This is a genomic window from Streptococcus rifensis (assembly GCF_053203525.1).
Window position 1 is genome coordinate 56,208 of the sequence record NZ_JBRUCW010000008.1, and the last position, 56,721, is coordinate 112,928.

Genomic DNA, 56,721 nt, shown 5'->3' on the forward strand with positions numbered 1-56,721 from the left:
GACCGATCCTGAGTTAATTCCTAGCTTGGTCACAGCGGATGGGATGTTCAAGTCATCGTCAGTTTATCGTTCGGCGACTGAGGACTTCGTGGTTTATGAGGAGGTTCTCCTAGAGGTCGAAGCTCAGTACCAGAGGTTTATTGAGCTGTTCGGACGAAAACCAGACTATTTTGAAGGTCATGCGGTCGCTTCGGCCAACTTTTTCAAAGCCTTAGAAGCTATCGCTGAGAAATATGATCTGACCTACTCAGGCCTACCGCTGGATTTCAGTCAGCCCTTGACCATCGGCCAGTCTCAGGTTCGGATGAATATGGAGTGCATGAGGCCAGACTATGACCCACTTGAGATGGTTCAGCGGGTGGTTGGTCAGATGACTGAGGATGTGGTCGAACTCTTCGTCTTTCACCCAGGTTACCTCGATCAGGACCTGCTAGATCATTCCAGCCTGACCCTACCTCGGCCTAAGGAAGTTGCCATGCTCATCGCTCCTGCCACCAAAGAGTGGTTGAAGGAGCAGCGCGTTGAGCTGATTGATTATAGGGATTTGTAAGCAGAAAGAGAAATAACCCTTGCGCACAGTTGTGGGCGAGGTGAGAACGTAGACAAACCCTAGTTTTTCTGTCAACAGGACATTACGAAGTTATACCAAGGATTTAAAGAGTTGGTCTTTTGCGAGCTAAGCGAGCAATTATCGAAACTTTCCGCTGTGATAAAAGTGCCTGAAACGCAATAGTTTCAGGCACTCGGAAGTTTGGAGACCTTAGGCTCAAAACTTAGGTTTGGAATCCCGAAGGGAGTCGCTACCGTCCGTTATCACCTAAGGAAAGTTTCAAAAGAGACTTTGTCTTCAATCTGCCCTCGCTCACAGATGTGGGCGAGGGTTTTAGTATGTCTTATTTCTTGATGATCATGTCGATGACCTGTTCCAGGTTGGCTTCAAAGTCCTCTGGTTTTTGGTCAGGGTCTTCAAAGATTTGGTGCATCTTGGTGCTGATAACCAGACCAAGGGTGCGGTTGATGCTGGAGCGGACAGCTGTCAGCTGGGTCACGATGTCAATACATTCTTGTTCGTCTTCAATCATTTTTTGGATGCCTCTCAGCTGGCCTTCAGCCCGCTTGAGACGGTTGAGAATATTTTTTTGATCTGTTTGCATAGGAACCTCACTTTAGGACCATTATACGTCCTAGGGGTATTTTTGTCAAATTGGAAAGTCTTTTCTTGACGAAGAGGTCACTATTTGGTATTCTTTTAATATACCCATAGGGGTATTCAATGAATTACCCATCAAATAAGAAAGGACTGTGGTCATGATCTGTTTGTTTCAACGGCTCTGTCAAAATAGGCTGAAAAGTATTTCTATCAATGACTTAGATAGGGTTTTACAAGAACCTAAGTCAGTTGTTTTAGATGTTCGGACGAAAGAGGAATACCAGAGGGGGCATATAAAGGGAGTTCGCAATGTCCCTTTGGAGCAACTATCACATTTTCAAGGCACTAAAGACCAGGTACATTATGTTCTGTGTCAGTCAGGTGTGAGGAGCAAGCGCGCGGCGCGTGTCCTTCAAAAGAAGGGCTATCAAGTGGTTAATGTCAAGGGCGGCATGTCTGCCTATACTGGAACTATACAAGGAGGAAAGTAAGATGAAGATTCTGATTGTTGGAGGTGTTGCTGGCGGTATGTCTGCTGCAACGCGTTTGCGTCGCCTCATGGAAGACGCTGAAATCATTGTGTTTGACAAGGGGCCCTATGTTTCCTTTGCCAACTGTGGCTTGCCCTACCATGTTTCTGGGGAAATAGCAGAGCGGTCTAGCTTGTTGGTACAGACACCAGAGCGCCTCAAGGCGCGGTTTAATCTGGATGTTCGACCAGAGTCTGAGGTTCTCTCGATTGACCCTGAAAACAAATTGATTAAGGTCCAAACCAAGACAGAAATCTATACCGAAAGCTATGACAAGTTAATCCTGTCACCGGGTGCCAAACCCTTTGTCCCACCGATGACGGGGCTTGATCAGGCTGAGAATGTCTTTACCCTGCGCAGTATTCCTGACTTGGACCAGATTATGGCTCAGCTAGAAGGAAAAACAGCAGGTGTGGCAACAGTGATTGGTGCGGGCTTTATCGGACTGGAAATGGCTGAAAACTTAGCTAAAAAAGGCCTTGAAGTCACCATTATTGAAAAAGCTCCCCATGTTCTACCACCTCTGGATCAAGAAATGGCCGCCTTTGTGGAAGCCGAGCTGGTCAAACAAGGCATTACGGTCATCACAGGTCAGTCAGCGCAAGCTTTTGAAGACCAAGGCAAGACCCTTGTCTTAGAGGACGGTCGCCGTCTGCCATCTGATTTGACCATTTTATCAGTCGGGGTGCAACCTGAAAACAGTTTGGCTGAGTCAGCGGGTCTTGAGCTTGGCCTTCGCGGTGGAATCTTAGTTGATGAGCAGTATCAGGCCAGTCAAGAGGACATCTATGCTGTGGGTGATGCCGTTGTGGTTAAACAGCAAATCACCGGAGAAGACACCCTCATTGCCCTAGCCAGTCCTGCCAATCGCCAGGGCCGTCAAGTAGCAGATGTGATTGCTGGGCTTCCTGCTCAGAATAAGGGCAGTATCGGGACAGCTATTGTTCGTGTCTTTGATATGGTAGCTGCCTCAACCGGGCTGAGTGAGCGTGTGGCCCGTCAGACCTTTGATAAAGTCGCCGTTGTCCATACCAGCGGCAATGACCATGCGGGGTATTACCCAGGAGCGACCAGCATTACCCTCAAGTTGATTTTTAACCCTGAAACAGGAGCAATCTATGGAGCCCAAGCCGTTGGCCAAAAAGGGGTTGATAAGCGGATTGACATTTTGGCAACGGCCATCAAGGCTGGTCTGACAATTGACGATTTGCCAGAGTTGGAATTCACCTATGCACCGCCATTTGGCTCTGCCAAAGACCCTGTCAATATGATCGGCTATGCCGCTATGAACCTGGCACAGGGCTTGAGTCACAACGTTCAGTGGTACGACCTCTCGGATGAACTCGCTAAAGGCAAAGTGCTCCTGGATGTCCGCAATCCTGGCGAACTTGCCGCAGGGCGCTTCCCGAATGCCATCGCCATTCCTTTGGATGAATTGCGAGATCGCCTCGGGGAGCTCGATAAGAGCCAATCTTATATCGTCAGTTGCCATAGTGGCCTACGCTCCTATGTGGCAGAACGCCTCCTCAAGCAAGCAGGCTTTGAGGTTGCTAACTTAGATGGGGCCTATGCCCTCTACCAAATGGTCAAACCGGAGGACCTGATTCATGATTAAAAGCCAAGACCTAGCAGACTTAGTCGCTGCCATTGATAGCCAGTCCCTCGCCCTGATTGATGTTCGTGAAGTAGATGAATACCAAGCTGGTCATGTGCCTGGCGCTAAAAATCTCCCGCTGAGCGAACTGGCAGAACGCTATACTGAGTTAGACAAGAACACGCCTTATCACCTGATTTGCCATTCAGGGGGACGCTCCGCTAGAGCTTGCCAATTTTTAGCTGGTCAAGGCTATGATGTGACCAATGTCGATGGGGGTACCATCGCTTGGACAGGTAACCTGGAACAGTAACTTTAGTGACAATGAAAACCGTTTGCCTTTGAGGCTGACGGTTTTTGGATAGGGGTGACTTTTCTAAAATTATTTTCTCGAAAGGTAACTAGCCATATTTTTTTCAAGGCAAGAGGCCATCTTTTTGCTATAATAGAAAAAACAATAACTAGGGAGAACTGCGATGAAGAAAATTTACTCAACCAAAATGATCAACACAGGTGGCCGTGCGGGTGAAGTCCATGCACCGGACAACTCGATCCAATTCCAGATTGTTCAGCCAGGGCAAAAGGTGGACGGTGCAACCAACCCTGAGCAGTTGTTTGCAGCAGGTTTTAGCAGTTGCTTTAACAGTGCTCTTAGCTATGTTCTCTCTAGCAAACAGTTGACCAACAGCAGCACCGTTTCAGCGACTGTGTCTATGTACAACTTGAGCACAGGCCCAGTTCCTGATGTGACGCTCGGTGTTGACATCGAAGGCCACATCGAAGGCTTGTCTTTGGATGAAGCACAAATTTTGCTGGAAGAAGCCCACAAAGTCTGCCCATACTCACGCGCAGTAGCAGGCAACATTGAGGTCACAGTCAAAGCTGTCTAATACGACCCTTTTAAACGACACTCAGAAAAAATCAGACCTCGAATGCCGAAAGGATTCAGGTCTCTTTTTGTAGGGGTGGTATGGATAATAGTTCCAAAACCACTATTTGAAAACCGTAGCAAAGCTGAGAAAAGAATTTCAAAAAGTGATATAGTAAACAGAGTAAAGGTAAAGTACTGTCCCGAAACCAGTACTCTAGTGTGGTTTGTTAAAGCAAAATGTTCCAAAAGAAAGCGAGGAATCAGGATGAAACTATCTGTCTTAAACTTAGCCCCGTTGCGGGAAGGGCAAGAGTTCAAAGAGGCCATGGATGATTTGGTGGTCTTGGCCCAAAAGGTCGAAGGGATGGGCTATGAGCGGTATTGGATCGCAGAGCACCACAATTCTAAAACTATCGCCAGCAGTGCCACCCAACTCCTCATCCAGCAGACGCTAGCCAATACAGAGAGTATCCGAGTAGGCTCTGGTGGGGTTATGCTCCCTAACCACACGCCTTACATCGTAGCTGAGCAGTATGGGACCCTGGAGACCCTCTACCCTGATCGGGTCGATTTGGGCCTTGGTCGGGCACCGGGAACGGACCAACAAACGGCGCGTGCCATCAGACGGACAGACAACCTCAATCCCCATTTTGAGGAAGATATTCAAGAGTTGCAAGGCTATTTTGCAGATACCTTGCCTGTTCATGCCTACCCAGCTGCAGGGCAGGATGTGCCACTTTTTATCTTAGGCTCTAGCACGGACAGTGCCCACCTGGCTGCCAAACTCGGCTTGCCTTATGTTTTTGCGGCCCATTTTGCCCCACGGATGCTGATCCAAGCGGTAGCCATTTACCGTAGGGAATTCAAACCCTCAGCTACCTTGGCTAAACCTTATGTCATCCTCTGTGCCAATGTCATTATGGCCGATACGGACGAGGAAGCCCAGCGCTTAGCGACTACACAGACCATGAGTTTTGCAGGGATTGTGACTAATAGAGGGCAAAAGTTACAGCCACCGAAACATTCAGACGATGAGGTGTGGGAAGATATTTTGCCATCCTCAGAAGTACCCCATTTTGGACCGGTGTCGTTCAATGCTCAGATATCATTGAATCGGGTCAAACAAGCCGTCAGCCAAATGACGGCAGGCTCTTTTGTTGGGAGTAAAGCCTCTGTCACAGCCCAGCTACAAGCCATGAAAAAACAAGTAGATTTTGACGAATTAATGGCTAACACGTATATTTTCGATCAGGAAAAACAGGCCTATTCCTATCAGCTTTTGGCGGAAGTGATTAAGGAGGGGTGCTAGAAAGGAGAAGCGCTTAAAGATGAGAGCGACCTTTAGCAATCACATACTAAACGCTGCCAAGAAACCATTATTAGGCGCTTTTAGCATCATTTTTCATATCAATCTTCTGGATTGCCTGTCTACTTTTTTAAAAAAAGTGAGTCAATCTCTGGACAAATTTCTCATTATCAGTTATACTTGTATCACAAACAAGAACAAGTTAGAAAGGAGGATTCGTACAATGGATACCAAATTCTCTGTGGCCCTGCACATCTTGGCTATGATTTCAGAGAGTCAGAAAACCCTATCCTCTCAGGCTCTAGCGGAAAGTGTCGGGACCAATGCCAGCTATATCCGCAAGGTCATCGGGCTCTTAAAAGGAGCAGGACTGATTGTCTCCCATCAGGGCAAGGTCGGCTACCAGCTGACCAAGGCCGTTTCAGAGATTAGTCTCTTGGAGGTTTACTATGCTACCCAGGAGGTAAGCCAGGTCAAGCTCTTTCAGGTCCACCAGTCGCCTAACGAAGATTGCCCGGTAGGAAAGCACATTGACCAGGCCCTGACGCCAGTCTTTTCAGACATCGAAGATGCCTTGACCAAGCAGTTAAAAGACCATAGCCTCGCAGACGTTATCCACAATCTCTATGACCAGGCTGGTCTAAGCAAACACTCTTAAGCAAAAGAGTGTTTTAAATCGCTCAACCTATACCTGTATTAGATACAAGTATAACCATTACCATTAGAAAAGGAAAAATCCATGAAAGCAGCACAACATACCACTTATAACAAAAGCTCCCTCACGCTTAATCTGACCGATTTAGATGTCCCACAGATTGCGCCCACACAGGTTTTGGTCAAGGTGAGCGCAGCGGGTGTCAACCCTCTGGACAATATGATTTCCCGTGGCGATGTCAAGATGATCGTCCCTTATGAGATGCCCCAAACAGCTGGTAATGAGCTGGTTGGTCGGATCGAAGAAGTCGGCGCAGCCGTTCAGGGGTTTGAACAGGGAGACCGTGTTTTTGCCCGCTTGCCCTTGGATGCGATCGGCGCCTTTGCGGAGTACGTCGCTGTCGATAGTGCAGCCCTTGCCCATGTCCCTGATTACTTGACAGATGTGGAAGCAGCAGCGGTTCCCTTGACGGGACTCACCATCATGCAGGCCCTTGATCTGATGGAGGCCAAGGCTGGCCAAACCCTCTTTATTTCTGGAGGGACCGGAGGTGTTGGTGGGATGGCGATTCCCCTTGCTAAGGCCAAAGGCTTGCGCGTCATCACCAATGGCAATGGAAGTCATGAGGAGCGTGTCCTAGCCCTCGGTGCAGATCAGTTTATCGATTACCAGACAGAGGATTATAGCCAAGTGCTGAGCGAAGTGGACCTTGTCCTTGATACCCTAGGTGGCGAGGAAACAGAGAAGCAGATGACTATCCTAAAAAAAGGAGGACATCTGGTCTCGCTCCGTGCCATGCCGAATGGTGCTTTTGCCAAACGAATGAAGCTGCCAACATGGAAGCAACTTCTCTTTAGCCTTGCTGGTCGCACCTTTGATCAGATGGCTAAAAAATACGGTGTCCGCTATGACTTTATTTTTGTGGAGAGCAATGGGGCCCAACTCCAAGAAATTGCTGCTATCATGGATAGTCTTAAACTCAAACCGTCTATTGATAGTGTCTACCCATTTGAAAAGGTCAATGCTGCTCTGGACAAGGTTGCTAATGGGCGCTCCAGCGGGAAAACGGTTTTGACCATGAAGGGGGAATAAGATGAGCTATATAAAAACGGCGAATCAATTCGTTTCGGTCTCGGGTCAGCTGCTGGCCTACAGAGAGTTAGGACAGGGGCATGCCGATCGTCCCTTGGTTTTACTGACGCATTTGGCAGCAACCTTAGATGAGTGGGATCCTCTGCTAGTTGACCGATTGGCAGAAGAGCGCCATCTTATCCTGCTTGACTTACCAGGTGTAGGTGCTAGTCAAGGTCGGGTGCCAGCGAGTATTCCCCAAATGGCTGCGCAGGCCATTGCCATGGTGGAGGCATTGGGCTATTCAGAAATCGACCTCCTAGGTCTCTCTATGGGGGGCATGGTGGCTCAGGAAGTGATTCGTCTAAAGCCGTCGCTGGTGTATCACCTTATTTTAGCCGGAACCGCTCCTCGTGGGGGTCTTGGGGTCGATAAGGTTACAAGCAAGACCTTTCAATTCATGTTAAAGGCAGGTCTTGAAAAGGTTGACCCGAAACGCTATATTTTTTACAATCATGACGAAGAAGGGGGCAGGCAGGCGCAATTCGTGCTCAACCGTATGGGCAAGCGTCAGACAGCCTTTGCAGATAAAAAGATAACTGTGCCTGCTTTTCTGACACAACTGCTAGCAATCAAACGTTGGGGAAAGGATAATCAAGATGATCTATCTTTTATTCAGCAGCCCACCTTGATTGTCAATGGAGATGAGGATAGGCAGGTCCCAACGGTTAACTCCTATGACATGCATGACAAGATTGCCAACAGCAAGCTGATCATCTATCCAAATGCTGGTCACGGCTCCATCTTTCAGTACGCAGAAGAATTTTCACGAGAGGTCAAGCTCTTTTTAGGAGAATAAAACCATGAAGACCATTATCATTACTGGTGCGACAGACGGCATCGGAAAACACTTAGCTAAAAAACTGGCAGCAGAAGGCCATCGTCTCATCATCCATGGGCGCAACCCGCAAAAGTTAGAAACAACGGTAACAGAGATCATGGATGTGTCCCCAAACGCCACTCTTTCTGCCTATCTAGCGGATTTTTCTAAGATGGCTGATGTTTACGCCTTTGCGTCATCGATTCAGCAGGATTTTGACCGGATCGATGTTTTGATCAATAATGCTGGCATCTTTGCAGGTAGTGAGCGTCTAGCCACTGTAGAAAACATTGAACATACCTTTATGCTGTCCGTTCAGGTGCCCTATATCTTAACGACAGAACTACGGCCCTTGTTGGAAACTGCTCCTGAAGGTCGTGTTATCAACACATCGTCTTACATGCACCATTTTGCCTCTGTCAAGGACCTAGACTTTGGCATGGAAAAAGATTACAGTGCTAAACAGGCCTACAACAATGCCAAGCTCTACCTGATTTGGCTAACCTGCTACCAAGCCCAGCAATTCAAACAGGAAGGCTCTAAAATCACCATCAATGCCTATCATCCTGGTCTGATCGCGACAAATTTGGGCAATACCAATGGGAAGAAGAAAGAGACTAAATCGCTCGTGAGCCGTGTGATCAAGTCAGTCTATCAAAGTCTTGATGAGGGGATTGAGACGGGCTACTTTTTAGCCCTGTCGGATCAGGTCGCTGCGATAAGCGGCGCTTACTTTGACACTAAGACCATAAAGCGCGTGTCCTATAAGGGCTATAACGATGAGAAGGCCAAGGCGCTTTTAGCCTATTGCGACCAAAAAATCTTTGACTACAAGGAAAGCTTGCTTTAACGATAAGAGAAAACCCACCTTTAGAAACGATTCTGAAGGTGGGTTTCGTCTTATCTGAGCGGCGTCTTAGACCAGGTTCAAAGTTTTTTGGTAGATGGCTAAATCCTCATCGGTAAAGACATCAAAGATGACCGTGAGCTGGGGGTGTTTGGCCTGGAAGAGACGGACTGTTTTGATAGCGACTTGAGCCGCTAGTTCCTTTGGAAAGCGAAATTCTCCTGTACTGATGCAGCAAAAAGCCAGGCTTTCTAAATCATGGTCAAGGGCTGCTTGGAGACCGGTCTTGGTTTCCCAATTTGGCCACCAGCTTAGCCTCATCATTCCTTATTACCTGGTCGATGTCTTGGTCCAATTCCAGTCCTTTGATCCAGAATTACCCAATAAAAAATGGCGGTTGTAAGTGGTTTTTTAAGAAGAATTGTTGAAATTGATTCGAAAGGGTCAGTTTTTGGATGTTTTCAGTTCTTTATTGCCAATGAGCGATCCCAGATGAATTAACTAACAAGAAAAAGCCCGCAGGAAGGGCTTTAATCATTGCTTTAGTCCTCATACCTCCAACTATTTTGCAAGGCGGTGATCAGTGGGAGTAGTGACGCTTTGTCCTCTTTACGATAGGTGGCATAGAAGTCCAGCTGAGCAGCTTCATCTCGGATTTTGAGGGTCGTTCTCCGAGTATCTTTTGGATGATGACTGGCTCCTGTCGACAGATTAGTGACAAAATAAGGAAAACTCGAATGGTCTAAGATAAGTGAAAAGTTGTCGGACTCGTTTTGGTAGAGAAAGGTTGCATCTGGTATTTCCGTTTGGATAATGTCTTTCCAAACGCCGATATTCGAGAGAACCACAAAGCTCAAATTAGCCAAGTCACAAAAGGAAACTTCCTCAGTGATTGAGGGCAGTGTCATGCGATCCACATTGACGGATAAATGCTCTGTTCCAAGATAAATAGAAGAGAGTTGGTCTGTTTCAAGTTCTCTGTTTGAAATGGCTAAAGTCACCTGATGCGTCAGCAGTGCTTCTTCCATAACATTGGGGTCAAGAAAGGTTTCGAGTGGTTGAATGGTGCTGGATTCAGGAAGCTGATTTAAGAGGAGGAGAGGCCCAGGTGCCACACTAGCGATAATCGTTTTGGTGCGACTACTGTCAAATGTCTGAACCTGAGTCAAAAACTCTTTTTGCGCTTGCAGGATTCTTTTAGCCTGTTGGGCTGTAAATTGTCCTGTTTCAGTCAGAGAAATACGATTTGGCTTGCGGTTAAAGAGGGTTACTCCTAACTCTTCTTCCAACTTTTGCATTCCTCTTGTGACCGTCGGTTGAGTGACATGGAGGTGTTTTGCGGTAGCTGCCAGAGTACCAAACTTTTCAAAGGCGACTAGTTCTTCTAATAAATAGTTATCAATCATTGCTTACTCCTCCTTCTCAAGCATACGTTTATAGTATACTACCATAATTATTAAGTCATTTTCAAGTATTTACCTATTGGTTATAATGGTCTTATCAAATGAAAAGAGGTCATACTATGGAATATACGACTTTAAATAACGGCATCAAAATGCCTATGGTAGGATTTGGTGTTTTTCAGATTCCGGATCCTGCGGTCTGTCAAGAAGTAGTTGAAACAGCGATTAAGACTGGCTATCGTTTGATTGATACGGCTGAAGCTTATGGTAACGAAGAAGCAGTCGGCAAAGCAATAAAGGCAGCAGGTGTGCCACGTGAAGAACTTTTTATCACCACCAAAGCCTTTATCCAACATATCAACTATGAGGGGGTTAAGGAAGCCTTCGCAGAGTCATTACGAAAATTAGATTTGGACTACCTTGATCTCTATCTCCTTCATCAGCCTATTGGAGATACCTTTGGAGCCTGGCGGGCATTAGAGGAACTCTACAAAGAAGGAAAGGTCCGTGCAATAGGTGTATCAAACTTTAAGGATGATCAAATTGCCAACTTATCCCTCTTTAATGAGATCACGCCAGCAGTCAATCAAATTGAACTCCATGTTTTTCATCAAAAGGAAAAATCTGTTGCCTATCAGACTTCGAAGGGGGTGCAAGTAGAGAGTTGGGGTGCCTTTGCAGAAGGGCAATTTGATGTCTTTAACAACCCTGTATTGACAGCTATTGCTCAAAAACACGGGAAAACAACTGCGCAAGTGATGTTACGCTGGCAATTACAACGAGGAATCGTCAGCTTGTCTAAATCCGCTAATCCAGAGCGTGTCAGACAAAATGTTGACATTTTTGATTTTGAACTATCGGTAGATGACATGGCAGCTATTAAAGGGTTAAATACGGATACGACTGTCTTTAATGACCACCATGACCCCAAGACAGTGGAGTTGCTAGCTGGATATGTTGGTAAATCATTTTAAAAAAACTTAAAAAGAGAGAACCATCGGTGAAAACAGAAAAAGGCTAACGGATTGAAGAAGAACTCGACATGAATGAAAATGAGTTCTTCTTTTTCTTAACAAAATTTAGTAAAACTATTTGACTAATTGCCAAATGGATGATAAACTGAGTGTCATAAAAGTAAAAAAGTTTTACTAATTTAGCAAGGAGAATCCTATGGAAAAGCTGATTGCAATGGCAAAAGACCGTTTTGAAGCGGTTAATACCAAGGTCTTGGAAACAACTTTGGACGGTGAAGCTGTCCTTGAGGTGCATAAGGCTGAGAAGATCATGGTCTTTGACGAAAACACCTATGCCAAGCTCAAGGACTTAACCTTTAAAGATGGGGTGATTGAGGTCAGCGTGCGCAGCCAATTCTTACCTGAAGCACCTGATTTTGCTAGAGGTTTCATCGGTATCGCCTTTCGCATTAGTGAGGACGATGACCAGTTTGAATCCTTCTATGTTCGTCCGACCAATGGCAACCAGGAAGACCCTGTTCGCGCCAACCGTGCCAGTCAATATTTTGCCTATCCGGACTACAAGTTTGATTACTTTAGGGAGCAGGGCATCACGGCCTATGAAGCGCCAGCAGATATTGCCCTTGACGAATGGATCAGGATTCGAGCGGAGATTGCTGGTCAAGAAGCAGTCTTTTATGTCAATGGTCAAGAAATCTTGCGGGTGTCTGATTTAAAACTTGGTGCAGATTCCCGGGGCAGTTTAGGCCTATTTGTAGACATTGGCACTCGAGGCTTTTTCAAGGATTTGAAGGTGACGGTTAATGATTAAGGCAAATACCATGCGGGCCATCCTTGTTGATGCGCCTGGGGGACCTGAGGTCCTACAACTTCGAACGGTAGCAAGGCCAGAGCTTAAAGCTGGCTGGTCTTTGGTCAAGGTTAAGGGTTTTGGCATCAACCGCTCCGAGATTTTTACACGGCAAGGACTCTCTCCCAGTGTTCGATTTCCGAGAATTTTAGGGATTGAGTGCGTTGGCCTTGTTGCGGAAACAACAGATCCTGAGCGTTTGCCAGTTGGAACAAGAGTTATCTCCTTGATGGGGGAGATGGGACGGGACTTTGACGGTTCCTATGCAGAATATGTCCTCTTGCCCAATGCGCAAATCTATCCGATTGCGACAAGTCTTGACTGGGCAACCTTCGCGACGATTCCAGAAACCTATTACACCGCCTATCTGGCCTTGATAAGCTTACGAATTGAACCGTCAGATAGGGTCTTGATCCGTGGGGCAACGAGTGGGGTCGGTGTGGCCTTCGCTCAACTGATTAAAGCCCAATTTCCTCAGATAAGTCTTGCAGGAACAAGTAGAAGCCTTTCCAAGCAGAGCCAGCTAGAAGCAGTTGGTTTTGACCAAGTCCTGCTGGATCAGGAGGATAAGCTTCAGACAGAGGAGATGTTTGACAAGGTCTTGGAGTTGATTGGGCCAAGAACCATTGCCAATAGCCTCGAACACACCAAGGATTTTGGTATTGTCTGCAGTGCTGGTCAGTTGGGTGGGCAGTGGTTTTTGGAAGACTTTGATCCCATCATGGCTTTACAGGGCAATCGCTACCTCACCACGGCCTACTCAGGTAGGGTTTCCCAGGGCAGTCTTCAAAGACTGTTTGACTTTATCGAGCGTTATCAGGTCACGGTCAAACCAGAGAAGATTTACCGACTCGAGGAGCTAGCCAAGGCCCATGGTCGCATGGAAGCCACAGATAGTTTTGGGAAAAACATTGTACTATTGGAGGACACCGATGAACTTAGCTAAGCAATACGCCAAACTGCGCGATGAGCAGTTTGCCTTATACGAACACTATGCCAGACAGCACGGCATGAACTACAAGGGCTTGTTAGTGCTCCTTTGGCTCTACAACAATCCCCAAGGCATTTCACAAAAGACTCTTTGTGACAAGACTTACTCGACCAAGCAGGTGGTCTACGCCATTATCCATGGCTATATCGAAAAGGGCTACGCCACCATGGAGCCATCGCAAAAAGACAAGCGCAGTAAGATTGTGGTGCTCACACAAGTTGGGCGTGAGTATGTGGCTGGGATTGTCGAGCCCCTAGACCGTATGGAGGAGCAAGCCATCTCTCACCTTAACCAAGAGCAAATGAATGCTCTGCTAAAGGGAACCGCTTTTTTTACCCAATACCTCAAAGCAGAAATGGGGGTCGACTAGGTGCTCAATGATATGCTGGCTTATCTTAGCCAAAACAGTTCAGCCTATTGGACTGCTGTCTGGGAGCACCTGAGCCTAAGCTTTCTAGCCTTGGGAGCCGCCCTTGTGATCGGGCTTCCCTTGGGCTATTGGTCGTCCCAATCCCCACTGGTGCGCAAGTTAAGTCAAGGCAGTGTGCAGGCCCTTCGGGTTATCCCGAGTTTGGGGATTCTCTTTATCCTGATTCCCATTATGGGTGTTGGGAAAGTTCCTGCCTTAATCGCCCTGGTTATCCTTGGACTACCGTCTATTCTGCTCAATACCGTTGTTGGCTTTGGGGAAGTCTCTCCAGTCCTGACTGAGACTGGTCTGGGCCTTGGGATGACACGTTTGCAACTCTTATGGCGGGTGCAACTGCCCCTAGCCCTACCTTATATTCTCAACGGCATCAAGCTCGCACTGGTTGAGGTGATTGCCAGTGCGACCCTTGCGACCTATATTGGAGCAGGGGGCCTAGGAGAACTCATTTTTACAGGACTTGGCCTGTACCGCATGGACCTTTTGGTCATCGGTGGCGGCTCTGTCGCTTTCTTATCATTTTTAACCATGATTCTATTTGATCTTACTATTAAAGGAGTAACACCACATGACATCTAAAAAAACACTTATGGGCCTTTTACTCGGTCTCATCCTTATCGCCGTCGCAGTTTTTGCCTTTTTGAACAAAGGCGACAATACAGCCAACAATACATCTAGCGCATCGAGTGAGCCGATTCGGATTGGTTCTAAAGACTTTACGGAAAACCTTGTGGTGGCTGAAATTTATGCCCTGGCCTTGGAAGATAAGGGGTATATGGTTGAACGTGTCCCAAACATTTCAGGCTCCCTAATCCATAATTCTCTCATCAGTGATGAGATTGACCTCTACCCTGAGTATACTGGTACTGGTTTGTTGTCTATCCTAAAAGCGGAAATGCAAACAGACCCTGATAAGGTTTATGAGACTGTTAAAAACCAGTACAAGGAGCAATTCCAGGTAACTTGGTTGGACTATGCTGCGGCCAATGATGGCCAAGGCTTGGTGATCCGTACAGCAGTGGCTGAGGAATTGGGCATTAAGACTATTTCAGACCTTCAAGAGCATGCGACTGAATTGCGTTTCGCGTCCCAAGGGGAGTTTGACCAACGTGAAGACGGTATTCCAGGCCTTGAAAAGACCTACGGTACCTTTGCATGGAAATCGTCAAAAGTCTACGATAACAGCCTCAAATACTCAGTTCTTGAAAATGACGAAGCAGATGTGACACCAGCTTATACCACTGAAGGGCAATTGGTAAACACGGACAAGTTCACCTTGTTAGAAGATGACAAACAATTCTGGCCACCATATAACTTAGCCCCAGTTGTCCGCGACGCTACCTTAGAAGTTAATCCAGCCATCGCTGAGATTCTCAATGCGATTTCTGCGCAGCTTGACACCGAAACAGTCACTGCCTTAAATGCCAAGGTTGACGTTGATGGCGAAGAGTACACCGACGTTGCCAAGGCTTACTATGATAGCTTGAAAACCAAGTAAGGAAAAGAATGAACAAAGCAATGATAGAACTACGCCAGGTCAGCAAGTCTTATGGAGACAAGCGGGTGGTTGACCAGGTGGATTTAAAGATCGATAAAGGGGAATTCATCACCATCCTTGGAACCTCAGGTTCTGGGAAGACGACTATTCTCAAGATGATTAACCGCTTGATTGAGCCGTCTGAGGGCCAAATCTTCTTTGACGGAAAAGACAGCAGTAGCCTTGATCCTGTTGTCCTTCGCCGGCAAATCGGCTATGTGGTCCAGCAGATTGGCCTCTTTCCTCATATGACTGTTGCTGAGAATATCGCAACGGTTCCAAACCTTCTTGGCTGGGATAAAGCTGCCATTGACCAGCGGGTGACGGACTTGTTGGACCTGATTCAGTTGCCAGCTAAGGACTACGCCAATCGGTATCCCAAGGCCTTATCTGGTGGGCAGCAGCAGAGGGTAGGAGTTGCGCGTGCCCTTGCGGCGGATCCTGACGTCATGCTCTTTGACGAGCCCTTTGGTGCCATTGATGCTATTACCCGCAGTGACTTGCAGGAGCAGTTGCAGAGCATTCACCAAGCCTTGGGGGATAAGACCTTTGTCTTTATTACCCATGACATTTATGAGGCCTTTAAGCTGGGGACTAAGGTGATCATTATGGACCAGGGTAAGATTTGCCAGTACGATACGCCAAGAAACATCTTGAACAATCCTGATAGCGCCTTTGTCGAGAAGTTGATTGCGACAGCCCGTCAGCAAGAAGGGCTCTTGGAGATTGCCCATGATTGACTATTACCAAAAAGCCTCCCAGCAACTCGTTACGGCTATTAGCCAGCACTTGTCTCTAGTCGGTATTAGTCTTGGGCTAGCCTTGCTTTTGGCTAGCTTGCTGACGCTTGTCCTCCATTTTTACCCCAAGTGGCAGGGAGCTTCAACCTATGTGTTAAGCCTGCTCTATGCCATCCCAAGCTTTGCCCTCTTTGCCCTTCTTATCCCCTGGACCGGTCTCGGGCGGACCACGGCTATTACCGTATTGGTCATCTATGCCCAGTATAGTCTTGTCAGAACCTTTTTGGCCGGTCTATCCCAGGTCGATACCAGTGTCAAGGAAGCTGCTATCGGTATGGGCATGACGCCTTGGCAGGTCTTTTGGAAAGTGGAGTTGCCACTGGCTGTCCCAGCGATTTTCGCAGGTATCCGGATTGCGGCCACTGCAATCATTGCGATTGGCACCATTGCTGCGACCATTAATGCTGGAGGTCTCGGGACGATTTTATTCGATGGCTTGCGGACCATGAGCATGCCAAAACTCCTCTGGGGCATTCTTCTCACTGTAGGGCTTAGTCTTTTGGTCAATCTGATTCTCTATTTGGTTGAAGAGTTGGTGAAGCCATTTTAACCATTAGAAAACCCTCTCATCTGGCTCTGCGATAACAGAATCAATGAGAGGATTTTTCATTATACCTAAAAGTAAAATGTATGCTCAATGGCATTTCAGATGAGAATAGGTGATCATACTACTAGTAGACCTGATAATACTCTGATGAAGTCAGCGTGGTTTAGGTCTGTTTTTCAAAGATTGTAGGCCGTCTATGCCAAGGCTTCGATTTTTTGCTGGATCCTGTCGACTTCGGCGCCAAATTGGTAGTCCCAGTCTTCTTTTAGGACCGTAAGCATGTCCTGATAAGCCTTGATGGCATTGGCCTTGTCGCCAAGTCTCAAGTAACACTGGGCGATAGCATAATGATAGTCCGTATAGCGTGGTTTTTCTTGTGCCTCAAAGGCTGCTCGCCAAATCGGAATGGCTTCTTCGTAACATTCATGCTGGGAAAGGCTATTGGCGACGGAGAAAAGGACACGCCAATCATCAGGATAGCGCTCAGCTAAGTCTAAATACTGCGCTTTGACAGCAGAAAAACGGCTTTCCTTTTCCCTAATGAGAATGCTGTAATAATCATTGAGGCGGTCAGGGTTTTTCTGATAGGATTCCTCTAAGTAATCTTTGGCGTCGTTTAAACGCCCATCTTCAATCAGGTTATCTAGCAAAAAAGCGTAGATGCGTTTGTTTTCTGGGGCGATCCGTAAGATTTTCTGGTAGTAATCGATCAATTCATGGTGATTTTTGGTGTCCCAATCATAGAGAGCACCGCGTGACGCATTGTTAATGATGGTCAGGTCAGCCTTGGAATCTGGGGAGAGTTCCAGCGCTTTCTTAGCATAGATAGTGGCTTTTTGCGCCAAACCTTCAGACTGCTTGAAATAGAGATAGCCAAGCGTTGAGATAGCATCGTAATGGCTTGAATCGTCTCGAATCTCATCTAATAAAAATTGCTCAAATTCAACGAACTCACTATTGGTCAGACAGGATTCGCTAGCAATCCGACTGTCAATACGGGCATACATTTTTTCTTTGGTGTAGCCAAAGAGGGAGTCGATGCTGACACCAAACAGCGTCGCTAGTTCCGGCAAGAGGCTGATATCTGGCTGGCTAAACTGGGTTTCCCACTTGGAAACGGCTTGATTGGAAATGCCTAATCTCTCAGCTAATTGTGATTGACTAAGACCAGCTTTTAAACGTAATTCTTTAATCGTATCTCCAATGGTTTTCATAGAAGACCTCCTTGTACTGATGGTCAAGTGCACTTGCTGTCTTTATTATAGCCCTTGGAGCATCAATCAACAATAGGAAATTAGTTGGGTTTCCTATGCATTTAGTTGATATGAGGCTAAAAATGCTCATTTTCCTAATATTTTCTAAAAAAATAGTAAATATCGTAGAAATGTTCAGAAGATTGTGATACAATGGTCAAAATTTACTTTTTGGAGGTAGCGAATGGCTATTTATAACTTTTCTGCAGGCCCTGCGGTCTTGCCCAAGAAAGTGTTGACAAAAGCGCAATCTGAATTCTTAGATTATGCGGGCACTGGCATGAGTGTTATGGAGCTGTCGCATCGCTCCAAACCGTTTGAAGAGATCATTCAGCAAGCAGAAAGCCTCCTCAGAGAGCTCATGCACATTCCAGACAACTACAAGGTCCTCTTTTTACAAGGTGGCGCGTCCACTCAGTTTAGCATGTTGCCCCTTAACTTAGCGCCAGGCAAGAAAGCCTACTATGTCGTGGCAGGTTCTTGGGGCAAAAAAGCCTATACAGAAGCGGTTAAGTTGTCTAAAACGATCGCTTTTGAGCCGATTTTATTGGCATCTTCTGAAGACAGCAACTTTGATCATATTCCAAGTTTTGAGGCGTCAGCCATTGACCCTGATGCGGCCTATGTGCACATCACGACCAATAATACCATTGAAGGGACAGCTGTCTATGACCTGCCAGATACCAACGGTGTGCCACTAGTAGCCGATATGAGTTCTAACATTTTAGCCTTTGACTATCAGGTGTCTGATTTTGGTTTAATCTATGCCGGGGCTCAGAAGAATATTGGCCCTGCCGGTGTGACCTTGGTCGTGGTGCGTGAGGACCTCTTGAATGACAGTCCTGTTTTGTCTTCTATGTTAGATTACAGAATTCAGGCTGATAATGGCTCTCTCTACAATACCCCGCCAACTTACGGGATTTACATGGCAAAACTCGTCTTTGAGTGGGTCAAATCCCTAGGTGGAGTTGCTGGCATGGAAGCTAAGAACCGTGAAAAATCAGGCTTGCTCTATGACTTTATCGAACAGTCAGACTTTTACACTAGCCCTGTTAAGGACGTTAAAGATCGTTCGCTCTGCAATATCCCATTTGTCTCTCCAAACGATGAATTGGACGCTCTCTTTAACAAGGAAGCTGACGCAGCAGGGTTTAAAAACATCAAAGGGCACCGTTCTGTCGGTGGGATGCGAGCGAGTCTTTACAATGCTTTCCCGCTAGAAGGTGTTGAAGCCTTGATTGCCTTTATGGCAGATTTTGAAGCTAAACATAAATAGGAGAAAACCATGGTATTTAGCGTAAAAACCTTTAACAATATTAACAAGATTGGCTTAGCTGAACTAGGCAATAGCATCCAAATTGATGGGGACAAGTCTGATAATCCTGATGCCTATATCCTTCGTAGCGAGAGCCTTCATGGCAAAGCCTTCCCTGAAAACCTTAAAGCCATTGCTCGGGCTGGTGCAGGGACCAACAATATCCCCATCGATGAGGCAACAGCAGCAGGAATCGTTGTGTTCAACACGCCTGGGGCTAATGCCAATGCGGTCAAAGAAGCCGTTATCACTTCGCTCTTGCTGTCGGCGCGTGATTATTTCTCAGCAACCAAATGGACCAACACCTTAAAAGGGGCTGATGTGCCCAAGCAAATCGAAGCTGGTAAAAGCCAGTTTGCAGGAACTGAAATCTCTGGCAAGACCCTCGGAGTTATCGGTCTTGGGGCCATCGGTGCGCGCATTGCTAACGACGCCCGTCGTTTAGGAATGAATGTTCTTGGTTATGACCCTTATGTGTCTATTGAGACAGCTTGGAGCATTTCAAGCCATGTCAAGCGGGTCAATGATCTCAAAGAGATCTTTAGCCAGGCTGACTACATCACGGTCCATGTTCCGCTGAATGAGGACACCAAAGAAACCTTTAACGAAGAAGCCTTTGCTCAAATGAAAAAAGGCGTGACTCTGGTCAACTTTGCCCGGGATGAACTGGTTAACCATAAGGCGCTCTTTGCAGCCTTGGAAGCCGATGTGGTCAAACGCTACATCACTGACTTTGGAACCGAGGATCTCCTCCACCAAGACAAAATCACTGTTTTCCCGCACGTTGGAGGCTCGACCGAAGAAGCTGAGTTAAACTGTGCCATCATGGCCAGTCAAACCGTTCGCCAATTCTTAGAGACAGGTGAAATTACCAACTCTGTCAACTTCCCTAACATGCACCAAGTGCAAGATGCACCTTACCGCATCACCTTGATCAATAAAAACGTGCCGAATATCGTGGCTAAGATTTCAACAGCTGTTTCTGACTTGGACATCAATATCGACAACATCCTCAACCGCTCACGCGGGGATTATGCCTATACGCTTCTTGATTTAGATGAAAGCAACAAGGACAAAGTCGATTCCTTGGTTCAAGCCTTTGAAGATAACCAAGATATCATCCGTGTGCGATTGATTGAGTTGAAAAAATAGACCTATAACCCAGCTTCGTCTGGGTTTTCTTGCGTCTCGGCCTTAAAAATAGTATCATAGAAGAATACTAAATCAGTGGGAGACGATAAGATGGAGATCAGATTAGCACACCCTAATGAAGTGAATCGGATTGTGGAAATTTTTGAACATGCGAGAGCTTTTTTAGCAGCCTCAGGGAGCGATCAGTGGCAGGGCGAGGATGGCTATCCTAATGCAGATAATGTCATTGATGATATTTTAGCAGGATACGGATATGTTGGCTTGATTGAGGGCACGATTGTTGCTTATGCAGCTGTCATTGACAGCGGAGATCCTGCTTATGAGAAAATTTACGATGGCAAATGGGCCCATAATAACCCAATCTATACCGTTTTCCATCGGATTGCAGTGGCTTCCGATTATTCTGGAAAACAGGTGGCCCAGACCTTTTTGCAAGGGTTGATTGAAGGGCACAATGCTAGGGATTTTCGCTGTGATACCCATGAGAAAAATGCCATTATGCAACACATTTTGACCAAGCTAGGCTATGTTTACTGTGGCAAAGTGCCAATCGGTGGTGAGCGTCTCGCTTACCAAAAAATCAAGGGCAAGCACGAAAGAGCCCTAGTACAAAACGTTGGCGATTTTTATGAAACCGACTAAGCTTCTCTACCGGACAGTTTATGAGACACCCCTTGGTCCCATGAGCCTGATTGCTGATGATCAGGCCTTACTAGGTGCCTACTTTGTCGGCCAAAAGCACTATGAAAAAGGTTTTGAAACGGCTTCTTTTATTTCAGAATGCAACTCACCACTGAACCAGACCGTGAACTGGCTAGACGCTTATTTTAAAGGGGAAATGGCAGAGCTGCCACCATTAGCTCCTACAGGTACCCCCTTTCAGACCAGGGTTTGGGCGTTGCTTTCAGAGATCCCCAAGGGAGAGACCGTGACCTATGGTCAACTGGCTCAAACCCTAAACTGCCGATCCGCTCAGGCCATAGGAGGAGCAGTGGGTCGAAATCCCCTAAGTCTCTTTATTCCTTGTCACCGCGTGTTGGGAGCATCTGGCCAGCTCACAGGCTATGCTGGTGGCCTTGACAAGAAAATCTGGCTTCTAACCCATGAGCAGGTTTCTTTAGATACCAGCTCTGCAATCTTACCAAAGAAATGAGGACCCTATGCTAACCTTTTACCAATACCCAGTTTGCACCACCTGCAAGAAAGCACAAGCGGAACTAAAAACGCTTGGTCTTGAAGTGGACACCATTAATATCAAGGAAACCCCACCGAGTAAGGCACAGCTGAAAGCTTGGCTAGACTCAGGCGATTACCCCCTTAAAGCCTTCTTTAACACCAGTGGCAACTCCTATAAAGCTCTTGGTCTCAAAGACAAGTTACCGAGCCTTTCTGAGGACGAGGCCTTAGAGCTCTTAGCAGCGGATGGCATGTTAATCAAGCGGCCTATCTTAGCAGATGGCGATAAACTCCTTCAAATTGGCTATCGCAAAGCCTATAAAGACCTAGGGTTATAGCAAAAAACGACTATCGAGCTCGATAGTCGTTTTTCATATCAGACATTTTAACGCATAGTGACAAATTCTTCCGAACCTGTTGGGTGAATGGCCACAACAGCATCAAAGTCTGCCTTGGTTGCGCCCATCTTCATGGCAACGGAGAAGCCTTGAATCATCTCGTCCACACCATAACCGATACCATGGAGGCCGACCACTTTCTCATCAGCGCCAACAACAACTAGTTTGAGCTTGGTCATTTGACGGTGTTGGGTGACAGCTGAATACATAGAGGCAAAGCTTGAGGTATAGATTTTGACTTGCTCTTCCCCATAAGCCTTGATGGCTTCAGGTTCAGTCATGCCGACGGTACCGATAGCAGGGTGAGAAAAGACAACTGTTGGGATATCCTTGTAGTCCATTTTAGCATTAGTTTGCCCGTTAAAGAGACGTTCCGCCAAGGTCCGTCCCGCCTTGATGGCAACAGGGGTTAATTCTTTTTCACCCGTCACGTCACCAAGGGCATAGATAGTTGGGACAGCCGTATTTTGGAATTCATCGACTTCGATAAACCCTCGGTCCGTCAGGGTGACACCAGCCGCCTCCAGATTAAGAGAGCTGATATTGGGACGGCGACCAATAGCCCAGATCACCCGTTCAGCTGTGTGTGTCGTGCCATCTTCAAAGGTCAATTGCAGGTGACCGTTTTCTAATGGTTCAAGCTTGGAAGGCACTTTGTGGGTGTGGAGTGGTAGCTTAGTTCGCTCCATCTCCTCGACCAAGGCTTTTACGATATAAGGGTCAAAGGTACGCAGAGGACTTTCCTTACGAACAAAGAGATCCGTTTTAACCCCAAGTCCATGCAAGACACCCGCTAGTTCAACTGCGATATAGCCAGCACCAATAACCGCTACTGATTCTGGCAGGCTCTCCCAAGCAAAGAAATCATCAGAAGTTTCCCCCAGTTCAACACCTGGAAGATCAGGAAGAGCTGGCTGAGCACCTGTTGCGATTAAGATGTGCTTGGCTGTGTAGTGTTCACCATTGACCTCGATCGTTTTGCTGTCCACAAAGTGGGCGAAGCCCTCGATGTGGGTCACGCCATTACGATTCCAGTTATTGGCGTAGCCATTGCGAGACCGACTCACATAGCCTTCACGATTTTCACGGAGTTTGGCAAAGTCGAATTGGATCTTATCAGCAGTAAAGCCATAGTCAGGGCCATACTGATGAATGGTCTCAGCAACTTGAGCACCATACCACATGATTTTTTTAGGGACGCAACCCAGATTGACGCAGGTCCCACCGACAAGTCCGCCCTCGATGACAGCGACCTTAGCCCCATGCATGGCTGCGCGGTTGACAAAGCCAGAACCGCCTGACCCACCGCCGATTGCAATGGCATCAAATTCTTTTACCATAATATCCTCCAATATCTTGACGTTTCTTTCATTGTAGCTTTTTTTAAAAAAGAGGTCAAAAATCCGCTACGTCTCATCTTCTTAAAAATTTTTGGAAAAGACTTGCCAAACGGTTTTAAAAATTGTATTATATAAACAGAACAAAGATACAAAAAGGAGTTACCCATGTTTAAAGGAAAAAGTAAGGGATTTAAGGCGGCAGTTATAGGCCTATCAGCCCTTGTTGCAGCAATTGTAGTTGCTATTCTATATTTAGGTTTTAAGGGAACAGGCACAAGTCAGCAAGCAGAAGCTGAACAGGTCTATTCAACAGCAGAAGCTAAGGAAGGGCAGTTGACCTCCTCGACCCTCTTAACAGGGATGGTCAAGGCTGATCAAGAGCAGTATATCTACTATGATGCGACTAAAGGGGAAATCGCTTCAATCGCTGTGAATGTAGGCGATCAGGTTCAGGTGGGTCAAACCATCGTCACCTATGAATCAGCTGATGCTCAAGCAGCTTACGACACCGCTGTTCGAGCACTCAACAAGGTCGATCGGCAAATTTATGAATTAAACACTTACGGTGTTGTCGTTAGTGAAACAGGAGATGCCGAAACTGATCAAGAGGCCTTCTCTTCTGCTCAGCGTACCGTTGATGGGCAAATGCAGGACCTTCAAGATGCGCGTGCTGATGCAGCATCTGCAGTTGATAAAGCTAGGGTAGCCCTAGATGATGCCAATGTTAAGAGTACCGTAGCAGGGACAGTGGTAGAAGTGAACCGCGATGTGACCAAGAGCACGACCAGCTCTGCGCAGACAGTGGTTCATATTGTTAATAGTGACAGTCTGGTTGTAGCTGGTGAGATGTCCGAATACAACTTGGCCAATATCAAAAAAGATCAAGACGTCACCATTACCTCTAAAGTCTATCCTGATAAAACCTGGAACGGGAAAGTCAGCTATATTTCTGATTATCCTGCTAATGCCGGGGAAGCAGCATCAGCCGTTGCAGGAGCAAGCTCATCTGGATCCTCTTCTAAATATCCTTTCAAAGTAGCCTTGACCAGCGAACTGGGCGAACTTAAGCAAGGGTTTACCGTTAGTATCCAAGTCAACACGGACCAAAAAGGGATTGTCGTTCCTGTGGCAGCAGTCTTGACGGATGATGATACCAACTTCTATGTTTATTCTTATGATAAGTCTAGCAAGAAAATCAAACGTGTTGATGTGGAAGTTGGTAACGCAGATGGTGAGAGCCAACAAGTGACCACTGGCTTAAATGCAGGAGATGTGGTCCTTGCTGATCCGACCATGGACCTTAAAGACGGTCAGGAGGTGACAGTCAATGACAAAGCCACTGATTGAGATTTCAAAAATTAACAAATCCTATCAAAACGGTGACCAAGAACTTCGTGTCCTCAAAGACATTAGTCTAACCATTAATGAGGGTGAGTTTGTCGCCATCATGGGGCCATCCGGATCCGGGAAATCAACCCTGATGAATATTATTGGCCTCTTGGATAAGCCAACCTCAGGCAGCTATGACTTAGAAGGTCAGGAAGTTGATAGCCTCGGCGATCAAGAATTAGCGAAGGTTCGCAACAGGCAAATCGGCTTTGTCTTCCAGCAATTCTTCCTCCTATCCAAACTCAATGCTCTTCAAAATGTGGAATTACCCTTGATCTATGCGGGTGTTTCGCCAAGTAAGCGTCGTGAACTGTCCAAACAATATTTAGAAAAAGTAGAACTGGCGGAGCGCATGCATCACTTACCCTCAGAGTTATCTGGTGGCCAGAAACAACGGGTAGCCATTGCACGAGCTCTGGTCAATAGTCCTGCTATTATCCTAGCGGATGAACCAACGGGTGCCCTTGATACCAAGACGGGTGCGCAAATCATGGATCTTTTGACCGACTTAAACCGTGAAGGTAAAACCATTATCATGGTCACCCATGAGCCTGAGATTGCAGACTATGCGACCAGACGAATTGTGCTTAGAGATGGTATTATCACAGAAGACATAATGAAAGGAGAGGTGATTTAATGGAGAATTGGAAATTTGCCCTTTCCTCAATCTGGAGCCACAAAATGCGCTCTTTCCTGACCATGCTAGGTATTATCATCGGGGTCGCAGCGGTCGTAGTTATTATGGCACTAGGACGCGGGATGACCGATCAGGTCATCAACAGTTTCTCCCAAGACCAACAAGACCTGCAACTCTACTACGAATCTACAGAAGAGTCGGCAGATGGTTTTTTTATGGGTATGGCTTATGGTGAAGAAGCCCCTGAAATCAAGGAAGAGTGGTTGATTCCTCTCAGAGATATTGAAGGTGTTGAGAATTATTATGTGACTAATAATACTATGGACACGGTTAGCTACGAAAATAAATCAGCGGAGTCTGTCACCCTAACAGGTGGAAACCAAACCTACTTTGAAGTCAAGGATTATAAGGTCCTGGCAGGACGTAGCTTCCGAGCTCAGGACTTCGCTACTTTTTCTAGCATCATCATGATCGATCAAAAATTGGCTGAAAAACTTTTTGGCGACATGGCATCATCCATCAATAAGATTGTCACGGCTGGCAGTAAAAGCTTCCTTATTATCGGAGTTTACGAAGACCCGAATGCCGGGACAGCAATCTACGGTATGGCCTCAGAAGGAAGCGCCTTAATGACCAACGTCCAATTGGCTGCAGAATTTGGCAGTTCAGAAGTCGGGTCAGCCTATGTTCATATCTCAGATCCTAAAAGGGCAACGGAGATAGGGGATATGGCTGCCGCTAAATTAACGGAGGTCTCTGGAGTTGCTGAAAAAGGTGGTCGTTTTACCACTTTTGACATCAGTAGTTTTGTGGATGAGATCAATGCTTCCTTTGGTCTTATGACAACCATCATTGGAGCCATCGCAGGTATTTCCCTTTTGGTTGGAGGGATTGGGGTTATGAATATCATGCTGGTATCCGTGACTGAGCGGACCAGAGAAATTGGTCTACGTAAAGCCCTCGGAGCGACACGCTTTAAAATTTTGACCCAGTTCTTAATCGAAGCCATGGTTTTGACCATGATTGGTGGTGCTATCGGTCTAGGTTTTGCCTTTGCCATGACTAAAATCATTGAAGGCCTCATGGCTAGCAATCCTGATATGGCTATTCCACTTAGTGTTTCTATTGATGTGGCTCTTGGAGCTATTGCCTTTTCAGCCCTTATTGGTATAGTCTTTGGACTTTTGCCGGCCAACAAGGCTAGCAAGCTCAACCCGATAGAAGCTCTACGTTACGAATAGGAGAGGAAGGAGTCTCAAATGAAGAAAATTCTTGTTTGTCTTAACTTTGCTTTGACAGTCTTCTGTCTGGCCGGTTGCTCACTTCTAAGCACAAAACAAACTAGCCAAGAGAAAATTACTGTCTATGATGTGGAAAATACCAAAATTTTTGAGACGACCAACCAAGACGTGCTCGATATTTTTGGAGAATACATCGGTCAGGCTGGAGGAACAGCAGAAGGGACAGAAATTTTTAGTGATATACCAGACGATGCTGAGGTCCTCTATCACTTTGAATTTACTGGAGAGAGCGGTCATGTGGTCAATCTCTATAATTATAATAATTATGATTACCTGCTCCTTGAGAAATTACCAATCATTGGAGATATACGCTTTGAGATGGATCAAGAGACAGCTGAATGGATGCGACAACCATCTAATTGGGAAAGTAACTAAGAACCAAAACCAAGTGGCCTGAAACGATGACGCTTGGTTTTTGATTGGTTAAGATATTCGCTATTTTCTGTATTATTTAAAAGAAATTAAATATATTTCAAAAACATTACAAAAAAGTTACAAAGCGACTTGAAAAAATCTGATTTTTTGGTATAATAGGATTGATAGTAATCAGAAAAGTGTTTTAACATGGAGGATTGAAATGAAAGGAAAAACGTTAGCAGCAATTGTGACCCTTATGAGTGGGATCATTCTTTTTAGCGCGTGTAGTAGTAAGGGTGACAAGAAAGAAAGTCAATCCAGTTCGAGTGCGGTAACAACTCAAGCAAAGGATAAATCTAAAGCAAAAACAAGTAAGAGTACTTCTTCGTCAGAAAAAAAATCAAAAAGTAGTAATCAAACTAAAAAAGAAGCGACAACCAAGTCGTCGCCTTCAGCAAAAAAAACAGCAGAATCAAAGACCTCCTCATCAATCACACCTTCAACAACCGAGACTTCGAATCCACAAACGGCTAGCAATTCTGAGGCAACCCCAGTTACTGGGATGAATGTGGAGGCTATAGCAAAGGGAGATTTTTCAAGTATAGCGGGAACTTGGCAAAATGACCTCGGCCAAACCTTAGTCTTTAATAACAACGGACTTGTTTCCGATGAAAATGTTATTGGCTTTCTCGGTCTTTCAGATCAAGGATTAGCTAGCTTTGGCCTGCAACCAGTGCATTCAGCTGTAGGGGGTGCAGGGCTTTACATGATCCCTCAAGGAAAGAACAGCCCGTCAGGACTTAACTTTGGACAGGATGCAATGACAGCTGGACAGAGTGCTGGATCTGAAAACCATCCATTTTATAAAGTTTCATCCAGCACTGCTGCGCAACCATTTTCAAATCCAAGTGACGCAACAACAACGATTCCTGAAGGCAGTATTGCCATTATCAGAGATGTTCCTGTCTATGCTTTCCCTGATAGACTATCAGAGCCAGTTTTTGACTACCCTGCGGGTAGCTATGTCCTTTGTGATCAGTATTTTGAACAAGATGGTGAGTATTGGTATAGCTATATTAGTGAGACTGGGGAACGCTATTACTTTGCCGTTTCAGACATGTAAATGATATTATGACATTGCTATAGAGCATATAGGCGGTAGGAGGAATCCTATCGCTTTTTAGTTCAATGAGTTGTTTTAATCAATAATTAGTGATATTATAAGGTTATAACAATTTGAGGTGATGATATGATAGAATTAGGTATTTCAACTTTTGGGGAGACAACACCCATAGAGGGCAGTGGTGAGGTGTTTAGCCATGCTGAGCGGATTCGCCAGCTAGTAGCGGAGATTGAGCTGGCTGACCAAGTCGGGCTTGATGTCTACGGGATTGGAGAGCATCACCGAGAGGATTTTGCAGTGTCAGCTCCAGAGATTGTCCTAGCAGCAGGAGCCGTCAACACTAAGCACATTCGCTTGACATCTGCTGTGACCGTCTTGTCGAGTGCGGATCCAGTCAGAGTTTACCAGCAATATGCTACGATTGATGCCTTGTCAAATGGCCGAGCAGAAATCATGGCTGGTCGTGGGTCTTTTATAGAGTCCTTCCCTCTCTTTGGCTATGACCTCAAGGACTATGAAGCCCTCTTTGATAAAAAACTGGCCATGCTCCTTGAAACACGGAAAGCTCCAAAACTTACTTGGCAAGGCCAATTAACACAAACCGTAGTTGGTAAAGACGTCTACCCGCGTTCTGTGCAGGAACAACTCCCAATCTGGGTGGCAACTGGCGGCAATGTTGAGTCAACTATTAAGATTGCCCAGCTTGGTTTGCCAATTATTTATGCTATTATCGGGGGAAATCCCATGTACTTTAAACGCTTAATCGATGCCTACCATCAGGTAGCTGAAAATGAAGGTCACTCTAAAGAAACTCTTAAGGTTGGCGCACACTCCTGGGGCTTTATTGCAGACAGTCAAGAAGAAGCCGTCGCTAAATACTTTTACCCGACTAAGCAAACCGTCGATGGGATCGCAAAAACCAGACCACATTGGTCAGAGATGACCTACGCCCAGTACGAGCAAGCAATCGGGCCAGACGGTGCTATGATTGTCGGGGACTCAGACCACGTTGCTCGAAAAGTCATTGGTTTGATCGAAAGTTTGGGTCTCGATCGCTTCATGCTTCATTTGCCCCTGGGTTCAATGCCGCATGAAGAAGTGCTAAAAGCGATATGCTTATACGGTGAAGAAGTAGCGCCTAAAGTTCGAGCGTATTTTGCCAACAACCGCTAAGGAGGAAAAAATGGGATTACTTATTGATGGAAACTGGCATGACCAGTGGTACGACACCAAATCAACAGGCGGAAACTTTGTCCGTACGACCACTCAATTTCGCAATTGGATCACACCAGACGGATCGGCAGGACCGACAGGGGAGTCTGGCTTTCAAGTCGAGTCTGGTCGTTATCACCTTTATATTTCCCTCGCCTGTCCTTGGGCCTGCCGAACCTTGATGATGCGAAAACTCAAGGGCTTAGAAGACCATATCAGTCTCTCTATCGTTCATCCTTTGATGTTGGAAAATGGTTGGACCTTTGAAACGAGTGATGGGGTGGTTGAGGACACGGTCAACCACAGCGATTACCTTTACCAGGTCTACACCGCCGCGCAGCCCGATTATTCAGGGCGCGTGACGGTGCCGGTTCTCTGGGATAAAAAAACGAATACGATTGTGAACAACGAATCCTCAGAAATCTTAAGGATTTTTAATACCGCCTTTAATGACCTTACAGGGAATACAGAGGATTACTATCCAGAAGAACTGCGTGCGGATATCGATGCAGTAAATAGCTTTGTCTATGATACCATCAATAACGGTGTCTACAAGGCCGGCTTTGCGACGGACCAAGCCGTCTATGAAAAAGAAGTCACCGCCCTTTTTGATGCCTTGGACCAGCTGGAAAACCGTCTGGCAAATCAGGATTATCTTGTCGGAAATCAGCTGACAGAGGCAGATATTCGTCTCTTTACGACCTTGGTGCGGTTTGATGCGGTCTACCATGGCCATTTCAAATGCAACCTCAAACGCTTGGTCGACTATCCAAATCTTTGGGAGTATACCAAACGTATTTACAATTTACCAGGGATAGCAGAGACTGTCGATTTTGATCATATCAAGCGACACTACTATGGTAGCCACAAAACCATCAATCCAACAGGTATTGTTCCAAAAGGACCAGAACTGGATTGGACGATCTAGTGTGATAACAATTAAAAACGAACTAACCATACTTAGACTTGAATATCTAAGTTAGGTCAGTTCGGTTTTTATTGACTTAAAATCTGTGAATTTTTGTTAAATTTTTGTTAAATTATGCCATTCTATCTCTCAAAACCTTATAATATCAAGGTTTTTAAGCGTGATTACTTCATCGTAGGGAAAAGAAACCTCTAATTTTATAAAAAATCATAAAGCTATAAACCTTATTAAATCAAGGTTTTTAGTTTTTGGAATTGGAAGATGATGCTTACTTTATGGGAAGGTGATCTTTTTGATAAAGAAAGACGTATATGAGAATAAGCTTCAGATAGACTATTTCACAGATTCTTATTATCAGTTTGAAGAAGATTTTTACAAGTATTCTACTCTTGATATCCCACTTCCATTTCTAACAGACGCTATTTTGAGAGAAATGGCAAGAGATTTTTTATAAAAAGACGAACTTTTATGGAAAGAATTTATATTACCTCATTTGTCAAATTAAGTTAGACAATTTCAAGTTAGTCAGAAAAACTTGATACGGAGTTAGATAGTTCAATGATTTCCTAGGAATTCTATTTCTTTTATCAGCTATAGCTGATAAATAGTTTTGAGAAATATCATTGAAGTCCATCTGCTTAGGAAGTCCGTGTCGTCTTAATAAGCCGTTAGAATGCTCATTAAGACCTCGCTGCTCTGGACACCCTGGATCCGCAAAGAAAATATCAATATCATGTTTATTGGAAATGGACTTCCAATTGGAAAACTCTTTCCACAATCAAAGGTAATAGACTTGAAGAGATGCCTTGGAAACTGTGACAACCACTGGCTGACAGATTCCTCAATGTCACTCGCTTTTCTTCCATTTGTTTGAAGTGTGATAATAGCTTTTGACTGCTTCTCAACCAGCGTAATGACAGCACTTTTATGATTCTTGCCAACAATGGTATCCCCTTCAAGATGACCGAATTCATTTTCGAACTCTGGATACCTTTCAGCACGCTCACGAATATCTCTTCGAAAAGCTTGTTTTCCACGCATTTCTTTCTTCCCATTGGGTTTTCGTTTCCCTTGCCAGGGTAAATCATTTTTATGGAAGAAGCCACGGTCAGCTAAGCGGTAGAGGGTTCTCATAGAACAAGGGATGTTATCAGGATAGGTACCTTTTATCACATCAAGACTCCAATCTAATTCTAAATACAATTGGATAAAGTCTTGTACTGGTTTTGTGAGGTGAGTATTTTTCCGTCCACAACGCTTCTTATTAGTTTTGTAACGCTCATAATAGTCATAAGCCGAATAACCAGCTTTCAGAAAAGAAAGAACATTGTAGATCGTTTGTCGCGATCTACCAAGTGACTTTGCAATGTCGCAAACTTTCTTACCTGCTTGGTAATATGCCTCTATCATTACGAGTTCGTTTGTGGTAAGATGAGTGTAGGTCATTTATGTTAGTTCCTCTCAGAAAAATGTGGTGTTTATCTGAGACTAACATAGATGGCTTTTTTCTGTCTAGCTTAATTTTACAAATTGGGTTATGTAGAATTAATAAATTAAATCATCGATAATGTACTTAAATAAAAAGGAAATATTGTATAATATTAACAAATGGTTAATTTAGGAGAAATGCTATGTATGACGAAAAAAATATGATAGATTAATATCAATGATTGAAATCATGGCTCAAGATTTTACACTAGAGCAGATGCAATTTTCGAAAATAAAGGGGGAGATTCCTGATTATATCAAATCTAAAGAAGGGAAAAATATTGAAGAGGTTTGGAATTGTTATGTTGAAGTTTACTTTGAACAACATAAAAAAATTGAAATTGTTAAACTTGGGCAAAATAAACAAGAGATTGAGATTGCAACTAACCGTGGTTCAAGTTGGAAAATATATGAACAAAAGTTAATCGATCAAAAATGGACTTCAGAATCTATAAATACTATTCGCGAATCTAGCAAAGAAATTCTTACACTAGTAAGAACTATTGTATTTTTCAATCTTAGAAAGAGGCTATTTGAATGATAAAAGAATTTGAATTTGAAATTGATTGTGATATGACATTTTCGCATCTTCACGATTGTATGGAAATTCTCTATGTAATGAGTGGGCGCATAGGTGTGATGCAGACAAAAACAAATATTTTGGTCCGAGAAGGAGAGTTTATAGTTTTTAATCCTTTTGAACACCATGAACATTATAGAGAACCAGGAGCTCACACAGTTTCACTCTACATTTCCTATAATTTATTAAAGCAATTAGATATGCCGAGTGTTGCTTGTTGCAGTTCTGAACGCAAGGAATTGGGAGAGTACTACGAATTAATTCGAGGGAAACTCGCAATAATTTATAAGGAGTATACTCAAGATCGGAAAAACCGAGCAGTGTATTGTCTTTCTCATCTACTTGGTATTTTAGATTTATTAAAGCAAAAATTTGCTGTGGATGAGGATATTCGAAGAGATACGCTTTCTGAAGTTTTGCTGTACTTAAACCATCATTTTTCTGATGATATAAATCTTGTTAAAGTAGCAAAGGACTGTCATATTTCTACAGGTTATTTGTCTAGACATTTTCATGAAGTGATGGGGATACATTTTTCAGATTACCTTCGGAAACTTCGTTTGTCAGTGGCGGCTTCATTAATCAGTACGACAAACAAATCGGTGACTGAAATTGCTTTATCTGTCGGTTTTGGAAATCCTAATACATTGATTTATAATTTTAAAAAGCAATATGGCATGACCCCTTATAAGTATAAAATTTCCCGTCAATTGTACCAGGAAGATGCACAGGCAAAAAATCGATCTATGCATGATATCGGCTTGTTGAAATATGCTGGAATAGAAGCAGAGACGGAAATTCTTTCTAAGCCTCAGCGTCCGATGATGAATGTTTCGATTTCACTTAAAAGTCCCGGCGTCTATCGAAAATCTGTCACAAATGTGGCAATTGGGTGTGGATACGCAAAATTATTATTGGGTGACGAATTTTCTAAGACAGTCGAGCGCATTAGTTGTCAAATAAAGCCGGAATATCTCCAGATTCAGGGAATATTCGATGATACGATGCATGCCTATTTTCTAGGTGGCGATGGTAGCGCAAATTTTGATTTTTACCTTATCGATCAGGTGTTGGATCGTATTCGTGCTGTTTCGATGAAACCTTGGATTGAGATTGGTAGAATTCCAGGTCAATTGACCTCCAAGCGTAAAAATGAATTTTACGGAGCATACATGGAACTCCCGAATGATTTGAATCGTTGGAGCAATTTGGTGTCTTCGTTTATGGATCATATAAGTGAACGCTATGGAGTAGCGGAAATTTCGCAATGGAGATTTTCTATTACACCTGCCTTGTATGTATCATATGGATTTTACTCCATGGAGGATTATTTAGAATATTATAGGCAAACCTTTGAAGTAATACGCGCATTCCTTCCTGAAGCGATTATTACAGGAGGGACCTTTGACTGTGGTCTACTCCGACTGGATGGGACAAAGGAACTATCTTCTTTTTTAGTGTTTTGTAAAAAAAATAATTGTATTCCGAATTTACTTAGTCTACAGGAATTTTTTGTGGACTATGATAAAACAAATCGCGATAAGATTCTAGAAAAGATTGATGCGATGACAGAAGAGCCAGTTCCACTTTGCGCAGATCCGGATCTGTTAGCTAAAGATGAAGATTTAATTAAAGAAGTTCTAAAAGAAGAAGGATTAGAAGGACTTCCCATTACTTTTTTGTATTGGAATTCTACGATTTGGTATAAAGATTTGGGGAGTGATACTTGTTATAATTCAGCTTTTCTTGCTAAACATGCAATGGAGAATTTGGGAAAAGTGGAATCATTAGTAGCTTCAGTTGTGTATAGTGACGAGGATTCGAATCAGCTATTTACTGGGACGCCAGCTTTATTTACTCAAAATGTGCCTAAGGCAATGTATCATACTTATGGTTTATTGAATCAGATGGAAGGATACTATGTCGACCGTAATAATGGTTATGCAATTTCAAAATCAAAGGATGGAAGTGTTTTTACAATTCTTTTATATAATTATTGTCCACCCGATCCGGCTATTCATTTGTCTGAAATTGTTTCGAGGGAAGAGCAACTGACTATTGATCGTTACTATAGTTTTCAGAGTTGTGGTGTTCAGAATTTCTGTATTGAATTTTTTGGAGATACTGATGAGATCTGGGAGATTGAAACCACGCGTATTTGCAGAGAATCTGGAAGTTCGTATGATTATTGGCGGAGAATGGGAGCTCCTTCGATTCTAAATGCGAAGAAACAAAAGTATTTGGAAGAAGTGTCACAACCAGGGTACACTGTGGAGCAACGCAGAATGTTGGACAAGAAACTGAAAATATCTGGAACCATCGATGAGCATGAGGTGCGATTGATTCGCATGAGAAAAAAAGTCACTAATAATTGACGTAAAATCTTGTTTTTATGACCTGACAAAGATCTATTTGTCAGGTTTTGTATTTTTTTTTTGTAAAATAATCGGGAAAAATAGATGTTAGTAAGAGAGTAATGATAAAGAGACTTTTCTATAATAATATTTAAAGAAAACGTTTTCTAAATTTGTAAAAATATTATGGAGGAAATAATAATGTCTGGAACAAAAATCAAAGAAACCGGATATGTAAATACAAGAGAAAAAATCAGTTATTCTTTAGCATCTGGTGGAGGAAATGTTGTCACTACTATAATTGGAGGATTCCTCGCTGCATACTTAACAGATTCTGTAGGACTTACTGCAGCTTCTGTAGGGACAATGATGCTCTTGATGCGTTTCGCTGATATTGTAACGGATTTTTTAATGGGGGCAATTGTTGAACGTACGAAGACACGTTGGGGAAAAGCAAGACCGTGGCTTTTGGTTAGTGCAATACTTATTTTTGTAGCGTTGATTTTTGAATTTAGTACACCTGGAAATTTGAGTATGAACGGCAAATTAATTTATGCGTATATTACTTACTTTTTTATTAATTGTATTGGATTTACATCTTTTGTGATTCCACATACAGCATTGCTGTCAATTATTACATTTAATGGGGTCGAACGACAGAAGATTGCGGCAATGGGACAAATTGTTAACCAGATATTAGGTATGGCGGTTTCCATTTTTTGGGTTCCATTGACGGTGGGAATTGGCTTCCGAAATACGGCTTGTGTGTATGCAATTTTGTCTGCAATATTCATACTAGTTGGTTTCTGGGGGACTAGAGAGAACATCTATGAAGATGAAGGACATGTTCCGATTGGACAGTCAAAGGAATCCTTCAAGGCTTCTTTAAAAGTAATAATACGCAATAAATATTTCTGGATTGAAATGGCTGTTTTTAGTTTACTCTTATTTCATAACATGGCACAAGGGGCAGTGGGATATTATTTCAGCAACAGTGTATTAAATAATGCAAATTTAGTTGGTCTCCTTTCCGTTGCTGGTATGTTACCAGCGTTATTTATGAATATGATTGTGGCTAAGTTGGTTGGAAAGTTTGGAAAACAGAAGATTATGGTTTTGAGTGCGATAGTGATTACAGTAACATCCGTTCTAATGGGATTGACTTATATAAATATTCCGTTGCTTGTCGTGCTCACCATTATCAAAGGATTTTTTTTGGGTAGTATGTTTTCTTGTGCTTTTGCACTCACTGGTGACGTTATTGATTATGGTGAGTGGGAATTAGGAGTCCGTTCAGAAGGTATTACGATAGCAGGATTTAGTTTGGGACAAAAACTTGGTATGGGTCTTGGTCCTGCAGTGGCCACCTGGATTCTAGCAGCTGGGGGTTATGACGGTTTGGTAATGGTACAAACAGAGGCTGCAAAAAATGCGATTGTATTTTCTTATACATGGTTATTAGCTATTGTAGGAGTATTGTTGATTATTCTAAGTTTATTGTTAGATTTGGATAAATATAGTGCACAGATGCAGCACGAATTAGAGTTGAAGCATAGAAAATAGGAGGAGTTACAATGTTGGAATTTAGAAGTGAAGAAGTATCGAAACATGTTACAAGAATTTATGGCTTTTCCACTGAACTGATGTATCTGGTAGAAGGTGAAAAAAAGGATATCTTGATAGATACCGGAAGTGGATTCGGAAGTTTATATCTTGCGGTTGAGGATATCCGTAGAAAGCACAAAGGACTAGGAAAGCCACTTGAAGTTTTAATTACCCATGGACATCTAGATCATGCCATGGGAGCACAAGAATTTCTTAACGCAGGATGTCCTGTATATTTAAATCATGAGGATCGTTGTGTTTTTGAAAAGCATGCAAAGGATTCATTCCGAATGGAGGGGATTTCGATGCTACAAGTGGATGGATTGGGAATCTTTGTTGCTGAAGAAGATTATATTAAATCTCCATCTTTTGATGATTTTCTGGATTTGAAGGAGGGTGAGAAATTTGATTTGGGTGATGTAACAATAGAAACATTTGCTTGTACAGGTCATACGAAAGGGTGTCTAACCTTTTTAATTCAGGAGCATGACGGAAAAAATTATTTACTAACTGGAGATGCGTGTAACACGTTTACTTTTTTGTTTGATGAGTATACAACTTCCGTAGAGGAATATGAGAAACATGTGAAATCGCTTATTAAAAAAGTGAACGGAAGATATGATGAAGTTCTCTTATCCCATGGCAATGGAGTTGGTTACCTTGGACTCATGGAAGATGTAGTTGCGGTTTGCGAAGATATTCAGAATGGAAAAACAGCAGATATTCCTTATGAGTTTATGGGAACACAAGGGCTAATCGCTAAGGATTTTGATTTTTCGGATTTCGCAAATGCTAAAGGCAATATTGTTTATGACAAAAATCGCATACGTATATAGATGAGGGGAAACAAATATGGATATAAGACTAAAACAAAATCCTTTTTTTTTAAATGATGCGGATATTAAATGGATTGAGAAAGTAAAGAGTGAAATGTCGTTTGAGGAAAAGGTAGGTCAATTGTTTGTTCCACTGGGCCTCTCTGATAAAGAAGAGTATTTGCGGCATTTGGTTAATGACTGCCATGTTGGTGGAATCATGTATCGTACTGGCAAAAAAGTAGATGTTCGTTCAACTCATGAACGTATTCAAAAGATGGCAAAAATTCCACTTTTATTAGCTGCCAATATTGAATCCGGTGGTGATGGTATTTGTTTTGAAGGAACAAGCTTTGGTAAACCAATGGTGATTGCGGCTACAAATGATTCGAAAAATGCGTATCGAATGGGTTATGTGGCATGTAAAGAGGGCGCTTCAGTTGGTTTGAATTGGTCCTTTGCACCAATTGTTGATATTGATTATGATTTTAAAAATCCAATTACTAATGTAAGGACTTTTGGCTCAAATCCAAATCGTGTAAAGGAGATGGGAGCTGCATATATGGAGGGAGCTAAGGCAAATGATGTTGCCGTTGCTATTAAGCATTTTCCAGGAGATGGATGCGATGAGCGAGATCAGCACATTGTAACCTCTGTAAATCCTATGTCTTGTGAGGAATGGGATGCAACCTATGGTGATATTTATCAGGAATTGATTGACAAGGGTGCACAAAGTGTCATGGTAGGTCATATTGCCCAGCCCGCTTATGTGAAGCAGATGAATCCCAATGCAACTGTGGAGGAACAGTATTATCCAGCATCTGTTTCGCGTGAGTTAGTTACTGGATTGTTAAGAGAGAAGCTTGGATTCAATGGTGTAATCACAACAGATTCTACGTGTATGGTAGGATATACAACAGCGATGAAGCGAGAAGAGTCTGTTGTTGCATCCATAGCTGCAGGCTGTGACATAATCCTTTTTAACAAAAGTTTGGACGAAGATATCGATTTTGTGAAAAAGGGAATTTTGGACGGAAGAATAACGAAGGAGCGATTTGAAGATGCAGTCACCAGAGTGTTAGCATTAAAGGCATCTTTGAAATTACATATAAGACAACAGAAAGGTGAGCTAGTTCCTCCGGAAGAACAACTATCTGTTGTGGGCTGTGAAGAACACAACAGATGGGCTGAAAAAGTCGCTGAGCAATCTGTTACTTTGGTAAAAGACACTCAACAGCTTTTGCCTATCTCGCCAAAGAAATATAAAAGAATTTATCTTAATGTCATTCAGCGGAAATTAACGGATTCACAGGATTTAGAAGTTCAAAAATGGAGAAAATTATTTGAAAGAGAGGGGTTTGATGTCACCGTTCGTGATCGATCTGTAACGTTAGAGGCTAAAGATTTAATGGGATTTAACTTAACTTCAGAAAAGGAAGAGTTGATTGGAGAGTTATATCGAAGTATTCATGAATTTGTTCCAACAAAGGATTTATATGTATACGTTTTTAATATTGAAAATGCTTCAAATAATACTACTGCTCGGTTAGATTGGAATGTCATCTTTGGACTAGGAGATGATGTCCCTTGGTTTACAAAAGAAATACCAACTTTATTTATTAGTACCGCAAATCCGTATCACTTATTTGATGCTCCTATGGCGAAAACATTAATAAATTCATATAGCAATAGTGAAATTATCATGAAAGAAATTATGGATAAAATTATGGGACGAACTGAGTTCGTGGGACAAAGTCCTGTAGATCCTTTTTGTCAAAAAGAGTATTTAAGATTATAGGTAGTAAGAGTGAAAAAATGTATCAAGCAGTGATTTTTGACTTAGATGGTGTGATTTGCCATACAGATTCTTATCATTATAAAGCATGGAAATTTATTGCAGATAAGATTGGTGCGACATTTAATGAAACAATAAATGGGAAATTACGTGGTGTAGGACGACTAGATAGTTTAGATATCATTTTAAAGGAGTCAGGAATATGTCACTTGTCTCCAAATGAAAAAGCATTTCTGGCAGAGGCGAAAAATGATTATTATTTACATTTACTGGATTACATGGCACCTCAAGATTTAGATGAGAGTGTACTAAGGACATTAAGAGATTTAAAGAATATTGGTATTAAAATAGCAATTGGCTCTTCTAGTAAGAATGCTAAAAGAATACTTGAAAAACTTGAAATTATTAATATGTTTGACGCAATTAGTGATGGTACGAATATTTCTCATGCAAAACCAAATCCAGAAGTGTTTACAAAAGCAGCCGAGATGTTAGGTGTTTTACCAAGCTGTTCACTTGTGGTAGAAGATGCGATTTCTGGCGTTGAGGCAGCGAGTAGGGGGGGATTTGATAGTGCTGGCTTAGGTGATGCAAAAAGCCATCCAAATGTAACATTCCAGCTTTCAAATTTTGAAGATTTAATAGGTATTGTGAGGTAAAAATGTCAGTATTTTGCGAAATATTTTGAAAGTCAGAATTGAATCTGATTTGTAAACGTGATGAAAAACTAGTTATACTCGATGGTGTAGAAGCTTTTCGCGATATTGATTATATTGGTGATGGAAAACTATGTGATATGAAAATTCCAATTGCCCAGTATTTTGAACGAATGCTCCTAAATACCCAACTACCGATGCCTGGAAGTGACAGCTCGGAGGTGACATTGATGATTCCTGCCGATGCTCAGCCAGGAAATGCCTTCCATATCTTGCTAGAGGTAGCTAATCAAGCAGAAACGCCATTGAAAGCCTACCAACGCTATATTCTGACAGTAGCTTAAAGAAAGGGTGATGAGATGTTAAGATTAGCAGAATATTTTCAAAAAAATATGGTCATTCAGTCAGGAGTTGCCCAAAAGATTTGGGGAAATGCTATTGCAAATAGTAAAATAAATGTGACTCTACAAAACCATTCCGTGGTTTGTTGTTCTGACTCCGAAGGCAATTGGCAATTAGAGCTCCCACCTTTAGACAACTCTTATTGTGAAAAACTTCTAGTCTCTTCTAATGGGAGTAAGATTGAGCTTACGGTTGCAATAGGGCAATTGTGGTTAGCCGGTGGTCAGTCAAACATGGAATTTCACATGCGCTATGAGAAACATCGTAAAGAAGAAATCAATAACTTACCTAAGCATATTTATTTTTACGACGTTCCTGAAATAGCTTTCCCAGAAGCTAAAGAGGCTTTCGATTTTTCTCAGATGGCTAGATGGCGACAAGCAAGTGTTGAGGATATTGACTGGTGGTCGGCTGTTGGCTATTACTTCGCTAAAAATTTATCAAGTGCACTGGATTGTCCTGTGGGCATTATCGGTTGTAACTGGGGTGGTACTCAGATTCAATCCTGGATGAAACTGGAGACCATTCAACAATTAGATCCAGATACAATCGATGTTTACCATGATTGGTTAGATACAGAAAATGTAGCAGCATACTGGGATAAACAGAAGAACTCCTCACTAAATAACAGAGGGCTCCCTTTTGAAGATGCTTTTGGAGAATTGGTTATGCCTAGGACCATTAAAGCAGAAGAATTCGGCACTTTCCTTACCAGTGTTTCTGAGGAGATCAAATCTTATATGGGTTCAATGCAGCCACAAGCAATCCCTGCAAGTTTATATAATAATATGGTTCTTCAACTAGAGCATGTTGCAATAGCTGGTGTTCTTTGGTATCAGGGAGAAAGTAATGACATAGAGGGTAAGCAGTGCCAATATAAATCTTTATTAATGGGACTCATTAAAGATTGGCGTTTGGTTTTTGGAGAAGAAATACCTTTTTATGTTGTGCAATTACCTGGCTATGAGTCTTGGCTAGATAATAGAGCTATTCGATACGATATGATTCGTGACTCTCAGGAGAAAGCTGTTAAGGAAACAGAATTGACCTATCTTTGTTCAATTTCTGATGTCGGAGAGCAGTTTGATATACATCCTAAAAATAAAAAAACTGTTGGGAAACGGTTAGCTTTATTGGCTCAAAAACACACATACGGACATCTGATAGAGGCAGATGGGCCTACTATCGCAAGTGTAACTTATGATGCGGGGCAATTGGTACTTCATTTTAATCATGCTGAAGAAGGATTAGTGATTAAGGGTGAGCGCGTAGCATTTCTGAAACTGGAGGCTGATGGTGAGGAGATTTCCTTTACAGAGAGTCTTGACCAAGATAAGCTAATCTTGACGCTCGCTGTAGCCAAGGCTCCTAAAGAATGGCGTGTCAGTTTGGGATGTTCCAACTGGATGACCCTCAATTTATATAATCAAGCAGGGATACCAGCTCTACCGTTTTGTGAAACGATTAAATGACAGACGTTATTTAGAAAGTGTGATGAGATGATTATTGAAACCTTTAATTTAGATCAAAACAGAACCAATGTTGATTTAACAACCTATGTTATTAGCGATTCTCCTGAATTGCTCGATGGGAAAAAGCGTCCTGCTGTCTTGATTTGTCCAGGTGGGGCTTATCTGAACTGTTCCGATCGTGAAGGTGAAGCGGTCGCTTTGCGCTTTGCGAGCATGGGCTACCACGCCTTTGTCCTTCGTTACCATGTCCTCTTAGAAGCGGATGATGATTTTGACAAGGTCTTTTCAGGTCAGGTAAAAGGCAGAGCAGATACGGTATTTCCTGCAGCCATTCATGATATAGCACAGGCCTTCACCCTCATCCATGATCATGCAGAAGAATGGTTGGTTGACACGGATAAGATTGCTCTTTGTGGATTTTCTGCTGGGGGCAATAATGTGACAAACTACAGTGTCCATTGGAATAAACCTATCATTACGGATGTATTTGATGTGACAAAAATTAAGCCTGCAGCGATTATCGCAGGTTATCCTATTACAGATTATTTTGCTCATGAAGCACATGTTAAAACACAAGATGACATGGCTCAAGACCTCTTTCGAGTGGCTAACATCTCATTGTTTGGTACAGAGAGTCCTTCAGAAAAGCAATTGCTCCAAGCTAGCGCAGCACGCTTAGTTGATCAGACAACGCCGCCGACCTTTATCTGGGCGACCGCTGGGGACATGCTTGTTCCAGTCAGTCAATCCACACGCCTAGGAACAGCCCTTGCTGAGGCTGGCATCCCATTTGAATTGCATATTTTTGAAGAAGGTCAGCATGGATTAGCGCTCGCAACACAAGCGACAGCGGCAGCTTTGGCGGAAGTGAATGCTGACGCAAGACAGTGGGTAGATCTTGCTGAAGCCTGGCTTCAAAAACGCTTTACACTCCCTCTAAATGAAAAAAGCAATTGGGCTTAAAATAGAACGATATAATACAAAGGGGTCTAAGTTGGACAGATTGGTTATAGCAAAAAGAAGTTGTTTAATTAATAAGTTTGGTTTAAATGGTAATAAAATGCTCTAGATCAGGTTCTGTTCATAATTAACTTTAGACTCTCTGAAGATGATAGAGTTCTTATAGAGTGTACCAACCCAATTCGTCCAGTAATTTCTTTTAAATTTTAATGCAGAACAGTTACGAGATAATGACAACTATTGCCTCGACTTTATCTCAACTGCCATTCAAGAATTTGTCTCAGACAATTGGCATGATTTCAGGTTCCGCTTTTCTATCGATCCTTCAAATAAACGTGATGCTTAGGGAAAATAAAAAACGAACGTTCTTTTATCTAGAGACTGCTCTCTTGAAGAATGTTCGTTTTTTATTATTTTAAATCTTTTAATTTTGGTTTAACAATATTTTAATAATTTTTGTTAAATGTTTGTTAAATTATGCAATTCTATCTCCAAAAACCTTATGATATCAAGGATTTTAAGCTAGATTACTTCATCGTAGGGAATAATAGGACATCTCTGATGGTTGTGGTATCTGTCAAGAGCATGCAGAGGCGGTCAATACCGATACCGAGACCCCCAGTTGGTGGCATACCGTATTCAAGAGCTTCCACAAAGTCATAGTCGATTCCTGTTGCTTCATCATCACCGAGTTCTTTTGCCTTAGCTTGTGCTTCAAAGCGTTCCAACTGGTCGATAGGATCGTTCAACTCTGTGAAGGCGTTGGCGTACTCCTTGGTCATGATAAAGAGCTCAAAGCGGTCTGTAAAGCGTGCATCCTCATCATTTTTCTTAGCAAGTGGAGAGACTTCAACGGGGTGTCCATAGACAAAGGTCGGTTGGATAAGGGTTTCCTCGACATGCTCCTCAAAGAAGGCATTGAGGATGTGGCCGACAGACGTATAGTGCTGTTCAAGGGGCACCTTGTGCTCTTTAGCGAGGGTGATAGCTTTTTCAAGCGTTAGCTCTTGCCAAAAATCAACTCCAGTTTGCTCCTTGACCAAATCAACGATATGAGCACGTTTGAATGGTTCGTGAATGGCAATTTCAGTTCCCTGATAGGTGATAGGACCATCCCCACAGACTGCTTTTGCAGCATGCTGGATAATGCCTTCTGTCAAGTCCATAATGTCTTGGTAGTCGGCATAGGCTTGGTAGGCTTCAATAGAGGTGAATTCAGGATTATGAGTTGCGTCCATCCCTTCGTTACGGAAGATACGACCAATTTCGTAAACCCGTTCCATACCACCAACGATCAAGCGTTTGAGGTGAAGCTCTGTAGCAATACGAAGGACCATGTCCATGTTTTGAGCATTATGATGGGTTGTAAATGGACGGGCAGCCGCTCCGCCAGCTTCGTTATGTAGAATTGGGGTTTCCACTTCTAGGAATCCAAGACCATCCATGTAACGACGGATTTCTGAAATCAGTTTTGAACGGGTGATGAACCGGTCGAAACTTTCGCGGTTTGAAATCAAATCAAGATGTCGTTTACGGTATATGGTTTCGATATCGGTCAATCCATGGAATTTCTCTGGTAGAGGACGTAAAGCTTTGGACAAATGCGTGAGTTGACGAGCATGAATGGAAAGCTCGCCCATGTTTGTCCGCATCACATCACCTTCAACACCCAGGAAATCCCCCAAGTCAGCTTTTTTGAAGATCTCGTAAGCTTCTTCACCAACATCATCCTTACGCACATAGATTTGAATCTGACCTTCACGATCCTGAAGATGGGCAAAACCAGCTTTCCCCTTGCCACGTTTCGTCATCAAACGGCCAGCAATAGTAGCGGTTTCTCCTAAAGCCTCCAAAGCTTCCTTATCAGCATCTGCAAATTTTTCTTTTAATTGTGCAGAGTTAGCTGTGCGTTCAAAGCGTTTGCCAAAAGGGTCGATGCCTTGTTCAGCAAGGTTGGTCATTTTTTCGCGACGAACCAGTTGTTGGTCGTTTAGTTCAGTAGTATGTTCAGTCGACATGCGTTTTACTCTCCTTATTCAAAAACAAAGACTTGTTGACGAGCCTTTGTTCAATTCATTAACACCGTATCATTTTATCATAAATAAGTGGAAAAATCAGCCTTTTCTTAGAAGATTTATTTGGAAAGGCTTGACTGCATCACTTCCTGCTCATGATGCAAGAAACTGATATCATTCCATAATTTCAGATTAAAGTGTTCAAAATCATCAGTTTCTAAAATCGTTACACTAGAATTTGTTAGACCACCGGCCTTGCGAAGCTCAGCAGTATCATAGCCTAAGAGGCTACGGATGGAAGCAGTAGAGATGGCTCCATGACTGACAAAGAGGAGATTGTCAGCTCCTAACTCTTTTTGAGCTTTGACAAAATTCCCCATCCGTTGAGTCGCCATAAACACACTCTCAGCCTCAAACAATCGTGGGTTAAACTTGGCCAGATTATGACGAAAAGCATGGTGTTGCTTAGGGTAGAGGCTCTGCATCAAAGAAACCTTAGTTCCTTCTAATTTGCCTAACTGCCACTCCCGTAATTCAGGCGTTAAGGTTAGCTCTGTCGAGCGTGGTTGCTTTGCTAGGATTGCCTCAGCCGTCTTGGCAGCTCGGGGAAGATCGCTTGAAAAGATATGGTCAAAAGAAACACTGGCCAGGTGCTCACCGAGAACTTCTAAATCTTCCAATGTTGCTGGAAGAAGGGGTGAATCAGCCTGATTTCCTTGGAAGCGCCCTTCCAAATTCCATTCTGTTCTGCCATGTCTTACAAAATATAATAAGGTCATAATATCTCCTATAGTATAGTCATTAATGTATTAAGGGTTAATCAGTCAAAATATCTGCAAAATCAGCTTGAACAAAGGCTGCCAGGTCACTAGCTTTGAGGGAAACGCTTCGTCCCAACTCGCCAGCCGAGACAATCATGTGGTCTTTGTCTAAGGCAGTTTGATCAATGATGATTGGAAATCGGTGTTTTTGGCGAATGCCGACAGGGTTATTAGCCCCATGGACATAGCCAGTTGTTTTTTGAAGATCTTTTTGTGGAATCATATGAACCTTTTTGTTGCCAGAAACCTGAGCCAGTTTTTTCTCAGAAAGGTGGCTTGTCAATGGGACGATTCCGATGATGGGACCTGTTTTATCTCCGATCAGAGCCAAGGTCTTAAAGATGGTTTCACGAGGGATATCGTTTTTACTGTCCTCGTCCATGAGATGAAAGGCAACAGACTGATAAGCAATCCCTGCTTTATCCAAAATCTGTTCAACCAGTGTTTTTTTTAGTTTACTTTTTTTAGCCATAAGGGTTATTTTCAATTATTCGTAAACGGTTAGCAACTAACCGTTTATGTTTTGTTGTCCCAATAAAAAGAGAGTGGGATAGAACTCCAGTCAAAGAGTTCAGATTCCCACCCCCTTGCAGTTGGTTGTTGGTTATAGAAGAGAAACTAGTCTTTTCCAACTTAACCACACTGTTTTGCAGTTTTTAATATGACATTGAAAGACTAAGATTTTGTCTCAACAAAAAATGAAGACCTTTTACTCAAGGGTAAATAATTTCTTATAGGTTTCAATCTTATCCTTGTTAGGGGAAAGTTGGTTTAAATCAACAACTTCATTAATACCTGCAGCCCATCCACGGGAGGTATACTGATGGAGGTCGTAGTCAATGTCTGTTGATGGGAGGGCTTCAAAATAGCCTGAATCAGAACCATAGGTTGGCATCCAGACAGCATCAAACTTATCAACTGAAATGGAGTGGTCGTCCATAAAATAGGTACCAATATAAATACCGATCTTCTTAGCTCCAAGGCTTTCCAACTCTGAACGGAAAGCTTCAACTCCAGCATCCATATTAGACATTGTTCTTTCTTCAACGTCTAACCAATAAAAAGTTGGATTGTAAGGTTCAGCTGCCTTGTAAAAAGTCCGGGCTTCCTTGCGCATCTCTTCTTCGCTTTTACCAGTGACATAGGCATAGACAGCCACAGGCACCTGGCGCTCTTGAAATTCTTCAATATGAGTCTTGTAGGCTTTATCGAGACCATTGATATCAGATGCATTATTGTCTTTAGTAGTGTTCATGCCACTTTGGACACGGATAATAGCTCCTGAGATGTATTCAGACATGACATCGTAATCAATACTAGTTGGCAATTGCCAGCCAGACAGATCGATAATAGGCTTAGAAACAAGTTCCTCAGTGATTTCAATTGACGACGTTGAAGATGCTTTTTTTGCTGCTGCTTGGCTAGCTTTTTTCTCAGCAGCGATGCGAGCAGCCTCTTCTTGGGCTTTCAAGCGATCGCTGCTAATCTTTGTGAATAAAAGAATCACAGTGAAAAGAGCAAAGAAAGCAACCACAAATAAGGGTTTAATCTTTTTTTTCATCCCTATTATTCTATCCTAATTTCACAAATAAATCAAAAAAAGAGCACAAACAGCGGGATATCATGAAAAGTTCTTGACATCTTTAGCGAATTCCTCTACATTTAGATGAGAAAGGAATAAAAGTAGACCATGACAGTACGAGAAATGGCGAGGACTGCAATTTTAGCCAGCCTGTGTGTTGCCTTACGTTTGCTATTTGGTCCTTTTCCTAATATCAAGCCAATTACAGCTCTTTTTATACTTCTGCTTAGCTACCTGCCCTTTTGGCATGTGGTTACCATTGCAGCCCTAACGATGTTGGTGACGGGTTTTTATTTAGGCTTTGGGATATGGGTCTTATGGCAAATCATAGCCTATGTAGTCGTGTTAGTGATTTGGAAGGGTCTCAACATGGTAGTGCTTCGACAAAAAGAAAGCACACTTCTGATACAAAGTCTTCTTTCTGGAGTGATGCCTTTTATCTATAGTCTGGTAATAGGAATCTTTTCCTGTTTAACCTACGGTGGAAGGCTTTGGCCTTATCTGTTAAATGGGTTGTCCTTCGATGTTCTTCACGCTGTCTCAACAGTCTGTTTTTACCCTGCATTATTTTTTATTTTAAGGAGATTTTTTAGCCATGAAAAAGATTATTTCTAACCTATCAATTGTACTAACCCTAACCACCTTAGTGGCTTGCAGTTCACCATCCACAGGGTCATCGGCGTCGTCAACGGTCTCTGAAGGTGTAGAAACCAGTGACACTCAGACAGCACAAGCCCAGTTTTTGATAACTGTGGATGGAAATACAAGGGAAAAAGATGTTGCTTTTGAAGTCGGGGAATCGGTCATGGATGTGCTGGAAGATAACTTCACCATCGAAGAAGAAGATGGCATGGTAACAGTGATTGATGGGATTAGTCAAGACCCTAGTAAGAACACCTATTGGATGTACACTGTAAATGAGCAAATGGCTGAAGTTGGTGCTGAAAGTTATGAATTAAAGGCTAATGACAAGGTCGAATTTTACCTAGAAACCTTTAACTAAAGCTAAGGGGATACCCAGTAAAAAGAGGCCTAGGCCTCTTTTGGGAGCGTAGTCAGACTTTGTTTTCTGCGCTAATGCTATTCAAAAGCAATGATTTTAAATTAATGAATTTTTAGCGAGCGAGACGAGCAAAAACAGAAACTTTCTGTCGTGATAAAAGAGCCTGGGAAAAAGGTCCTAGCCTTCTAAAATTTATCAGCGGTTAAACAAGACGCAGTAGTTGGGAGTAACACTCACTGGCTTTGCTAGTTTTAGTGTTATCCCTGCACAGGTCATTAGGTGCTTTAGCACCAATGAGCCACTGCTGATTGGCCTCTAATTCGCTGATTTCATCAACTTTTACAGCCCGAACAAAAGAGGGAAACACCGTTTCCCCTATTTCCAACCTCAAACAGTCACTTTATGACTATTTCAGCTATGCGGAGGTGGGAGTGAGAAGGTCTGGGGATAGACCTTCTCAGCCCTAACCTAAAAATGAAAAAGGGAGGGGAAATCGAACCTATTCGGTTACCGATTTTTGTCCCACTCCCTTGGAAGTTTTGAGACCTTAGGCTCAAAACTTATACTCAAATAAAATCAAAATCTGATAATGCATGCTAATTTTCCAAGTGTTTGAGTTGTAACTAATTCTCCAAACCATTAACAAAGAGATGATAACAGTTTAGCTTATCATCGCTGACAACAAACAAGCAAACCTATCTTTCAGCATTCAGATTTTGATGTTAAATGAGTATTAGGTTTAGAATCCCGAAGGGAGTCGCTACCGTCCGTTATCACTTAAGGGCAGTTTCAAAAAATGACTTTGTCTATAGTCTGAAAAGAGGCCTCGGCCTCTTTTTATGATAATCCTAACAATTCCTTTATGGAGTCTTCTATTTTTTCAGGTTCGGTTTGTGGGCTGAAGCGGGCGATGACTTGTCCATCTTTATCGACCAAAAATTTAGTAAAGTTCCATTTGATGGCTTTACCTAAGAGAGGGTCAGATTGTTGCTCCTTGAGGTAAACAAATAGAGGTGAGGCTTCCTTGCCATTTACGGCGATTTTCTTAAAGCGAGGAAAGGTGGTCTGATAGTTGAGCTGGCAAAATTGATTGATTTCCGTATCTGTTCCAGGTGCTTGGTTCATAAATTGGTTGCAAGGAAAATCAAGAATTTCAAGGCCGTGCACCTGATACTTGTCATAGAGATGCTGCAGTCCTTCATACTGAGGAGTTAACCCGCAGCCTGTCGCTGTATTCACAATCAAAAGGACCTTATTTCGATAAGAATCCAGTGTTGTTTGACTACTATCTTGGGTCTCAATAGGAATTTGGTAAATATCTGTCATAGCCTTAATCTCCTTAGTTCTTACAATGTTTTATGTTTCTTAATTTTAACACAAAATTTCGTTTCCATTTTGTTTCTGCTGTGAAAAATGCTATAATAAAGATTAGAATTAATGAAATGAGACATGGTGAAGAATGAAGATTGATAAACGGCACCTGTTGAATTACTCCATCTTACTGCCCTACCTGATTCTATCGGTATTGGGCTTAATTATTGTGTATTCAACAACCAGTGCAAGCTCGGTATTGAGTGGGACAGATCCTTTTAGTTTGGTCAAAAATCAGGCCCTTTTCTTTGGGATAAGCCTGATGCTTTTATGGATAATTTATCGGATGAAACTGACCTTTTTGGGCAACAGTAAGATTATAGCCATTGTTATATTTGTAGAAATGATTTTGCTTATACTGGCAAGATTCTTTGGGGAAACACGAAACGGTGCTTATGGCTGGCTGAGTATCGGTCCAATTACGCTACAACCGGCAGAGTACTTAAAACTTATCATTATCTGGTATTTGGCTTATAATTTCGCGAGTAAAGAGGATTTAATCGCTAAATATGATTATCAGGTTATTACGGAAAATCAGGTGATTCCACGAACACTCAACGATTGGCGCATCATTTCAGGTCTTTTAGTCGGACTGGTTGTTATCATGCCTGACTTAGGAAATGCGGTAATCGTCGTATTGACCATTGCCATCATGGTTTCGGTATCAGGGATAGGTCATCGCTGGTTTCAGGTCATTCTTGGGTCGATCGTGCTAGGAGCTGGAACTGTTCTTGGCTTGATTTGGATTGTCGGTGTTGATGTCATGACAAGGATTCCCGTCTTTGGTTATGTTGCTAGACGATTTGAAGCCTTTTTTGATCCCTTTGCGGATCCTCAAGGCGCTGGGCTCCAGTTGACCAATTCTTACTATGCTATTGTTAACGGCGGCTGGTTTGGCCGGGGATTAGGCAATTCGATCCAAAAAAATGGGTTTCTACCAGAAGCTCATACGGATTTTGTCTTTTCAATTGTGATTGAAGAATTAGGACTGATTGGAGCTGGTCTGGTTTTGGCCTTGCTGTTTTTCCTTATTTTACGCATTTTCTTGGTTGGTATCCGCGCTAAAAATTCCTTCAATGCCATGATGGCTTTGGGAGTCGGCGGGATGTTACTGATGGGGACTTTCATCAATATTGGTGGTATGTCCGGCTTGATTCCTTCAACAGGTGTTACCTTTCCCTTCTTATCACAGGGAGGGAATAGCTTGTTGACGCTTTCTTTAGCTATTGCCTTTGTCCTTAATATTGATGCCAGTGAGAAGCGAGATGCCCTAGAGCGCGAGTTGGAAGTTAATCAATATTAAATAAACGAAAGCCATCCTAAAAATTTTCAAGGTAAAAGTCATTTTCGATGTAAGAAAATGGCTTTTGATTTTTTCTGAAAACGACACAATAAATCGTGTCAATTTTCAAAAAAAATGATATGATAGGAAAAACACGAAAAAAACAATCGAGGAGTTGTGTCATGGCCAGTCAAACATTAGAGAGCAATAGTAGTAAACAGATTATAAGAGAAGAAGTCGAGATTTTGACCAAAATATTGGACGAAGCAACAGAAAAGCTTGTAGACCCGGTTACCTTTGCCAAAATTCAGCAACTCAAAAAACTGGCAACTTTGGATCATTCTCCAGAGTTAGACAGATTGGTAGAATCCTTAACAAGTCAAGAAATGGATATCATTGGTCGCTACTTTTCCATTTTGCCACTGTTGATTAACATTTCCGAGGATGTTGATTTAGCCTATGAAATCAACCGAAAAAATAACAATAGAGAAGATTATCTCGGAAGACTATCCTCCACCATTGAAATGGTAGCCAAGGCTGACGATGCTGAAATAGTCCTAGAAAATGTTCACGTCGTTCCAGTTTTGACGGCCCATCCCACACAGGTTCAGCGCGAAACGATGCTGGAGTTGACCAATCACCTGCATGGGCTTTTACGCAAACACCGAGACATTGCCTTAGGGTTGGTTAATGAGGACAAATGGTATGCTGATCTGAGACGTTATATAGAAATCATGTTACAGACGGATATGATTCGTGAGAAAAAACTCAAGGTCACTAATGAAATTACTAATGTCATGTCCTACTATGATTTTTCCATCATCAAAGCCATTACAAACATCAACACAGAATACAAGCGACTAGCCGCTCAAAACGGTATTCACCTTGAAAATCCACGGCCTATCCGGATGGGCATGTGGGTTGGGGGTGACCGCGATGGAAATCCCTTTGTCACAGCTAAAACCTTAAGAAAGTCTGCTCTTACGCAAGCCGAAGTTATCCTTAATTTTTATGATCAAAAACTCTACGAACTTTACCGTGAAATTGCCTTATCATCTAGTTTTGTAGAGACAAGTGAGGCCGTTGAGCACTTAGCAGATATCTCTAACGATGCTTCTGTTTACCGAGAAAAGGAACCTTACCGGAAAGCGTTTCATTACATTCGTGAAAACATTCAAAACACGCGGTCTTATCTGCTCTATGACCAAGATTTGACGCCCCGTTATGATGATGTAACGGAGTTTAAAAAAGACCTTCATGCCATTCGAGATTCCCTGATCGACAATCAGGCTGAAAACCTTGTTTCAGGCACATTCACAGAGATATTAGAGGCTGTTGAAGTGTTTGGCTTCTTCTTGGCATCTATCGATATGCGTCAAGATTCCTCAGTCCATGAAGCGTGTGTGGCGGAGTTGTTAGCAACAGCTAATATTGTTCCAAACTATTCTAGCTTATCCGAAGAGGACAAGGTAGCTCTCCTGCTAAACCAATTATCAGAGGATCCTCGTATTTTATCGGCTACCCATGCTCAAAAATCAGAGTTGTTGGAAGGCGAATTGGACATTTTCCGAATGGCGCGTGACCTCAAGGATAAACTTGGTGAAGACGTCATTAAGCAGACGATTATTTCTCACACAGAAAGCGTCTCTGATATGTTGGAACTGGCTATCATGCTCAAGGAAGCTGGCTTGATTGATGCTGAAACAGCAAGAGTTCAAATCGTACCACTTTTTGAAACCATCGAAGACTTAGAGAATGCTAATCCTATCATGACGGAATATTTACAGATTCCAATGGTTCAAAAATGGATTGTTGCCAATAAAGGTTATCAAGAAGTCATGCTAGGTTATTCAGACTCCAATAAAGATGGAGGCTATCTTGCCTCAGGCTGGACCCTTTATAAGGCACAGCTTGATCTCACACGAATCGGCGATCAATTTGGTGTCAATATCACCTTCTTCCATGGTCGTGGTGGTACGGTTGGCCGAGGTGGTGGTCCATCCTACGATGCGATAACTTCACAACCGTTTGGATCTATCAACGATCGGATTCGTTTAACCGAGCAAGGAGAAGTAATCGGTAACAAGTATGGCAATAAAGATGCTGCTTATTTCAACTTTGAAATGTTGCTATCAGCAACACTAGATCGTATGGTTTCAACCACGGCTAGCGATGTGAGTCCATGGCACCAGTATGAAGATGTCATGGACGAAATTGTTGCAGATAGTAACAAAATCTACCGTGATTTGGTTTTTGAAACCCCTGAGTTTTATGATTACTTCTTTGAGGCAAGTCCGATTCAATCCATTTCCAAATTGAATATTGGGTCACGACCAGCTGCCCGTAAAACCATCACAGATATTGGTGGCTTGAGAGCCATTCCTTGGGTCTTTTCTTGGTCCCAAAACCGTGTCATGCTACCAGGTTGGTATGGGGTTGGCTCAAGCTTTAAACATTTTATCGACAAGGATGAAAAAAACTTGGCCCTTCTTCAAAAGATGTATCGTAATTGGCCTTTCTTCAAGTCCCTCCTATCAAATGTTGATATGGTGCTTTCCAAAACCAATATGAATATCGCCTTTAAATACGCTCAACTATGTAAGACAGATGATGTACGTAGTGTTTTCCATACCATTTTAGACGAATGGCAATTGACCAAAAATGTCATTTTAGCTATTGAAGATGAAGAGGAGCTTTTGGCAGAAAATGCCTTCTTAAAAGCTAGTCTGGAATACCGCATGCCTTATTTCAATATCTTAAACTACTTACAAATTGAACTCATCAAGCGTATTCGAAGCGGTATGCCTGAAGAAGAAGTTCGAAAACTGATTCATACGACTATTAACGGTGTGGCTACAGGTCTGCGCAATTCAGGTTGATGCGCGCTCCCTAACCGTTTAGAGGCTGGGAAAAAAGTCCTAACCTTCTAATAATTTATCATCAGTTAAACAAGACGCAGTAGTTGGGAGTAACACTCACTGGCTTTGCCAGTTTTAGTGTTACCCCTGCACAGGTCATTAGGTGCTTTAGCACCAATGAGCCACTGCTGATTGGTCTCTAATTCGCTGATTTCATCAGCTTTTAGAGCCCTACTCAACTGTGCGGGGGTGGGACGACAAAATCGAACCTATTCGGTTACCGATTTTTGTCCCACTCCCTTTTTTTGAAAAAAAGTGTAACCAAATGCCCTTCTTATTCGTTATACTAGTGAAGAAAGGAAGTGATGGCGATTCAACTGGATGATTATGAAAAAGAATTGATAGCATGGGCCCGTGAAATCATTGCTTATTTGGTCAAATCTGGCGTTTCGCTAGCTGACGCTCAAGATGTGACCCAAGATGTTTTTGTTCGTCTCCTTGACAGTGAATTTGCCCTTCCTGCTTCAAAATTACGGTCTTGGATGTACCGGACGGCTATCAGGCGCTATATTGATCTTTACAGGCGGGAGAAAACATATCATGATGTTCTCCGTAAAGAATTCTTTACCAAAGAAAATATTGTCACCTATGATGTTCAAGATGGGGAATGGCTAAGGGAGGCGATGCAGTCACTTAAACAGGGACAGCGTTTTGCCCTCGAACTCTATTATTTCCAAGGTTTTAATGTTAAGGAAATTGCTCATATTTTAGGAATATCTCAAAGCAAGGTCAAAATAGACCTCATGCGAGGGAGGCAAAATCTTAAAAAACAATTAGAAAAGGAAGGATATGAGGATGGAAACTTTTGAATTATTGACCAAAAAAAGAAAACGGAAAAATAGGCTAATTACCGTAGGCTTATCTATTCTGGCTATCTGTGGATTATATATTGGCGCACGTATGATAACTGAGCGTTTAATCAGCAATAAGGCTTTGGCAGTTGTGCGTACAGTAGAACTACTGGAGTCTGTTGCTTATCCCAATAGCACCACCTACACTTGGTCTGCAAACGGTGGGGATATGTTCCATGGTGGCATCAAGGGATCTAGAGCAAAGGATATTTATGGTGTTCCTGTTTATGATTCGACTTATGAGAGCAATTTTTCACTCCTTGGCGGAGAGTGGGGTGGGACAGCTATAGACCATCGCTCTGGCTATTACCACGATGGGAAACTCTTGAAACTAGAAACCAATCAGAAAATTCCACAGTTTTATAACACACACGCTCAAAAAGAATCAGAAGGCGATGTGATTGCAGCTCCGACACAAGAGTTACCATTGATTAAAGAAATGGAAAATCACTTGGTCGAAGTAGCCATTACCTTTGACAAACCCTATACACTCAATGACATCAATGCCATGATTCCAAGTGACCTCAAAACCAACTGGTACTGGATTGGAACGACTTCCAAAGGGGATAGTAGTGTCTGGTCAGCTTATAGCCTTTTTGGGACAAATGCCCAAGGCTTTACCAGAGAAGAGTATGTAGATGAACAAGCAGCCCAAAATGCTTTGAAAGAATCAGCAAAAGAAGGAGGGCAACCAGACCAAGAAGCGATGGCTACAAAAGCTGTAGATGCCTTTCTTACAAACCTTAAAGCTGTTCTTGATGCTCCAGGGGATGCGACTTATAACGATACGCGACCGCGTGATGATATAGAAAAGTACCTTGAAAAATTCGAGGCTCTTGATATAACTAAAGAAGAAGACAGGAACAAGCTAGAATTTTCCGGCATCATCCTAACAGGAAGGGCGGAAGACTTTGCGCAACTGGAAAATGTAGATTGGATTTACGCCTCATCAATCGGAGCTAGCATTCCTAATCAACCTTATTACACACTTAGTCAAGAGTGAAAGAGTAGAAGTCAAGAATAATCTGGGAAAAAACAGGTAAAAGACTTGCATTTTAACTGTAATTTGTTAAAATAGTAAGGTAAAGTTAGACTGTATTGCCTACTGTCTATCTATAAAATATATTTTATTGGAGGCTTTTACTCAAATGGCAAAAGAAAAATACGACCGTAGTAAACCACACGTTAACATTGGTACTATCGGTCACGTCGACCACGGTAAAACTACTTTGACTGCTGCGATCACGACTGTATTGGCACGTCGTCTTCCATCTTCAGTTAACCAACCAAAAGACTATGCGTCTATCGATGCTGCTCCAGAAGAACGCGAACGCGGTATCACTATCAACACTGCGCACGTTGAGTACGAAACTGAAAAACGTCACTATGCGCATATTGACGCTCCAGGACACGCGGACTACGTTAAAAACATGATCACTGGTGCTGCCCAAATGGACGGCGCGATCCTCGTTGTTGCGTCAACCGATGGTCCAATGCCACAAACTCGTGAGCACATCTTGCTTTCACGTCAGGTTGGTGTTAAACGCCTTATCGTCTTCATGAACAAAGTTGACCTTGTTGACGATGAAGAATTGCTTGAATTGGTTGAAATGGAAATCCGTGACCTCTTGTCTGAATACGACTTCCCAGGTGACGATCTTCCAGTTATCCAAGGTTCAGCTCTTAAAGCTCTTGAAGGTGACACTAAGTACGAAGATATCATCATGGAATTGATGAACACTGTTGATGAGTACATCGAAGAGCCAGAACGCGATACTGAAAAACCACTCTTGTTGCCAGTCGAAGACGTATTCTCTATCACTGGTCGTGGTACAGTTGCTTCAGGTCGTATTGACCGTGGTACTGTTCGTGTCAACGATGAAATTGAAATCGTTGGTATCAAAGATGAAATCACTAAAGCCGTTGTTACTGGTGTTGAAATGTTCCGTAAACAACTTGACGAAGGTCTTGCCGGCGATAACGTAGGTATCCTTCTTCGTGGTGTACAACGTGACGAAATCGAACGTGGTCAAGTTATTGCGAAACCAGGTTCAATCAACCCACACACTAAATTCAAGGGCGAAGTTTATATCTTGTCTAAAGAAGAAGGTGGACGTCATACACCATTCTTCAACAACTACCGTCCACAGTTCTACTTCCGTACAACTGACGTAACTGGTTCAATCGAATTGCCAGCAGGTACTGAAATGGTAATGCCAGGTGATAACGTAACTATCTCAGTTGAACTTATCCACCCAATCGCCGTAGAACAAGGTACTACATTCTCTATCCGTGAGGGTGGCCGTACTGTTGGTTCAGGTATGGTTACTGAAATCGAAGCTTAATCAAGTTTCCCAAATTAGCAATTAGAGTCAGACAACCCTAATTGACCCCTCCTTCGGGAGGGGTTTTTCTGATGTAACGAGGTGTTCTGAGGCTGATAGGCTTCGTAAAAAGCTCTTCTATAGAAAGAAGCTATCGATAAATTCTTTCTTTTTGTTTCAAAACATGTTAGACTAAAGGAGTTAAATAGTCCCGATAAGGTGTCATTCCTAATGATGAAAACTGGTTTTAGTATTAGGCGTGGTAGTGCTTTGTAACTTTTTAACTCGCTAAGAAAATAGGCTGCTAACGCCGCTCTCTTTTCAACGCCAGCCGCTAGTTGCGGACTGCCTAAGCGACTTACTCGCTCGGTTTGGAAAAAATATCGTTTTCCAAACCTCATGTCGTAACTGGA

Annotated in this window: 57 protein-coding genes and 2 pseudogenes (1 of these 59 cut by a window edge); 47 read left to right on the forward strand and 12 right to left on the reverse strand. The window is 43.0% G+C overall.

Annotated elements, in window-relative coordinates; all coding sequences use genetic code 11:
• Positions 1 to 550 carry the 3' portion of a ChbG/HpnK family deacetylase gene (locus ACVRYP_RS06165; protein WP_447467866.1) on the forward strand. The gene continues 206 nt to the left of window position 1, outside the view, so the window shows 550 of its 756 coding nt (coding positions 207-756); its start codon lies off the left edge, out of view; its stop codon occupies positions 548 to 550.
• Positions 551 to 893: 343 nt separating this feature from the next.
• Here ACVRYP_RS06165 and ACVRYP_RS06170 read toward each other — a convergent pair whose 3' ends face one another.
• Complete coding sequence (locus ACVRYP_RS06170) at positions 894 to 1,154, reverse strand: metal-sensitive transcriptional regulator (RefSeq protein WP_104967803.1); 261 nt, start codon at positions 1,152 to 1,154, stop codon at positions 894 to 896.
• 154 nt (positions 1,155 to 1,308) lie between these two features.
• On the opposite strand from ACVRYP_RS06170, the gene ACVRYP_RS06175 reads away from it, so the two are divergent.
• The 9 genes from ACVRYP_RS06175 to ACVRYP_RS06215 all read left to right on the forward strand — a co-directional run bounded on the left by ACVRYP_RS06175 (position 1,309) and on the right by ACVRYP_RS06215 (position 8,907).
• On the forward strand, positions 1,309 to 1,641 hold the full coding sequence (locus ACVRYP_RS06175) for a rhodanese-like domain-containing protein (protein WP_447467867.1): 333 nt from the start codon (positions 1,309 to 1,311) through the stop codon (positions 1,639 to 1,641).
• 1 nt (position 1,642) lies between these two features.
• The gene (locus ACVRYP_RS06180; RefSeq protein ID WP_447467868.1) at positions 1,643 to 3,295 is read left to right on the forward strand and encodes an FAD-dependent oxidoreductase; all 1,653 of its coding nucleotides are present in this window, start codon (positions 1,643 to 1,645) and stop codon (positions 3,293 to 3,295) included.
• Positions 3,288 to 3,587, forward strand: a complete 300-nt coding sequence (locus ACVRYP_RS06185) for a rhodanese-like domain-containing protein (protein ID WP_447467869.1) — start codon at positions 3,288 to 3,290, stop codon at positions 3,585 to 3,587. Before ACVRYP_RS06180 ends, ACVRYP_RS06185 begins: the two co-directional genes overlap by 8 nt.
• Before the next feature lie 163 nt (positions 3,588 to 3,750).
• Positions 3,751 to 4,164, forward strand: coding sequence for an Ohr family peroxiredoxin (locus ACVRYP_RS06190; protein ID WP_447467870.1), 414 nt, complete (start codon positions 3,751 to 3,753; stop codon positions 4,162 to 4,164).
• A 246-nt stretch (positions 4,165 to 4,410) separates the two neighbouring features.
• Positions 4,411 to 5,454, forward strand: coding sequence for an LLM class flavin-dependent oxidoreductase (locus ACVRYP_RS06195; RefSeq protein ID WP_447467871.1), 1,044 nt, complete (start codon positions 4,411 to 4,413; stop codon positions 5,452 to 5,454).
• A gap of 220 nt (positions 5,455 to 5,674) precedes the next feature.
• Complete coding sequence (locus ACVRYP_RS06200) at positions 5,675 to 6,109, forward strand: Rrf2 family transcriptional regulator (RefSeq protein ID WP_447467872.1); 435 nt, start codon at positions 5,675 to 5,677, stop codon at positions 6,107 to 6,109.
• A gap of 81 nt (positions 6,110 to 6,190) precedes the next feature.
• Positions 6,191 to 7,198 carry an NADP-dependent oxidoreductase gene (locus ACVRYP_RS06205; RefSeq protein WP_447467873.1) on the forward strand — a complete coding sequence of 336 codons (1,008 nt, stop codon included), beginning with the start codon at positions 6,191 to 6,193 and terminating at the stop codon, positions 7,196 to 7,198.
• 1 nt (position 7,199) lies between these two features.
• On the forward strand, positions 7,200 to 8,036 hold the full coding sequence (locus tag ACVRYP_RS06210; protein WP_447467874.1) for an alpha/beta fold hydrolase: 837 nt from the start codon (positions 7,200 to 7,202) through the stop codon (positions 8,034 to 8,036).
• A 4-nt stretch (positions 8,037 to 8,040) separates the two neighbouring features.
• The gene (locus ACVRYP_RS06215; RefSeq protein WP_447467875.1) at positions 8,041 to 8,907 is read left to right on the forward strand and encodes an SDR family NAD(P)-dependent oxidoreductase; all 867 of its coding nucleotides are present in this window, start codon (positions 8,041 to 8,043) and stop codon (positions 8,905 to 8,907) included.
• 66 nt (positions 8,908 to 8,973) lie between these two features.
• Here ACVRYP_RS06215 and ACVRYP_RS06220 read toward each other — a convergent pair whose 3' ends face one another.
• Both ACVRYP_RS06220 and ACVRYP_RS06225 read right to left on the reverse strand, forming a co-directional pair.
• Positions 8,974 to 9,228, reverse strand: coding sequence for a macro domain-containing protein (locus ACVRYP_RS06220; RefSeq protein ID WP_447467876.1), 255 nt, complete (start codon positions 9,226 to 9,228; stop codon positions 8,974 to 8,976).
• A 218-nt stretch (positions 9,229 to 9,446) separates the two neighbouring features.
• Positions 9,447 to 10,310, reverse strand: coding sequence for a LysR family transcriptional regulator (locus tag ACVRYP_RS06225; RefSeq protein ID WP_447467877.1), 864 nt, complete (start codon positions 10,308 to 10,310; stop codon positions 9,447 to 9,449).
• Between the two features lie 116 nt (positions 10,311 to 10,426).
• Here ACVRYP_RS06225 and ACVRYP_RS06230 point away from each other — a divergent pair, with 116 nt between their 5' ends.
• The 8 genes from ACVRYP_RS06230 (at position 10,427) to ACVRYP_RS06265 (ending at position 16,436) form a co-directional block, all read left to right on the forward strand.
• The gene (locus tag ACVRYP_RS06230; RefSeq protein ID WP_447467878.1) at positions 10,427 to 11,281 is read left to right on the forward strand and encodes an aldo/keto reductase; all 855 of its coding nucleotides are present in this window, start codon (positions 10,427 to 10,429) and stop codon (positions 11,279 to 11,281) included.
• Between the two features lie 196 nt (positions 11,282 to 11,477).
• Positions 11,478 to 12,092, forward strand: a complete 615-nt coding sequence (locus ACVRYP_RS06235) for a hypothetical protein (RefSeq protein ID WP_447467879.1) — start codon at positions 11,478 to 11,480, stop codon at positions 12,090 to 12,092.
• Between the two features lie 10 nt (positions 12,093 to 12,102).
• Positions 12,103 to 13,077, forward strand: coding sequence for a zinc-binding dehydrogenase (locus ACVRYP_RS06240; protein ID WP_447467920.1), 975 nt, complete (start codon positions 12,103 to 12,105; stop codon positions 13,075 to 13,077).
• Positions 13,064 to 13,492: a MarR family winged helix-turn-helix transcriptional regulator gene (locus ACVRYP_RS06245; RefSeq protein WP_447467880.1), complete on the forward strand. Its 429-nt coding sequence runs from the start codon at positions 13,064 to 13,066 to the stop codon at positions 13,490 to 13,492. Before ACVRYP_RS06240 ends, ACVRYP_RS06245 begins: the two co-directional genes overlap by 14 nt.
• Entirely contained in the window at positions 13,493 to 14,128 is a 636-nt protein-coding gene (locus ACVRYP_RS06250; protein ID WP_447467881.1) for an ABC transporter permease, read from the forward strand.
• Complete coding sequence (locus ACVRYP_RS06255) at positions 14,118 to 15,047, forward strand: glycine betaine ABC transporter substrate-binding protein (RefSeq protein WP_447467882.1); 930 nt, start codon at positions 14,118 to 14,120, stop codon at positions 15,045 to 15,047. Before ACVRYP_RS06250 ends, ACVRYP_RS06255 begins: the two co-directional genes overlap by 11 nt.
• Positions 15,048 to 15,067: 20 nt before the next feature.
• Complete coding sequence (locus ACVRYP_RS06260) at positions 15,068 to 15,826, forward strand: ABC transporter ATP-binding protein (RefSeq protein WP_447467921.1); 759 nt, start codon at positions 15,068 to 15,070, stop codon at positions 15,824 to 15,826.
• Positions 15,819 to 16,436: an ABC transporter permease gene (locus ACVRYP_RS06265; protein WP_447467883.1), complete on the forward strand. Its 618-nt coding sequence runs from the start codon at positions 15,819 to 15,821 to the stop codon at positions 16,434 to 16,436. Before ACVRYP_RS06260 ends, ACVRYP_RS06265 begins: the two co-directional genes overlap by 8 nt.
• Positions 16,437 to 16,627: 191 nt before the next feature.
• On the opposite strand, the gene relB is transcribed toward ACVRYP_RS06265, so the two are convergent.
• The gene (gene relB, locus ACVRYP_RS06270; RefSeq protein WP_447467884.1) at positions 16,628 to 17,647 is read right to left on the reverse strand and encodes a type II toxin-antitoxin system RelB family anti-toxin; all 1,020 of its coding nucleotides are present in this window, start codon (positions 17,645 to 17,647) and stop codon (positions 16,628 to 16,630) included.
• A gap of 223 nt (positions 17,648 to 17,870) precedes the next feature.
• On the opposite strand from relB, the gene serC reads away from it, so the two are divergent.
• The 5 genes from serC to ACVRYP_RS06295 all read left to right on the forward strand — a co-directional run bounded on the left by serC (position 17,871) and on the right by ACVRYP_RS06295 (position 21,667).
• Entirely contained in the window at positions 17,871 to 18,962 is a 1,092-nt protein-coding gene (serC, locus tag ACVRYP_RS06275; RefSeq protein ID WP_447467885.1) for a 3-phosphoserine/phosphohydroxythreonine transaminase, read from the forward strand.
• A 9-nt stretch (positions 18,963 to 18,971) separates the two neighbouring features.
• Positions 18,972 to 20,153 carry a 3-phosphoglycerate dehydrogenase family protein gene (locus ACVRYP_RS06280; RefSeq protein ID WP_447467886.1) on the forward strand — a complete coding sequence of 394 codons (1,182 nt, stop codon included), beginning with the start codon at positions 18,972 to 18,974 and terminating at the stop codon, positions 20,151 to 20,153.
• 90 nt (positions 20,154 to 20,243) lie between these two features.
• Positions 20,244 to 20,795: a GNAT family N-acetyltransferase gene (locus ACVRYP_RS06285; RefSeq protein ID WP_447467887.1), complete on the forward strand. Its 552-nt coding sequence runs from the start codon at positions 20,244 to 20,246 to the stop codon at positions 20,793 to 20,795.
• On the forward strand, positions 20,782 to 21,306 hold the full coding sequence (locus ACVRYP_RS06290) for a methylated-DNA--[protein]-cysteine S-methyltransferase (protein ID WP_447467888.1): 525 nt from the start codon (positions 20,782 to 20,784) through the stop codon (positions 21,304 to 21,306). The genes ACVRYP_RS06285 and ACVRYP_RS06290 overlap by 14 nt, the downstream gene beginning before the upstream one ends.
• Before the next feature lie 7 nt (positions 21,307 to 21,313).
• A complete protein-coding gene (locus ACVRYP_RS06295) occupies positions 21,314 to 21,667 on the forward strand; it encodes an arsenate reductase family protein (RefSeq protein WP_447467889.1) in 354 nt (117 codons plus the stop codon).
• A gap of 47 nt (positions 21,668 to 21,714) precedes the next feature.
• On the opposite strand, the gene gorA is transcribed toward ACVRYP_RS06295, so the two are convergent.
• Positions 21,715 to 23,067, reverse strand: a complete 1,353-nt coding sequence (gorA, locus tag ACVRYP_RS06300; protein WP_447467890.1) for a glutathione-disulfide reductase — start codon at positions 23,065 to 23,067, stop codon at positions 21,715 to 21,717.
• A 165-nt stretch (positions 23,068 to 23,232) separates the two neighbouring features.
• Here gorA and ACVRYP_RS06305 point away from each other — a divergent pair, with 165 nt between their 5' ends.
• From ACVRYP_RS06305 to ACVRYP_RS06340, 8 genes and pseudogenes are all read left to right on the forward strand, one after another.
• The gene (locus tag ACVRYP_RS06305; RefSeq protein WP_447467891.1) at positions 23,233 to 24,414 is read left to right on the forward strand and encodes an efflux RND transporter periplasmic adaptor subunit; all 1,182 of its coding nucleotides are present in this window, start codon (positions 23,233 to 23,235) and stop codon (positions 24,412 to 24,414) included.
• Positions 24,395 to 25,093, forward strand: a complete 699-nt coding sequence (locus tag ACVRYP_RS06310) for an ABC transporter ATP-binding protein (RefSeq protein WP_447467892.1) — start codon at positions 24,395 to 24,397, stop codon at positions 25,091 to 25,093. The genes ACVRYP_RS06305 and ACVRYP_RS06310 overlap by 20 nt, the downstream gene beginning before the upstream one ends.
• Complete coding sequence (locus ACVRYP_RS06315) at positions 25,093 to 26,334, forward strand: ABC transporter permease (RefSeq protein WP_447467893.1); 1,242 nt, start codon at positions 25,093 to 25,095, stop codon at positions 26,332 to 26,334. Before ACVRYP_RS06310 ends, ACVRYP_RS06315 begins: the two co-directional genes overlap by 1 nt.
• An 18-nt stretch (positions 26,335 to 26,352) precedes the next feature.
• Positions 26,353 to 26,769, forward strand: a complete 417-nt coding sequence (locus ACVRYP_RS06320; RefSeq protein ID WP_447467894.1) for a hypothetical protein — start codon at positions 26,353 to 26,355, stop codon at positions 26,767 to 26,769.
• A 202-nt stretch (positions 26,770 to 26,971) separates the two neighbouring features.
• The gene (locus ACVRYP_RS06325) at positions 26,972 to 27,874 is read left to right on the forward strand and encodes a DUF6287 domain-containing protein (RefSeq protein ID WP_447467895.1); all 903 of its coding nucleotides are present in this window, start codon (positions 26,972 to 26,974) and stop codon (positions 27,872 to 27,874) included.
• A 126-nt stretch (positions 27,875 to 28,000) separates the two neighbouring features.
• Entirely contained in the window at positions 28,001 to 29,047 is a 1,047-nt protein-coding gene (locus ACVRYP_RS06330) for an LLM class flavin-dependent oxidoreductase (RefSeq protein ID WP_447467896.1), read from the forward strand.
• 10 nt (positions 29,048 to 29,057) lie between these two features.
• Entirely contained in the window at positions 29,058 to 30,014 is a 957-nt protein-coding gene (locus ACVRYP_RS06335) for a glutathione S-transferase family protein (protein WP_447467897.1), read from the forward strand.
• A gap of 292 nt (positions 30,015 to 30,306) precedes the next feature.
• Positions 30,307 to 30,453 (forward strand): annotated as a pseudogene (locus ACVRYP_RS06340) (DUF5960 family protein); the annotation flags it as partial.
• Positions 30,454 to 30,510: 57 nt separating this feature from the next.
• Here ACVRYP_RS06340 and ACVRYP_RS06345 read toward each other — a convergent pair.
• Positions 30,511 to 31,460: pseudogene (locus ACVRYP_RS06345) on the reverse strand (IS30 family transposase).
• A 220-nt stretch (positions 31,461 to 31,680) separates the two neighbouring features.
• Between ACVRYP_RS06345 and ACVRYP_RS06350 the strand changes: the two are divergent.
• The 9 genes from ACVRYP_RS06350 (at position 31,681) to ACVRYP_RS06390 (ending at position 42,144) form a co-directional block, all read left to right on the forward strand.
• A complete protein-coding gene (locus tag ACVRYP_RS06350; protein ID WP_447467898.1) occupies positions 31,681 to 32,043 on the forward strand; it encodes a hypothetical protein in 363 nt (120 codons plus the stop codon).
• On the forward strand, positions 32,040 to 34,457 hold the full coding sequence (locus tag ACVRYP_RS06355) for a GH39 family glycosyl hydrolase (RefSeq protein WP_447467899.1): 2,418 nt from the start codon (positions 32,040 to 32,042) through the stop codon (positions 34,455 to 34,457). Before ACVRYP_RS06350 ends, ACVRYP_RS06355 begins: the two co-directional genes overlap by 4 nt.
• Before the next feature lie 180 nt (positions 34,458 to 34,637).
• Positions 34,638 to 35,999: an MFS transporter gene (locus ACVRYP_RS06360; RefSeq protein ID WP_307122713.1), complete on the forward strand. Its 1,362-nt coding sequence runs from the start codon at positions 34,638 to 34,640 to the stop codon at positions 35,997 to 35,999.
• A gap of 11 nt (positions 36,000 to 36,010) precedes the next feature.
• On the forward strand, positions 36,011 to 36,877 hold the full coding sequence (locus tag ACVRYP_RS06365) for an MBL fold metallo-hydrolase (protein ID WP_447467900.1): 867 nt from the start codon (positions 36,011 to 36,013) through the stop codon (positions 36,875 to 36,877).
• Between the two features lie 16 nt (positions 36,878 to 36,893).
• Entirely contained in the window at positions 36,894 to 38,654 is a 1,761-nt protein-coding gene (locus ACVRYP_RS06370) for a glycoside hydrolase family 3 protein (RefSeq protein WP_307122715.1), read from the forward strand.
• A gap of 17 nt (positions 38,655 to 38,671) precedes the next feature.
• Complete coding sequence (pgmB, locus tag ACVRYP_RS06375) at positions 38,672 to 39,310, forward strand: beta-phosphoglucomutase (protein ID WP_307122716.1); 639 nt, start codon at positions 38,672 to 38,674, stop codon at positions 39,308 to 39,310.
• A 137-nt stretch (positions 39,311 to 39,447) separates the two neighbouring features.
• Complete coding sequence (locus tag ACVRYP_RS06380; protein WP_447467901.1) at positions 39,448 to 39,651, forward strand: hypothetical protein; 204 nt, start codon at positions 39,448 to 39,450, stop codon at positions 39,649 to 39,651.
• Between the two features lie 15 nt (positions 39,652 to 39,666).
• Positions 39,667 to 41,181, forward strand: coding sequence for a sialate O-acetylesterase (locus tag ACVRYP_RS06385; RefSeq protein WP_447467902.1), 1,515 nt, complete (start codon positions 39,667 to 39,669; stop codon positions 41,179 to 41,181).
• Between the two features lie 27 nt (positions 41,182 to 41,208).
• Entirely contained in the window at positions 41,209 to 42,144 is a 936-nt protein-coding gene (locus ACVRYP_RS06390) for an alpha/beta hydrolase (RefSeq protein WP_447467903.1), read from the forward strand.
• Between the two features lie 524 nt (positions 42,145 to 42,668).
• Here ACVRYP_RS06390 and lysS read toward each other — a convergent pair.
• The 4 genes from lysS to ACVRYP_RS06410 all read right to left on the reverse strand — a co-directional run bounded on the left by lysS (position 42,669) and on the right by ACVRYP_RS06410 (position 46,538).
• Positions 42,669 to 44,159: a lysine--tRNA ligase gene (gene lysS / locus ACVRYP_RS06395; RefSeq protein ID WP_447467904.1), complete on the reverse strand. Its 1,491-nt coding sequence runs from the start codon at positions 44,157 to 44,159 to the stop codon at positions 42,669 to 42,671.
• 116 nt (positions 44,160 to 44,275) lie between these two features.
• Positions 44,276 to 44,935: a histidine phosphatase family protein gene (locus ACVRYP_RS06400; RefSeq protein WP_447467905.1), complete on the reverse strand. Its 660-nt coding sequence runs from the start codon at positions 44,933 to 44,935 to the stop codon at positions 44,276 to 44,278.
• A 37-nt stretch (positions 44,936 to 44,972) separates the two neighbouring features.
• Positions 44,973 to 45,449 carry an aminoacyl-tRNA deacylase gene (locus ACVRYP_RS06405; protein ID WP_447467906.1) on the reverse strand — a complete coding sequence of 159 codons (477 nt, stop codon included), beginning with the start codon at positions 45,447 to 45,449 and terminating at the stop codon, positions 44,973 to 44,975.
• Between the two features lie 237 nt (positions 45,450 to 45,686).
• Complete coding sequence (locus ACVRYP_RS06410; RefSeq protein WP_447467907.1) at positions 45,687 to 46,538, reverse strand: glycoside hydrolase family 25 protein; 852 nt, start codon at positions 46,536 to 46,538, stop codon at positions 45,687 to 45,689.
• A 129-nt stretch (positions 46,539 to 46,667) separates the two neighbouring features.
• On the opposite strand from ACVRYP_RS06410, the gene ACVRYP_RS06415 reads away from it, so the two are divergent.
• Both ACVRYP_RS06415 and ACVRYP_RS06420 read left to right on the forward strand, forming a co-directional pair.
• Complete coding sequence (locus ACVRYP_RS06415; RefSeq protein ID WP_447467908.1) at positions 46,668 to 47,174, forward strand: hypothetical protein; 507 nt, start codon at positions 46,668 to 46,670, stop codon at positions 47,172 to 47,174.
• Complete coding sequence (locus ACVRYP_RS06420; RefSeq protein ID WP_447467909.1) at positions 47,155 to 47,562, forward strand: DUF4430 domain-containing protein; 408 nt, start codon at positions 47,155 to 47,157, stop codon at positions 47,560 to 47,562. The genes ACVRYP_RS06415 and ACVRYP_RS06420 overlap by 20 nt, the downstream gene beginning before the upstream one ends.
• A 202-nt stretch (positions 47,563 to 47,764) precedes the next feature.
• Here the strand turns inward: ACVRYP_RS06420 and ACVRYP_RS06425 are convergent, their stop codons facing one another.
• Together ACVRYP_RS06425 and ACVRYP_RS06430 are read right to left on the reverse strand one after the other, a co-directional pair.
• A complete protein-coding gene (locus tag ACVRYP_RS06425; protein ID WP_447467910.1) occupies positions 47,765 to 47,929 on the reverse strand; it encodes a hypothetical protein in 165 nt (54 codons plus the stop codon).
• A 470-nt stretch (positions 47,930 to 48,399) separates the two neighbouring features.
• A complete protein-coding gene (locus ACVRYP_RS06430) occupies positions 48,400 to 48,888 on the reverse strand; it encodes a glutathione peroxidase (protein ID WP_447467911.1) in 489 nt (162 codons plus the stop codon).
• 133 nt (positions 48,889 to 49,021) lie between these two features.
• Between ACVRYP_RS06430 and ACVRYP_RS06435 the strand changes: the two genes are divergently transcribed.
• The 5 genes from ACVRYP_RS06435 (at position 49,022) to tuf (ending at position 56,329) form a co-directional block, all read left to right on the forward strand.
• Positions 49,022 to 50,236 (forward strand): FtsW/RodA/SpoVE family cell cycle protein, encoded by a 1,215-nt coding sequence (locus ACVRYP_RS06435; RefSeq protein ID WP_447467912.1) that lies wholly within the window; start codon positions 49,022 to 49,024, stop codon positions 50,234 to 50,236.
• A gap of 161 nt (positions 50,237 to 50,397) precedes the next feature.
• Positions 50,398 to 53,094 (forward strand): phosphoenolpyruvate carboxylase, encoded by a 2,697-nt coding sequence (gene ppc / locus ACVRYP_RS06440; RefSeq protein WP_447467913.1) that lies wholly within the window; start codon positions 50,398 to 50,400, stop codon positions 53,092 to 53,094.
• 344 nt (positions 53,095 to 53,438) lie between these two features.
• Positions 53,439 to 53,942, forward strand: coding sequence for an RNA polymerase sigma factor (locus ACVRYP_RS06445; protein ID WP_447467914.1), 504 nt, complete (start codon positions 53,439 to 53,441; stop codon positions 53,940 to 53,942).
• Positions 53,929 to 54,987 carry an anti sigma factor C-terminal domain-containing protein gene (locus ACVRYP_RS06450; RefSeq protein WP_447467915.1) on the forward strand — a complete coding sequence of 353 codons (1,059 nt, stop codon included), beginning with the start codon at positions 53,929 to 53,931 and terminating at the stop codon, positions 54,985 to 54,987. Before ACVRYP_RS06445 ends, ACVRYP_RS06450 begins: the two co-directional genes overlap by 14 nt.
• Before the next feature lie 145 nt (positions 54,988 to 55,132).
• Positions 55,133 to 56,329, forward strand: coding sequence for an elongation factor Tu (gene tuf / locus ACVRYP_RS06455; protein WP_447467916.1), 1,197 nt, complete (start codon positions 55,133 to 55,135; stop codon positions 56,327 to 56,329).
• Positions 56,330 to 56,721 lie beyond the last annotated feature (392 nt).

Bases quoted from the DNA above. Each gene is read 5' to 3' on its own strand.
- ACVRYP_RS06170 (WP_104967803.1), bottom strand. From the start codon at position 1,154: ATGCAAACAGATCAAAAAAATATTCTCAACCGTCTCAAGCGGGCTGAA.
- ACVRYP_RS06175 (WP_447467867.1), top strand. From the start codon at position 1,309: ATGATCTGTTTGTTTCAACGGCTCTGTCAAAATAGGCTGAAAAGTATT.
- ACVRYP_RS06180 (WP_447467868.1), top strand. From the start codon at position 1,643: ATGAAGATTCTGATTGTTGGAGGTGTTGCTGGCGGTATGTCTGCTGCA.
- ACVRYP_RS06185 (WP_447467869.1), top strand. From the start codon at position 3,288: ATGATTAAAAGCCAAGACCTAGCAGACTTAGTCGCTGCCATTGATAGC.
- ACVRYP_RS06190 (WP_447467870.1), top strand. From the start codon at position 3,751: ATGAAGAAAATTTACTCAACCAAAATGATCAACACAGGTGGCCGTGCG.
- ACVRYP_RS06195 (WP_447467871.1), top strand. From the start codon at position 4,411: ATGAAACTATCTGTCTTAAACTTAGCCCCGTTGCGGGAAGGGCAAGAG.
- ACVRYP_RS06200 (WP_447467872.1), top strand. From the start codon at position 5,675: ATGGATACCAAATTCTCTGTGGCCCTGCACATCTTGGCTATGATTTCA.
- ACVRYP_RS06205 (WP_447467873.1), top strand. From the start codon at position 6,191: ATGAAAGCAGCACAACATACCACTTATAACAAAAGCTCCCTCACGCTT.
- ACVRYP_RS06210 (WP_447467874.1), top strand. From the start codon at position 7,200: ATGAGCTATATAAAAACGGCGAATCAATTCGTTTCGGTCTCGGGTCAG.
- ACVRYP_RS06215 (WP_447467875.1), top strand. From the start codon at position 8,041: ATGAAGACCATTATCATTACTGGTGCGACAGACGGCATCGGAAAACAC.
- ACVRYP_RS06220 (WP_447467876.1), bottom strand. From the start codon at position 9,228: ATGATGAGGCTAAGCTGGTGGCCAAATTGGGAAACCAAGACCGGTCTC.
- ACVRYP_RS06225 (WP_447467877.1), bottom strand. From the start codon at position 10,310: ATGATTGATAACTATTTATTAGAAGAACTAGTCGCCTTTGAAAAGTTT.
- ACVRYP_RS06230 (WP_447467878.1), top strand. From the start codon at position 10,427: ATGGAATATACGACTTTAAATAACGGCATCAAAATGCCTATGGTAGGA.
- ACVRYP_RS06235 (WP_447467879.1), top strand. From the start codon at position 11,478: ATGGAAAAGCTGATTGCAATGGCAAAAGACCGTTTTGAAGCGGTTAAT.
- ACVRYP_RS06240 (WP_447467920.1), top strand. From the start codon at position 12,103: ATGCGGGCCATCCTTGTTGATGCGCCTGGGGGACCTGAGGTCCTACAA.
- ACVRYP_RS06245 (WP_447467880.1), top strand. From the start codon at position 13,064: ATGAACTTAGCTAAGCAATACGCCAAACTGCGCGATGAGCAGTTTGCC.
- ACVRYP_RS06255 (WP_447467882.1), top strand. From the start codon at position 14,118: ATGACATCTAAAAAAACACTTATGGGCCTTTTACTCGGTCTCATCCTT.
- ACVRYP_RS06260 (WP_447467921.1), top strand. From the start codon at position 15,068: ATGATAGAACTACGCCAGGTCAGCAAGTCTTATGGAGACAAGCGGGTG.
- ACVRYP_RS06265 (WP_447467883.1), top strand. From the start codon at position 15,819: ATGATTGACTATTACCAAAAAGCCTCCCAGCAACTCGTTACGGCTATT.
- relB (WP_447467884.1), bottom strand. From the start codon at position 17,647: ATGAAAACCATTGGAGATACGATTAAAGAATTACGTTTAAAAGCTGGT.
- serC (WP_447467885.1), top strand. From the start codon at position 17,871: ATGGCTATTTATAACTTTTCTGCAGGCCCTGCGGTCTTGCCCAAGAAA.
- ACVRYP_RS06280 (WP_447467886.1), top strand. From the start codon at position 18,972: ATGGTATTTAGCGTAAAAACCTTTAACAATATTAACAAGATTGGCTTA.
- ACVRYP_RS06285 (WP_447467887.1), top strand. From the start codon at position 20,244: ATGGAGATCAGATTAGCACACCCTAATGAAGTGAATCGGATTGTGGAA.
- ACVRYP_RS06290 (WP_447467888.1), top strand. From the start codon at position 20,782: ATGAAACCGACTAAGCTTCTCTACCGGACAGTTTATGAGACACCCCTT.
- ACVRYP_RS06295 (WP_447467889.1), top strand. From the start codon at position 21,314: ATGCTAACCTTTTACCAATACCCAGTTTGCACCACCTGCAAGAAAGCA.
- gorA (WP_447467890.1), bottom strand. From the start codon at position 23,067: ATGGTAAAAGAATTTGATGCCATTGCAATCGGCGGTGGGTCAGGCGGT.
- ACVRYP_RS06305 (WP_447467891.1), top strand. From the start codon at position 23,233: ATGTTTAAAGGAAAAAGTAAGGGATTTAAGGCGGCAGTTATAGGCCTA.
- ACVRYP_RS06310 (WP_447467892.1), top strand. From the start codon at position 24,395: ATGACAAAGCCACTGATTGAGATTTCAAAAATTAACAAATCCTATCAA.
- ACVRYP_RS06315 (WP_447467893.1), top strand. From the start codon at position 25,093: ATGGAGAATTGGAAATTTGCCCTTTCCTCAATCTGGAGCCACAAAATG.
- ACVRYP_RS06320 (WP_447467894.1), top strand. From the start codon at position 26,353: ATGAAGAAAATTCTTGTTTGTCTTAACTTTGCTTTGACAGTCTTCTGT.
- ACVRYP_RS06325 (WP_447467895.1), top strand. From the start codon at position 26,972: ATGAAAGGAAAAACGTTAGCAGCAATTGTGACCCTTATGAGTGGGATC.
- ACVRYP_RS06330 (WP_447467896.1), top strand. From the start codon at position 28,001: ATGATAGAATTAGGTATTTCAACTTTTGGGGAGACAACACCCATAGAG.
- ACVRYP_RS06335 (WP_447467897.1), top strand. From the start codon at position 29,058: ATGGGATTACTTATTGATGGAAACTGGCATGACCAGTGGTACGACACC.
- ACVRYP_RS06350 (WP_447467898.1), top strand. From the start codon at position 31,681: ATGATTGAAATCATGGCTCAAGATTTTACACTAGAGCAGATGCAATTT.
- ACVRYP_RS06355 (WP_447467899.1), top strand. From the start codon at position 32,040: ATGATAAAAGAATTTGAATTTGAAATTGATTGTGATATGACATTTTCG.
- ACVRYP_RS06360 (WP_307122713.1), top strand. From the start codon at position 34,638: ATGTCTGGAACAAAAATCAAAGAAACCGGATATGTAAATACAAGAGAA.
- ACVRYP_RS06365 (WP_447467900.1), top strand. From the start codon at position 36,011: ATGTTGGAATTTAGAAGTGAAGAAGTATCGAAACATGTTACAAGAATT.
- ACVRYP_RS06370 (WP_307122715.1), top strand. From the start codon at position 36,894: ATGGATATAAGACTAAAACAAAATCCTTTTTTTTTAAATGATGCGGAT.
- pgmB (WP_307122716.1), top strand. From the start codon at position 38,672: ATGTATCAAGCAGTGATTTTTGACTTAGATGGTGTGATTTGCCATACA.
- ACVRYP_RS06380 (WP_447467901.1), top strand. From the start codon at position 39,448: ATGAAAATTCCAATTGCCCAGTATTTTGAACGAATGCTCCTAAATACC.
- ACVRYP_RS06385 (WP_447467902.1), top strand. From the start codon at position 39,667: ATGTTAAGATTAGCAGAATATTTTCAAAAAAATATGGTCATTCAGTCA.
- ACVRYP_RS06390 (WP_447467903.1), top strand. From the start codon at position 41,209: ATGATTATTGAAACCTTTAATTTAGATCAAAACAGAACCAATGTTGAT.
- lysS (WP_447467904.1), bottom strand. From the start codon at position 44,159: ATGTCGACTGAACATACTACTGAACTAAACGACCAACAACTGGTTCGT.
- ACVRYP_RS06400 (WP_447467905.1), bottom strand. From the start codon at position 44,935: ATGACCTTATTATATTTTGTAAGACATGGCAGAACAGAATGGAATTTG.
- ACVRYP_RS06405 (WP_447467906.1), bottom strand. From the start codon at position 45,449: ATGGCTAAAAAAAGTAAACTAAAAAAAACACTGGTTGAACAGATTTTG.
- ACVRYP_RS06410 (WP_447467907.1), bottom strand. From the start codon at position 46,538: ATGAAAAAAAAGATTAAACCCTTATTTGTGGTTGCTTTCTTTGCTCTT.
- ACVRYP_RS06415 (WP_447467908.1), top strand. From the start codon at position 46,668: ATGACAGTACGAGAAATGGCGAGGACTGCAATTTTAGCCAGCCTGTGT.
- ACVRYP_RS06420 (WP_447467909.1), top strand. From the start codon at position 47,155: ATGAAAAAGATTATTTCTAACCTATCAATTGTACTAACCCTAACCACC.
- ACVRYP_RS06430 (WP_447467911.1), bottom strand. From the start codon at position 48,888: ATGACAGATATTTACCAAATTCCTATTGAGACCCAAGATAGTAGTCAA.
- ACVRYP_RS06435 (WP_447467912.1), top strand. From the start codon at position 49,022: ATGAAGATTGATAAACGGCACCTGTTGAATTACTCCATCTTACTGCCC.
- ppc (WP_447467913.1), top strand. From the start codon at position 50,398: ATGGCCAGTCAAACATTAGAGAGCAATAGTAGTAAACAGATTATAAGA.
- ACVRYP_RS06445 (WP_447467914.1), top strand. From the start codon at position 53,439: ATGGCGATTCAACTGGATGATTATGAAAAAGAATTGATAGCATGGGCC.
- ACVRYP_RS06450 (WP_447467915.1), top strand. From the start codon at position 53,929: ATGGAAACTTTTGAATTATTGACCAAAAAAAGAAAACGGAAAAATAGG.
- tuf (WP_447467916.1), top strand. From the start codon at position 55,133: ATGGCAAAAGAAAAATACGACCGTAGTAAACCACACGTTAACATTGGT.